Annotated in this window: 56 protein-coding genes and 4 pseudogenes (1 of these 60 cut by a window edge); 40 read left to right on the plus strand and 20 right to left on the minus strand. The window is 61.3% G+C overall.

Translation table 11 applies throughout. From position 1 onward, the window contains the following. From NKH22_RS29055 to NKH22_RS29105, 11 genes are all read right to left on the minus strand, one after another. On the minus strand, positions 1–619 hold a 619-nt coding region (locus NKH22_RS29055; RefSeq protein ID WP_352659014.1), incomplete at its 3' end, for a TCP-1/cpn60 chaperonin family protein. A gap of 63 nt (positions 620–682) precedes the next feature. After that, positions 683–979, minus strand: a complete 297-nt coding sequence (gene groES / locus NKH22_RS29060) for a co-chaperone GroES (RefSeq protein WP_019863563.1) — start codon at positions 977–979, stop codon at positions 683–685. 430 nt (positions 980–1,409) lie between these two features. Beyond that, positions 1,410–2,393: a 3-oxopimeloyl-[acyl-carrier-protein] synthase BioZ gene (gene bioZ, locus NKH22_RS29065; protein WP_352912087.1), complete on the minus strand. Its 984-nt coding sequence runs from the start codon at positions 2,391–2,393 to the stop codon at positions 1,410–1,412. Continuing rightward, a complete protein-coding gene (locus NKH22_RS29070; RefSeq protein ID WP_352912089.1) occupies positions 2,390–3,655 on the minus strand; it encodes an adenosylmethionine--8-amino-7-oxononanoate transaminase in 1,266 nt (421 codons plus the stop codon). The genes bioZ and NKH22_RS29070 overlap by 4 nt, the downstream gene beginning before the upstream one ends. Further along, entirely contained in the window at positions 3,655–4,290 is a 636-nt protein-coding gene (bioD, locus tag NKH22_RS29075; RefSeq protein ID WP_352447895.1) for a dethiobiotin synthase, read from the minus strand. Before bioD ends, NKH22_RS29070 begins: the two co-directional genes overlap by 1 nt. Next, the gene (locus tag NKH22_RS29080) at positions 4,287–5,438 is read right to left on the minus strand and encodes an 8-amino-7-oxononanoate synthase (protein WP_352912092.1); all 1,152 of its coding nucleotides are present in this window, start codon (positions 5,436–5,438) and stop codon (positions 4,287–4,289) included. The genes bioD and NKH22_RS29080 overlap by 4 nt, the downstream gene beginning before the upstream one ends. Next, positions 5,435–6,448, minus strand: a complete 1,014-nt coding sequence (gene bioB, locus NKH22_RS29085; RefSeq protein ID WP_352461166.1) for a biotin synthase BioB — start codon at positions 6,446–6,448, stop codon at positions 5,435–5,437. Before bioB ends, NKH22_RS29080 begins: the two co-directional genes overlap by 4 nt. 92 nt (positions 6,449–6,540) lie before the next feature. After that, positions 6,541–7,395, minus strand: a complete 855-nt coding sequence (gene nadC, locus NKH22_RS29090; protein ID WP_352447893.1) for a carboxylating nicotinate-nucleotide diphosphorylase — start codon at positions 7,393–7,395, stop codon at positions 6,541–6,543. Next, complete coding sequence (locus NKH22_RS29095) at positions 7,395–8,936, minus strand: L-aspartate oxidase (protein ID WP_352724204.1); 1,542 nt, start codon at positions 8,934–8,936, stop codon at positions 7,395–7,397. The genes nadC and NKH22_RS29095 overlap by 1 nt, the downstream gene beginning before the upstream one ends. Then, positions 8,933–9,907 carry a quinolinate synthase NadA gene (gene nadA, locus NKH22_RS29100; protein WP_352912094.1) on the minus strand — a complete coding sequence of 325 codons (975 nt, stop codon included), beginning with the start codon at positions 9,905–9,907 and terminating at the stop codon, positions 8,933–8,935. Before nadA ends, NKH22_RS29095 begins: the two co-directional genes overlap by 4 nt. 67 nt (positions 9,908–9,974) lie before the next feature. After that, entirely contained in the window at positions 9,975–10,943 is a 969-nt protein-coding gene (locus NKH22_RS29105) for an NUDIX hydrolase (RefSeq protein ID WP_023673634.1), read from the minus strand. A 166-nt stretch (positions 10,944–11,109) separates the two neighbouring features. Here NKH22_RS29105 and panB point away from each other — a divergent pair, with 166 nt between their 5' ends. The 7 genes from panB to NKH22_RS29140 all read left to right on the plus strand — a co-directional run bounded on the left by panB (position 11,110) and on the right by NKH22_RS29140 (position 16,384). Then, positions 11,110–11,970 (plus strand): 3-methyl-2-oxobutanoate hydroxymethyltransferase, encoded by an 861-nt coding sequence (panB, locus tag NKH22_RS29110; protein ID WP_023707031.1) that lies wholly within the window; start codon positions 11,110–11,112, stop codon positions 11,968–11,970. After that, positions 11,967–12,830, plus strand: coding sequence for a pantoate--beta-alanine ligase (gene panC, locus NKH22_RS29115; RefSeq protein ID WP_023808077.1), 864 nt, complete (start codon positions 11,967–11,969; stop codon positions 12,828–12,830). Before panB ends, panC begins: the two co-directional genes overlap by 4 nt. A 93-nt stretch (positions 12,831–12,923) precedes the next feature. After that, entirely contained in the window at positions 12,924–13,649 is a 726-nt protein-coding gene (locus tag NKH22_RS29120) for a LuxR family transcriptional regulator (protein ID WP_286456140.1), read from the plus strand. Positions 13,650–13,741: 92 nt separating this feature from the next. Further along, positions 13,742–14,374, plus strand: a complete 633-nt coding sequence (locus NKH22_RS29125) for an acyl-homoserine-lactone synthase (RefSeq protein ID WP_031206361.1) — start codon at positions 13,742–13,744, stop codon at positions 14,372–14,374. 22 nt (positions 14,375–14,396) lie between these two features. Continuing rightward, entirely contained in the window at positions 14,397–14,771 is a 375-nt protein-coding gene (locus NKH22_RS29130) for a transcriptional regulator domain-containing protein (protein WP_352912096.1), read from the plus strand. A gap of 58 nt (positions 14,772–14,829) precedes the next feature. Next, positions 14,830–15,240 carry a DUF2285 domain-containing protein gene (locus tag NKH22_RS29135; protein WP_023808079.1) on the plus strand — a complete coding sequence of 137 codons (411 nt, stop codon included), beginning with the start codon at positions 14,830–14,832 and terminating at the stop codon, positions 15,238–15,240. A 169-nt stretch (positions 15,241–15,409) separates the two neighbouring features. Then, complete coding sequence (locus tag NKH22_RS29140) at positions 15,410–16,384, plus strand: hypothetical protein (protein WP_023708080.1); 975 nt, start codon at positions 15,410–15,412, stop codon at positions 16,382–16,384. A gap of 437 nt (positions 16,385–16,821) precedes the next feature. On the opposite strand, the gene NKH22_RS29145 is transcribed toward NKH22_RS29140, so the two are convergent. The 3 genes from NKH22_RS29145 to NKH22_RS29155 form a co-directional block, all read right to left on the minus strand. Further along, positions 16,822–17,577, minus strand: a complete 756-nt coding sequence (locus tag NKH22_RS29145; protein WP_286456141.1) for a Crp/Fnr family transcriptional regulator — start codon at positions 17,575–17,577, stop codon at positions 16,822–16,824. Between the two features lie 112 nt (positions 17,578–17,689). Next, positions 17,690–17,902, minus strand: coding sequence for a hypothetical protein (locus NKH22_RS29150; RefSeq protein ID WP_155921670.1), 213 nt, complete (start codon positions 17,900–17,902; stop codon positions 17,690–17,692). 821 nt (positions 17,903–18,723) lie between these two features. Next, the gene (locus tag NKH22_RS29155) at positions 18,724–19,011 is read right to left on the minus strand and encodes a hypothetical protein (protein ID WP_352912098.1); all 288 of its coding nucleotides are present in this window, start codon (positions 19,009–19,011) and stop codon (positions 18,724–18,726) included. Positions 19,012–20,022: 1,011 nt separating this feature from the next. Here NKH22_RS29155 and bluB point away from each other — a divergent pair. From bluB to NKH22_RS29185, 6 genes and pseudogenes are all read left to right on the plus strand, one after another. Further along, entirely contained in the window at positions 20,023–20,658 is a 636-nt protein-coding gene (gene bluB, locus NKH22_RS29160) for a 5,6-dimethylbenzimidazole synthase (RefSeq protein ID WP_352766404.1), read from the plus strand. Between the two features lie 353 nt (positions 20,659–21,011). Continuing rightward, the gene (locus NKH22_RS29165) at positions 21,012–21,140 is read left to right on the plus strand and encodes a class I SAM-dependent methyltransferase (protein WP_352652654.1); all 129 of its coding nucleotides are present in this window, start codon (positions 21,012–21,014) and stop codon (positions 21,138–21,140) included. 386 nt (positions 21,141–21,526) lie between these two features. Next, complete coding sequence (glmS, locus tag NKH22_RS29170) at positions 21,527–23,347, plus strand: glutamine--fructose-6-phosphate transaminase (isomerizing) (protein ID WP_023808082.1); 1,821 nt, start codon at positions 21,527–21,529, stop codon at positions 23,345–23,347. Positions 23,348–23,799: 452 nt separating this feature from the next. Continuing rightward, entirely contained in the window at positions 23,800–24,054 is a 255-nt protein-coding gene (locus NKH22_RS29175; RefSeq protein ID WP_031197535.1) for a helix-turn-helix domain-containing protein, read from the plus strand. A 684-nt stretch (positions 24,055–24,738) separates the two neighbouring features. Beyond that, positions 24,739–25,620, plus strand: a pseudogene (locus NKH22_RS29180) (IS1380 family transposase); the annotation flags it as partial. Positions 25,621–25,788: 168 nt separating this feature from the next. Then, a pseudogene (locus NKH22_RS29185) lies at positions 25,789–25,953 on the plus strand (LysR family transcriptional regulator); the annotation flags it as partial. Here NKH22_RS29185 and NKH22_RS29190 read toward each other — a convergent pair. Both NKH22_RS29190 and NKH22_RS29195 read right to left on the minus strand, forming a co-directional pair. Then, the gene (locus NKH22_RS29190) at positions 25,940–27,145 is read right to left on the minus strand and encodes a beta-ketoacyl-[acyl-carrier-protein] synthase family protein (RefSeq protein WP_352912101.1); all 1,206 of its coding nucleotides are present in this window, start codon (positions 27,143–27,145) and stop codon (positions 25,940–25,942) included. The pseudogene NKH22_RS29185 and the gene NKH22_RS29190 overlap by 14 nt on opposite strands. After that, positions 27,146–27,421, minus strand: coding sequence for an acyl carrier protein (locus NKH22_RS29195; RefSeq protein ID WP_031206078.1), 276 nt, complete (start codon positions 27,419–27,421; stop codon positions 27,146–27,148). A 575-nt stretch (positions 27,422–27,996) separates the two neighbouring features. Between NKH22_RS29195 and NKH22_RS29200 the strand changes: the two are divergent. Both NKH22_RS29200 and NKH22_RS29205 read left to right on the plus strand, forming a co-directional pair. Next, positions 27,997–28,098: pseudogene (locus NKH22_RS29200) on the plus strand (LysR family transcriptional regulator); the annotation flags it as partial. 97 nt (positions 28,099–28,195) lie between these two features. Then, positions 28,196–29,351 (plus strand): annotated as a pseudogene (locus NKH22_RS29205) (IS1380 family transposase). A gap of 71 nt (positions 29,352–29,422) precedes the next feature. Here NKH22_RS29205 and NKH22_RS29210 read toward each other — a convergent pair. Both NKH22_RS29210 and NKH22_RS29215 read right to left on the minus strand, forming a co-directional pair. Next, positions 29,423–29,746 carry a hypothetical protein gene (locus NKH22_RS29210; protein ID WP_023807036.1) on the minus strand — a complete coding sequence of 108 codons (324 nt, stop codon included), beginning with the start codon at positions 29,744–29,746 and terminating at the stop codon, positions 29,423–29,425. Positions 29,747–29,802: 56 nt separating this feature from the next. Further along, the gene (locus NKH22_RS29215) at positions 29,803–30,192 is read right to left on the minus strand and encodes a hypothetical protein (protein ID WP_023747260.1); all 390 of its coding nucleotides are present in this window, start codon (positions 30,190–30,192) and stop codon (positions 29,803–29,805) included. Positions 30,193–30,748: 556 nt separating this feature from the next. Here NKH22_RS29215 and queC point away from each other — a divergent pair. Genes queC through queE form a run of 3 tightly spaced genes read left to right on the plus strand, consistent with a single transcriptional unit; the run spans position 30,749 to position 32,534 of the window. Then, positions 30,749–31,447 (plus strand): 7-cyano-7-deazaguanine synthase QueC, encoded by a 699-nt coding sequence (queC, locus tag NKH22_RS29220; protein WP_023807035.1) that lies wholly within the window; start codon positions 30,749–30,751, stop codon positions 31,445–31,447. After that, positions 31,447–31,803 carry a 6-carboxytetrahydropterin synthase QueD gene (gene queD / locus NKH22_RS29225; RefSeq protein ID WP_023673552.1) on the plus strand — a complete coding sequence of 119 codons (357 nt, stop codon included), beginning with the start codon at positions 31,447–31,449 and terminating at the stop codon, positions 31,801–31,803. Before queC ends, queD begins: the two co-directional genes overlap by 1 nt. After that, on the plus strand, positions 31,800–32,534 hold the full coding sequence (gene queE, locus NKH22_RS29230; RefSeq protein WP_023713158.1) for a 7-carboxy-7-deazaguanine synthase QueE: 735 nt from the start codon (positions 31,800–31,802) through the stop codon (positions 32,532–32,534). The genes queD and queE overlap by 4 nt, the downstream gene beginning before the upstream one ends. Positions 32,535–32,770: 236 nt before the next feature. Here the strand turns inward: queE and hemN are convergent, their stop codons facing one another. Next, entirely contained in the window at positions 32,771–34,120 is a 1,350-nt protein-coding gene (gene hemN, locus NKH22_RS29235; RefSeq protein WP_352912127.1) for an oxygen-independent coproporphyrinogen III oxidase, read from the minus strand. A 152-nt stretch (positions 34,121–34,272) separates the two neighbouring features. Between hemN and NKH22_RS29240 the strand changes: the two genes are divergently transcribed. The 13 genes from NKH22_RS29240 (at position 34,273) to NKH22_RS29300 (ending at position 48,368) form a co-directional block, all read left to right on the plus strand. After that, positions 34,273–35,019, plus strand: a complete 747-nt coding sequence (locus NKH22_RS29240; RefSeq protein WP_352562152.1) for a Crp/Fnr family transcriptional regulator — start codon at positions 34,273–34,275, stop codon at positions 35,017–35,019. Positions 35,020–35,506: 487 nt separating this feature from the next. Further along, positions 35,507–37,117 carry a cytochrome-c oxidase, cbb3-type subunit I gene (gene ccoN / locus NKH22_RS29245; RefSeq protein ID WP_352912104.1) on the plus strand — a complete coding sequence of 537 codons (1,611 nt, stop codon included), beginning with the start codon at positions 35,507–35,509 and terminating at the stop codon, positions 37,115–37,117. 11 nt (positions 37,118–37,128) lie between these two features. Next, complete coding sequence (ccoO, locus tag NKH22_RS29250; RefSeq protein WP_352912106.1) at positions 37,129–37,860, plus strand: cytochrome-c oxidase, cbb3-type subunit II; 732 nt, start codon at positions 37,129–37,131, stop codon at positions 37,858–37,860. Positions 37,861–37,871: 11 nt separating this feature from the next. Continuing rightward, positions 37,872–38,021, plus strand: coding sequence for a cbb3-type cytochrome c oxidase subunit 3 (locus NKH22_RS29255; protein WP_352912107.1), 150 nt, complete (start codon positions 37,872–37,874; stop codon positions 38,019–38,021). Between the two features lie 2 nt (positions 38,022–38,023). After that, entirely contained in the window at positions 38,024–38,887 is an 864-nt protein-coding gene (gene ccoP, locus NKH22_RS29260; RefSeq protein WP_352912109.1) for a cytochrome-c oxidase, cbb3-type subunit III, read from the plus strand. Positions 38,888–39,015: 128 nt separating this feature from the next. Beyond that, the gene (gene ccoG, locus NKH22_RS29265; RefSeq protein WP_352912111.1) at positions 39,016–40,569 is read left to right on the plus strand and encodes a cytochrome c oxidase accessory protein CcoG; all 1,554 of its coding nucleotides are present in this window, start codon (positions 39,016–39,018) and stop codon (positions 40,567–40,569) included. Beyond that, positions 40,566–41,063 (plus strand): FixH family protein, encoded by a 498-nt coding sequence (locus tag NKH22_RS29270; protein ID WP_023731970.1) that lies wholly within the window; start codon positions 40,566–40,568, stop codon positions 41,061–41,063. The genes ccoG and NKH22_RS29270 overlap by 4 nt, the downstream gene beginning before the upstream one ends. Further along, positions 41,060–43,348: a cation-translocating P-type ATPase gene (locus NKH22_RS29275; protein ID WP_352912113.1), complete on the plus strand. Its 2,289-nt coding sequence runs from the start codon at positions 41,060–41,062 to the stop codon at positions 43,346–43,348. Before NKH22_RS29270 ends, NKH22_RS29275 begins: the two co-directional genes overlap by 4 nt. Further along, positions 43,345–43,515: a cbb3-type cytochrome oxidase assembly protein CcoS gene (ccoS, locus tag NKH22_RS29280; RefSeq protein ID WP_023816687.1), complete on the plus strand. Its 171-nt coding sequence runs from the start codon at positions 43,345–43,347 to the stop codon at positions 43,513–43,515. The genes NKH22_RS29275 and ccoS (NKH22_RS29280) overlap by 4 nt, the downstream gene beginning before the upstream one ends. 67 nt (positions 43,516–43,582) lie before the next feature. Next, positions 43,583–44,350, plus strand: coding sequence for a CBS domain-containing protein (locus NKH22_RS29285; protein WP_352912115.1), 768 nt, complete (start codon positions 43,583–43,585; stop codon positions 44,348–44,350). 101 nt (positions 44,351–44,451) lie between these two features. Beyond that, positions 44,452–44,568, plus strand: coding sequence for a cbb3-type cytochrome oxidase assembly protein CcoS (gene ccoS / locus NKH22_RS29290; RefSeq protein WP_373420163.1), 117 nt, complete (start codon positions 44,452–44,454; stop codon positions 44,566–44,568). A 414-nt stretch (positions 44,569–44,982) separates the two neighbouring features. Then, positions 44,983–46,164, plus strand: coding sequence for a 5-demethoxyubiquinol-8 5-hydroxylase UbiM (gene ubiM, locus NKH22_RS29295; protein WP_352912117.1), 1,182 nt, complete (start codon positions 44,983–44,985; stop codon positions 46,162–46,164). 293 nt (positions 46,165–46,457) lie between these two features. Continuing rightward, complete coding sequence (locus NKH22_RS29300; RefSeq protein ID WP_023822534.1) at positions 46,458–48,368, plus strand: putative bifunctional diguanylate cyclase/phosphodiesterase; 1,911 nt, start codon at positions 46,458–46,460, stop codon at positions 48,366–48,368. Positions 48,369–48,462: 94 nt separating this feature from the next. Here NKH22_RS29300 and NKH22_RS29305 read toward each other — a convergent pair whose 3' ends face one another. After that, complete coding sequence (locus NKH22_RS29305; RefSeq protein ID WP_081725593.1) at positions 48,463–48,744, minus strand: DNA -binding domain-containing protein; 282 nt, start codon at positions 48,742–48,744, stop codon at positions 48,463–48,465. A gap of 104 nt (positions 48,745–48,848) precedes the next feature. Here NKH22_RS29305 and NKH22_RS29310 point away from each other — a divergent pair, with 104 nt between their 5' ends. The 9 genes from NKH22_RS29310 to rlxS form a co-directional block, all read left to right on the plus strand. Further along, positions 48,849–49,082: a helix-turn-helix domain-containing protein gene (locus tag NKH22_RS29310; protein WP_023694857.1), complete on the plus strand. Its 234-nt coding sequence runs from the start codon at positions 48,849–48,851 to the stop codon at positions 49,080–49,082. A gap of 373 nt (positions 49,083–49,455) precedes the next feature. Continuing rightward, complete coding sequence (locus NKH22_RS29315; protein WP_352912119.1) at positions 49,456–50,418, plus strand: ArdC family protein; 963 nt, start codon at positions 49,456–49,458, stop codon at positions 50,416–50,418. A gap of 248 nt (positions 50,419–50,666) precedes the next feature. Further along, positions 50,667–51,086 carry a DUF2958 domain-containing protein gene (locus tag NKH22_RS29320; RefSeq protein ID WP_023822536.1) on the plus strand — a complete coding sequence of 140 codons (420 nt, stop codon included), beginning with the start codon at positions 50,667–50,669 and terminating at the stop codon, positions 51,084–51,086. A gap of 79 nt (positions 51,087–51,165) precedes the next feature. After that, entirely contained in the window at positions 51,166–52,887 is a 1,722-nt protein-coding gene (locus NKH22_RS29325) for a ParB/RepB/Spo0J family partition protein (protein WP_286456154.1), read from the plus strand. A gap of 546 nt (positions 52,888–53,433) precedes the next feature. Next, positions 53,434–53,757, plus strand: coding sequence for a DUF736 domain-containing protein (locus tag NKH22_RS29330; RefSeq protein WP_023747246.1), 324 nt, complete (start codon positions 53,434–53,436; stop codon positions 53,755–53,757). Positions 53,758–53,928: 171 nt separating this feature from the next. Further along, a complete protein-coding gene (locus NKH22_RS29335; RefSeq protein ID WP_352912121.1) occupies positions 53,929–54,198 on the plus strand; it encodes a helix-turn-helix transcriptional regulator in 270 nt (89 codons plus the stop codon). After that, entirely contained in the window at positions 54,195–54,743 is a 549-nt protein-coding gene (locus NKH22_RS29340) for a S26 family signal peptidase (RefSeq protein ID WP_352912123.1), read from the plus strand. The genes NKH22_RS29335 and NKH22_RS29340 overlap by 4 nt, the downstream gene beginning before the upstream one ends. Beyond that, the gene (locus NKH22_RS29345) at positions 54,731–55,417 is read left to right on the plus strand and encodes a lytic transglycosylase domain-containing protein (RefSeq protein WP_023806669.1); all 687 of its coding nucleotides are present in this window, start codon (positions 54,731–54,733) and stop codon (positions 55,415–55,417) included. Before NKH22_RS29340 ends, NKH22_RS29345 begins: the two co-directional genes overlap by 13 nt. 186 nt (positions 55,418–55,603) lie before the next feature. Beyond that, positions 55,604–56,203, plus strand: the 5' portion of a protein-coding gene (gene rlxS, locus NKH22_RS29350) for a relaxase/mobilization nuclease RlxS (RefSeq protein ID WP_352912125.1). Its footprint extends 1,368 nt past the window's final position; 600 of the gene's 1,968 nt are visible here — the first part of the coding sequence; the start codon lies at positions 55,604–55,606; its stop codon lies beyond the right edge, outside the window.

Here is a 56,203-nt window from a genome sequence, read left to right on the forward strand (position 1 = left end):
TGGTGACGAAGTAGGGCGAGAGATAGCCGCGGTCGAACTGCATGCCTTCGACGACTTCCAGCTCGGTCTCGGCGGTCTTGGCTTCTTCAACCGTGATGACACCTTCATTGCCGACCTTCTGCATCGCTTCGGCGATCATCTTGCCGACCGACTCGTCGCCATTGCCGGCGATCGTGCCGACCTGGGCAACTTCCTCGGAGGTCTTGATCTTTTTGGCAGCGTTGCCGAGAGCCGCGACGACTTCGGTCACGGCCAGGTCGATGCCGCGCTTCAGGTCCATCGGGTTCATGCCGGCGGCAACGGCCTTGTTACCTTCCTGGACGATCGACTGCGCCAGAACGGTCGCGGTCGTGGTGCCATCACCGGCGATGTCGTTGGTCTTCGAAGCAACTTCGCGGATCATCTGCGCGCCCATGTTTTCGAACTTGTCGGAAAGTTCGATTTCCTTGGCGACGGTGACGCCGTCCTTGGTGATGCGCGGTGCGCCGAACGACTTGTCGATGACGACGTTGCGGCCCTTGGGACCGAGGGTCACCTTCACCGCGTCGGCGAGGATGTTGATGCCGTGAAGCATGCGCTCACGGGCATCGCGGGAGAATTTTACGTCTTTAGCAGCCATTTTTTAGCTCCTGGCAGGGGGCTTGCGATCAAGCCCGAAATTAGTTGACGGTGAGGCCGATAATCAGCCGATGATGCCCATAATGTCGGATTCCTTCATGATCAGAAGGTCTTCGCCATTGAGCTTGACTTCGGTGCCCGACCACTTGCCGAACAGGATGCGGTCGCCGGCCTTGACGTCCAGCGGGACCAGCTTGCCGGCTTCGTCGCGCGCACCTGAACCGACGGCGATGATCTCCCCTTCCTGCGGCTTTTCCTTCGCCGTATCCGGGATGATGATCCCGCCGGCGGTCTTGGATTCGGATTCGACCCGGCGTACGACCACGCGGTCATGCAGCGGCCGGAAATTCGACTTTGCCATTTTTGGATTTCCTTGGTGCGGATGTTGAACGGTGCTCCGTTGCCGGAGCATGCCTAGCACTCAGCCGAAGCGAGTGCTAACGCGGCAATGAGATAAGCCGCAGGCTCCTGCTAGTCAAGACGGAAGAGCAAAGAGCAAAGAGAAAAGAGAACACAGCAAAGAGCAGCCAGCAAAGAGCGTGTAAGAATCGAGCCTTTTATGTGAACAATGTCGGGTATCCGACATATATGGGGCGGCTCACCCTTTGTAATTGAGCTTTATTCAGATGGTACGGTTGGTGCAACGGGTGTTGCATTTGAACTCATCCAGAGGCTCGCACGGGTCGTGCTGCGTCAGCTTGGTCATGTCGAGCTTCAGAAGGCCATTTTGGCATTGGTTCTGTTGCACCTATTGCCATTCATGACCAGTCCTGCGCGTGTGAGCCGGCCGACTAGATTCCAACCACGAGAGCGCCGCCGCTGAGACCCGCACCGGCCGCCGCCAGAAGGATTTTCTCTCCTGGCTGGAATGGCTTCATCTGGTTGGCGAGCGAGAGCGACAGCGGGACCGTCGCGGCCGAAGAGTTGCCGCATTCGGCAATCGTCTTGACAATTGCTTGGTCAGCAATGCCGAGGTTTCTTCCGACCGCGCCGAAAATCCGAGTATTGGCCTGATGCGGCACAAACCGGCCGACATTGTGTGGCCGCACTCCCGCAGCGGCTAGCGCGGTTGTCGAGCAATCGGTCATCATCTCGACGGCCTTTGCGAATATTTCGGGCCCGTCGGTCATCGTCATCCGGGTCTGCCCGAGGTCGAGGTCGCCATGGAACGGCGTGTTGCTTCCTCCTGCGGGAATCTGGATCAGCCCGTAGCGCGAGCCGTCCGAAGCCACCGAGGCACCGAGAATGCCCCGATCAGCATCATCGCACTGACCGATCACCAGGGCGCCGGCGGCATCGGCGAACAACACTGAGCTCGCGCGCTCGGCTGGATTGATGCGGCGGCTGAGAATGTTGGCGGCGATGACCAGCGCTGGTTTGCCATGCAAGCGGGTGAACCCGTCCGCAAACATGAGCGCATAGATGAAGCCAGCGCAGGCGCCGGTCAGATCGACCGCGCCTGCGCGGCCAAGGCCAAGCTTGTGTGCGACCAGCGGCGCGCTGGGCGGCAGAAGATGGTCGGGCGTCGAGGTGGCAAGCAACAGCAGACCGATGTCGTGGCGCGCAATACCGGCGTTCACCAGCGCCATGTCGCCAGCCCGGGTGGCAAGACCCGACAGCGTGTCTTCGTCCGTTGCCCAGAAGCGCGAACGGATTCCGGTACGCCTTTCGATCCAGCCCGGCTCGAGGCCGAGATTGCTCTCGATCTCGGCATTGGCCACCTTGCGCCCAGGCACGTGATGGCCAAGTCCGAGAATGCGCGACGACTTGCTCATGGCCTGGACCCGAAGCGTTCCCCGGCCTCCTCGATGGCGTCATAGACTCGTTCGAGCTCGTCGTCTGCGATGCAATAGGGTGGCAGAAGGTAGAGGACATTGCCGAGCGGGCGCACAAGCAGGCCGCGCTCGAGGAAGAAAGCGCGCAGCTTCGGACCAATCTCGGCGAGATAACCTGCGGAACCGGTTCGCAGGTCGAGCGCCGCGATCGTTCCCGTGGCTCGACAGCCGGCAAAATATGGATTGTCCCGAAAGCGTTGCAGCCCGACGGCCTGCATCACGCTCAAGGCCGTGATCCGCTCGGCCACTGGCTCGTCGCGCCAGATCTCGACATTGGCGAGTGCTGCCGCACAGGCAATCGGATTGGCGGTGTAGGAGCTCGAATGGAAAAACGTCTTCTTCCGGTCCTCGGAATAGTGCGCCCGGAAGATGGCATCGGTGACAAGCGTTACGGCCAGCGGGATGGTGCCGCCGGTCAAGCCTTTGGAGGTGCACAGGATATCTGGAGAAATCGATGCCTGCTCGCAGGCGAACATGGTTCCGGTGCGTCCCCAGCCGGTCATCACCTCGTCGGCGATCAGCAGCGTGCCGGAGGCCTCAGTGATCTTCTTCAATTCGGCCAGAACCGATGCTGGATACATCAGCATGCCGCCGGCGCCCAGCACCAGCGGCTCGACGATCAAGGCTGCGGCTCGTCGATCGCGGGTCACAGCCTGGAAACGATCCAGCGTCTCCTGCTCGTGCCCCGCGGCCGGAAAGGGGATGATGTCGACCTCGAACAGCAAGGGTTCGTAGGCGGCGTTGAACACGCCACGCGCACCGACGCTCATCGTTCCGATCGTGTCACCATGATAGCTGTGCTCCATGACGACGATGCGCGAGCGCGGCGCGCCGATGTTGCGGAAATAACCGAGCGCCATCTTCAGCGCGACTTCGACTGAGGTCGAGCCACTGTCGGAATAGAACACCCAGTCGAGTCCAGCGGGAGCGAGGCCGACAAGCGCCTTGGCCAAGCGCTCTGCCGGCTCGTGCGTGAAGCCCGCAAAGATAATCTGGTCGAGGCTCGACGCGGTTGTCTCGATTGCCTTCATGATGCGGGGATGGCGGTGGCCATGTGTGACGACCCACCAGGAGGAGATGGCGTCCAGGATGCGGGCGCCGTCGGCCCTGTGGAGATAGGCGCCCTCAGTCAGGACGATTTCTGGGGTCGCATGCTCGAGCGCGTGCTGGGTGAAGGGATGCCACACATGAGACTGCGACATCAGTCACCTCCAGCAATCGAGGCGAAGGCGAAGCCGGCAACCATTGCGTCCCTCAGTGTTTTGCCCGTCAGCACATCCAGGTGCGGCAGCCTGCCGAGCTGCGGCGCACCGCTGAATTCCACGATGGTCCGTTGCGTATCGGCCATCTCATCGCCGATGAAAGCGATGCCCGCCAACGGGATGGAGCGGGCGCGGAGCGCCTCGACCGAGAGCAAGGTGTGGTTGATGGTGCCGAGCGTGGTGCGGGCGCACAGAATAACGGGCAGCCGCCATTCAGCGAAGATGTCGATGAACCTTGTGCGCCGGTTGAGCGGCACCATCAGGCCGCCGGAGCCTTCGATGACGAGCGGCGTCGGTAGGACGGGAAAAGCAAGATCGGCAGCCTTGATCGCCACGCCGTCGATCTCGGCCGAACGATGCGGCGACAGCGGGCTCCGCAAGCGGTAGGCTTCCGGCAGCACGCGCTCTGAGGGCAAGCCGGCAAGCCGCGCGACCACCTCGCTGTCGGTCTCGCCGTCGAGGCCCGATTGCACCGGTTTCCAGTAAAAGCCGTCCAGCAAACCGGCGAGCCCAGCGGCAAACACGGTCTTGCCAACTCCGGTATCCGTTCCGGTGATGACAATGCGTTGAGTCATATCGCCTCCGGTGATGTTTGGGCCAACACCTCGACCAGCGCCTCGACCATGGCGGCAATGTCGGCTTCGCCAATATTGAGCGTCAGTGAGATGCGCAGCCGCGACGTGCCCTCGGGCACGGTCGGAGGACGAACGCCGCGTATGTCGAAGCCGCGGGCCTGCAGGCGCGCCGCCACTGCCATGGTGCGCCTGACATCGCCGATTACTAAGGGCTGGATCTGAGAGCCACTTGGTGTCACACCCCAGCGATTGACCAACCGGCCGGCGCTGGCGACGCGTTCATGCAGCTGAACACGCCGCATAGGCTCGTCGGCCAGCATTGCGAGTGCCTCGCGCGCCACGACCGCCATCAGTGGCGATGGCGCGGTCGCGTAGATGAATGGCCGGCAACGGTTGATCAGATATTCGCACAGTGCCCTCGGCCCGGTCACGAGCCCACCAGATGCGCCGAGCGCCTTGCCGCAGGTGTGGAGCACTATGATGTTGTCGCGGCCCTCGAAAGCGGCGGCAAGCCCCCGGCCGTCCGGTCCCCAGACGCCGGTGGCATGCGCCTCATCAATGACGATGAATGCGCCGTGCCGATCGGCAAGCGCGACCAGGCTCTCCAAAGGCGCGCAGTCGCCATCCATGCTGTAAAGGCTTTCCACCGCGATCCAGACGCATCCCATGCCGCCTGCGACGCGCCAACGTGTAATCGCATCCTCGACAGCGGTGGCGTCGTTGTGCGCGGCCAGCACGAACTGTGCGCGCCCGGCCTGCGCACCCTCATGCATGCTGGCATGGGCGAGCTCATCGAGGACCAAAAGATCGCCCTTCTGCGGCAGGGCGCTCAGCAGAGCGAAGTTGGCGATGTAGCCGCTGCCGAAGAACAGCGCGCGGTCGGCTCCAAAGAATGCCGCCGCGTCTGCCTCGAGCTGCTCGTGTTCCGGTGCATTGCCGCGCAACAGCCGCGACCCGGTGGCGCCAACCGGCGTGCCCCGCGCAATCGCCGCCACAACCGCATCGCCAAGTCTTCTGGACGCGGCCAGCCCGAGATAGTCGTTCGACGAAAAGTCCAGCCCGGCGCGGGGCGAAAGCGTCCGCAGCCGGTCCTTGCGCGCTAGGCCCTGCAAGGTCGCATCATAACGGGCAAGCGGCGCCCCGTTCATTGCGCCTCGAGTTCCATCGGCTCGATGCCAAGGCGCCGGAACAGCAGGGTATCCTTGTCCTCACCTGGATTGTCCGCCGTCAGCAGCGTGTCGCCGAAGAAGATTGAGTTGGCGCCGGCAAAAAAGCACAGCGCCTGCATCTCGTCGGTCATCGCGGTGCGGCCGGCGGACAGACGGACATGCGATTTCGGCATCATGATGCGCGCCAGCGCGATCACGCGCACGAATTCGATCGGCTCAATGGGCTTGGCGTCTGCAAGCGGCGTGCCGGCGATCGGGATCAGCATGTTGATCGGAACGCTTTGCGGATGTTCCGGCAGATTGGCCAGCGTCACCAGCATGTCGATCCGGTCCACCGGCTCCTCGCCCATGCCGACAATGCCTCCACAGCAGACCTTGATGCCGGATTTGCGAACGTGCTCGAGCGTCTCGAGCCGCTCGGCAAAGCTCCGCGTACCGATGATCTCGCTATAGTAGCGTTCTGACGTATCGATGTTGTGGTTGTAGTAGTCGAGACCCGCCTGCTTCAGTCGCACGGCTTGCTCAAGATCGAGCATGCCGAGTGTCATGCAGGTCTCCAGGCCCAGCGCCTTGACGCCTTCGACCATCGCCACCACCGCATCCATGTCGCGCGCCTTGGGGTTTCGCCAGGCCGCGCCCATGCAATAACGGGTGGCGCCGGCATCACGCGCCTTGGTCGCTTCGGCGATGACGCGCCTGACTTCCATCAGCTTGGACGCCTCCAACCCGGTTTTGTGACGCGCCGACTGGCTGCAATAGCCACAATCCTCCGGGCATCCTCCGGTCTTGATGCTGAGCAGCCGGCTGAGCTGGACCTTGTTTGGATCGAAATTCTGGCGGTGCACGGTCTGCGCCAGGAAGAGGAGATTGTTGAAGGGGGCATGGTAAAGTGCCTGAGCCTTTTCCAGGGTCCACGCTCCAGCGTCAGGCGGGTCAGGCGATTGAGCGTGCGGCGATGTCTGCGTTGAACTTGCCGTTTGCATCTCCATGCTGTTCCTCCGGTCTGTCTTGCGGGTCTTTGCTATCTGACTATGATGATCGGAAAGGACAGTTGACCCAATCCTGTTCGTTACTCAGACAATCATGAGCCCCGATGGTCGAGGCCGATATCCAGGATCGGCGCGCTGTGGATGAGTCGGCCGACCGAAATCAGATCAACGCCGGTCGCGGCAACCGCTCGCGCTGTATGCGACGTGATCCCGCCAGAAGCCTCGGTGATAGCGCGGCCACCGACCATTGCGACGGCGCGGCGAAGATCGGGGAGGGACATGTTGTCGAGCAGAACCGCATCGGGAGCGAAGCCAAGTACCTCCTCCAGCTGGGCCAGAGTATCGACTTCGACTTCGATCTTGACGAGATGACCGGCCGCTCTTCGTGCTCGCTCGAGCGCTGGCCGGACGCCGCCTGCGATGGCGATGTGGTTGTCCTTGATCAAAATTGCATCGTCCAGGCCGAAGCGGTGATTGGACCCGCCACCTGCGCGCACGGCATACTTTTCGACTGCCCGCAATCCGGGCGTTGTCTTGCGGGTGCAGACGATCTTCGCGCCATATCCACGAACCGCAGCGACGATCGATGCCGTTGCTGTGGCGATGCCGCTCAGATGGCACAAAAAATTGAGTGCCGTCCTTTCCGCTGTGAGAATGGCTCGGGCCGGGCCAACCACTGATGCAATGACCTCTCCATCCACGACATTGCAGCCGTCTGTCCGCTCCACGGAGATTTCGACACCAGGATCAATCATGCCGAAAGCGAGCATCGCCAGATCGATGCCGGCGACAACTCCGGACTGTCGCGCCACCAACACGGTTCCCGCTTGGTATTCCTTCGGGACGATGGCGTCCGTGGTCAAGTCGCCGGCTCTGCCAAGGTCTTCAAGAAGAGATGCCCGGACAAGCGGCTCAAGCAGGACCGTGGGGAGCGGTGAGAGCATCATCACTTTGCACCTTCGGAGCTTGGCGAGTGTCCGAGTTCCCGCGCAGCCGCCAAGGCAGCTTCGAGCGTGATTTCGGACCGTCGGGCGGCAGTCGCATGATGAGGAAAATCTGTCCGGTAATGAGCGCCGCGGCTTTCTTCGCGCAACAAGGCGGCAACAGCAATCATTAGCCCGACAGCCGCCGGATCCGAGACCGCATCCTTGCTTTCGGCGAGCGGCAATAAGGCACGCGCGGCTGCTTTCAACCCTTGACCATCCCGGACGATGCCGAGTGCGCGCGACAGAAAAACGCGCACGGCTATCGGAGCGGGCGGTGGGTAAACGTTCGCAAACGCAGGCCTTGTTCTGCGCGCAGGCGTTCCGGCGACGCTTTCAGCGACCCAGCGGGCGCACACGATTGCCTCGGTCAAGGAATTGCTGGCGAGCCTGTTGGCGCCATGCAGTCCTGTCGAAGCGACTTCGCCGCAGGCCCACAGCCCCTTGACGGAGGTCCTGCCCGAGCAGTCCACGGCAACGCCACCCATGTGGTAGTGTTGGGCCGGACGAATGGGGATGAGATCGCGCGCGGGATTGATGCCCGCTCCAAGGCAGGCTGATGCGATTGTCGGGAAATGTCGAGCGAATGCTGGGCCTGGCCGTTGTCGGGCATCGAGAAAAACATGGTGGCCGTCCGCAAGATGGTTCCACACGGCGCGGGCCAAGACATCGCGAGGCGCAAGTTCCGCCCCTGGCACGCTCTGGAGAAAAGCCTGGCCGGTTTCATCGATCAGGGCAGCACCTTCGCCTCGCACAGCCTCGCTGACCAGCGCCATAGGGCGTTCTGGGCCGTCAAGGGCGGTCGGGTGGAACTGGATGAATTCGAGGTCGGCTAGGACAGCTCCAGCGCGGGCCGCAAGCGCAAGGCCTTGTCCGCAACTGCCCCAAGGGTTCGTGGTGTCGAGAAACAGTCCCCCGATGCCACCGGTGGCGAGGACGACCCGCCGTGAGCCGAAGAAGAAAGGTGCGATCGAACAGCTCGCCCAGACGCCTCGGATCGCATTCTCTCGCACGGCGAGCCGGCGCGCTTCCACGCCCTCCACGACAACTATCGACGGAGTGGAACGCACAGCCGCGATCAGCGCACGCATGATCTCACGCCCGGTGCCGTCCCCATGCGCATGAACGATGCGACGTCGGCTGTGTGCGGCCTCCAATCCGAGGCACAGTGATCCTTCCGGCGTGCGGTCAAAGCGAACCCCAAAGCCCGCAAGCCCCTCTATGGCCTTGGGCGCGGCTTGGAGGATGCGGCTCGCCACGGCTCTGTCGCAGAGACCATCCCCGGCGGCAACCGTATCGGCCAGGTGCATTGCCGGATCGTCGTCTTCGCCGAAACTTGCAGCCAGGCCCCCCTGGGCCCAGGTGCTCGAGTTGTCAGCTCCCAGCAGCGACCTTGACAGAAGAAGCACCGGCTCCGGCGACAGTTGAAGCGCGGTCATCAGTCCGGCGATGCCGCCGCCGATGATGATGGGCCGCCCGAAGAAGCTGCGGAGGTCGGCGCTCAAACTGCCAGCATCCGTTCGACCGCTAGCCGCGCGCGCCCGGCGATCCCGGGTTCAACGGTTACGACATGGTGGTTCTGCTCGAGCGCCGTGCGGATGTTGGCAAGCGTGATCCGCTTCATATGCGGGCACAAATTGCAGGGCCGGATGAACTCGACCTTTGGGTGCGCTAACGCGACGTTGTCGCTCATTGAGCATTCCGTCATCAGCACGACACGTGGCGGCCTTTGCCTTTCGACATAGTCGGACATGGCAGCCGTCGAGCCGGAAAAATCTGCTTCAGCCACGACGTCGGGCGGGCATTCGGGATGGGCGAGCACGACCACGCCGGGATGGCTTTCGCGCAACTCGCGGATCTCGGCCGGTGTAAAGCGCTCATGCACCTCGCAACGCCCTTTCCAGGCGATGATCTGCACATCTGTCTGGGCGGCGATATTCTGGGCCAGATATTCGTCCGGCAACATGATCACCCGGGGAACCCCAAGGGATTCGACGACCGCCTTGGCGTTGCCGGATGTACAGCAGATATCCGACTCGGCCTTCACTTCGGCGGACGTATTTACATAAGTGATGATCGGAACGCCGGGATAACGCTGGCGCATCAAGCGCACGTCTTCTGCCGTGATTGAGTCCGCCAACGAGCAACCGGCGCTGAGATCCGGAATGAGCACGGTCTTGCCCGGATTAAGGAGCTTGGCCGTTTCGGCCATGAAATGGACGCCGGCCAGCACGATGACTTGCGCCTCGACCGTCGCAGCCGTGCGAGCTAGTGCCAAGCTGTCGCCGACGATGTCGGCCACGCAGTGGAAGATCTCGGGCGTCTGATAGTTGTGCGCCAGAATGATCGCGTTGCGCTCGCGCTTCAGCGCAAGGATCGCCTCGATATCCTCGGCGAAAGCCGGCCATTCGATCGGCGGGATCACTCGTCGGACGCGCTCGTAGAGCAACGCGGCCGTAGGCAGCATGGCGCCCATAGACCCCCTCCCGCTTATACTCTAACTGAAAATAACCAGCATATACTTGCTGTGAGTATAAGGGATGTCAACCCCGCGCCAGCGGCAATTTTGTCCCGGCGATGAGCCTATCGTCGAGAACGGCGTGGCGGAAACGGAAAAGCTTCGCTGGCCGGCCGCCGGTCTCAGTGGTGGCCTCTCCGGTCTCCTCGACCAGCTCCTGCTGTTCGATCAGTCGGCGAAAGTTCGGCTTGTGGATGAGCCTGCCGGCGAGCGCCTCCACGGTTCGCTGCAGCTGCAAAAGCGTGAAGACCGGCGGCATCAGCTCAAAGACGACTGGGCGGTATTTGATCTTGGAGCGCAGCCGCGCAATGCCGGTCGCCACGATGCGGCGATGATCGGCGACCATGGACTTGCTGGGCACCAGCGGCGGGGGTCCTGCGTCCCGCCCTCTTACGGCCTCTTGGACCAGGCCTGCTTCGTAGACTAACTCATAGCGTTGAAGCGTGAGTTCCTCGTTCCAAAGGCGGTCGTCGAAGCCAAAGGCTATCGTCGCCCGCTGCCAGCGTTCACGTCGCGTGGCCGAATCGCCAACGCCGTTTGCCCATTCGATCAGGCGCGGCCGCAGAACGTCCAGCACGACCGCAGGCGTGCCGGAGCGGTGGTCCTCCCATGGAAAATATTCATACCAACTCTGCCATCCGCACTTGGGCGAGCCCGCTGCCTGTTCCTTGCGCGTCAATGCGAGATAGCTGATGGAGATGACGCGCTGCTGGCGCTCGGCGCCGATGCGATCCCGATCCGCGAACGTGTAGAGTTGCTCAATGTACCCCAGCCGATGGCCGGTTTGCTGCTCGACCCACCCCCTCAAGCCGGATTGCAGCGATCGGTGCTCAAGCGCAAAGGGACCGGAGGGCAAGGTGTCCGCCTGGCCGATGGTGAGGACACAGGGTTGACTGCCGTTTACGGCGACCACAAAGGCGATCAAGTCCACTTTGACGTTGTCGGCCTTGCCGGCGGCTCTGTCTTTCCTGAGTCCTATTGCCTGATCGTCCATTATTTGGCCAGCTCGGGGGCACCTTAATCGATTTAATGTAAGCGTGCCAATTGGCACGTCAACACCCCGCAGCTGCATGGCCATTTTTTTGCTCTTCGCACCTGCACAAAAATGTGCCAAAGGCGACAGCCGCAGCTGGTAACGTAGGGGAAGGAGGGTCGGTCCCATGAGCGCTTATGGTGACACCAGGGCGATCACACCGCCGGATATTCGTTCGCGCAAAGGTGGGACGCCGCTCGTTTGCCTTACCGCCTACACCACCCCAGTCGCCCGGCTTGTCGATCCCCATTGTGATGTGGTGCTCGTCGGCGACAGCGTCGGCATGGTTCTCCACGGCCTGCCCTCGACGCTCGGTGTCACGCTGGAGATGATGATCACGCACGGCCAGGCGGTGCGCCGTGGCATCAAGCAGGCGCTGATGGTGGTCGACCTGCCGTTCGGTTCCTACGAGGAAAGCCCAGAGCAGGCTTTCCGCAATGCCGCGCGCGTCATGGCCGAGACCGGCTGCACGGCCGTCAAGCTCGAAGGCGGCGAAGCGATGGCAGAGACGATCGGCTTCCTCGCCGCACGCGGCGTGCCCGTCATGGCCCATGTCGGATTGACGCCGCAGGCCATCAACACCATCGGTGGCTACCGCGTACAGGGCAGGGGCGGGGATGCCGAGCGCATCAGGCGCGACGCAATTGCGGTGGGCGAAGCGGGCGCCTTTGCGGTCGTCCTGGAGAAGGTTCCTGAGGCGCTCGCCCGCCGGATCACCAAGGAGGTGGCGACCCCGACCATTGGCATCGGTGCCTCGGCAGCCTGTGACGGCCAGATTCTCGTCGTCGACGACATGCTGGGCCTCTTCGGCGACTTCCGGCCCAAGTTCGTCAAGCGTTATGCTGAACTCCGGGAGGCGGCTGCGGCTGCGATCGCTTCCTATGCGCGCGAGGTGAAGGAGCGCCAGTTTCCCGCCGCAGAGCACGTGTTTGCCGATGCGCCCAAGCCCGCCGACACGGACGCCACCAAGAGCGGAGAAGCAGCGTGAGCGTGCCGATCGTCAGGAGCGTTGACCAGCTTCGCGAAAGCGTCGCCGCATGGCGCTGCGAAGGTGTGAGGATAGCCCTGGTGCCAACGATGGGCGTCCTGCATGAGGGCCATCTCAGCCTGGTGCGCGCTGCACTCGAGAAGGCAGACCGTGTGATAGTGACGCTCTTCGTCAACCCGAAGCAATTCAACAGCCAGGCCGATCTTGCCGCGTATCCCCGCACCGAGAACGAGGATGCCGCCAAACTGGCACCGGTTGGCGCGCACCTGCTTTATGCGCCAGATGCAGAGGAGATGTATCCGGCGGGCTTCGCCACCACCGTTTCGGTTTGCGGTGTCAGCGAAGGCCTGTGCGGTACATTCCGGCCGGGGCATTTCGACGGCGTGGCGACCGTCGTCGCCAAGCTCTTCCTGCAGACCAGCGCTGACTTCGGCTTCTTTGGCGAAAAGGACTTTCAGCAAATTCACCTGGTCAGGCGCATGGCCCGGGATCTCGATATTCCAATCACCATTGTTGCCTGTCCGACAGTCCGTGAAGCCGACGGTCTTGCGCTATCATCGCGCAATGTGCGGCTCTCGCCAGCGGAACGCGCTGTTGCTCCCAAGCTATCATCGGTCCTGCTCAAGACGGCTGAGCGGCTTGAGCGCGGCTCACCCATCATGCCAACGCTTGCAGAATCTCGCGCAGCAATTCTGACTGCAGGCTATCGCGAGGTCGAATACCTGGAACTCCGCGATGAGGCAGATCTGCAGCCGATAACAAGCCTCGATCGACCGGCACGGTTGCTTGCCGCCGCCTGGCTCGGCGGCACACGGCTCATAGACAACGTCAGACTATTTCGGATTGGTTCAACAGATTAGCCACGTTCTCGGCACGCGCCGTATTCGTCCGGGATCATCTAAAACAAGGTCTCTGCCTGGCATTGAGCGTTACGGAGGTTACGCACAGGACACATGCATCGCGTGTTTGAGAACTTCGTCGAGCAACTGTCTGCAAGTGTTGATGCTGCCGATCTCTGTGAGGCAATGGCCTCCGCTGCAGCCGGCTTCGACTTCCCGCTATTCGCCTATTTCACCTACCCGTCAGCCTCCGGCGACGCCCCCCAATTGATTTCAAACTATCCTTCATCCTGGACGTCACGTTATCTGCAACAGCGGTACCACAGTCTCGATCCGGTCATCCTGCGCGGGCTGCAAGGCTGGGATACATTCGATTGGGGTGTGGATCGCGCTCGGCACTGTCTGCCGAATTCGCAGCAACAAATTCTAGAGAGTGCGGCTGAGTTTGGCATCTGCGGCGGCCTGACGATGTCCATGCATGATCATCTCGGCCGGTTTGCTGCCCTGACCTTTGCTTCCGACGAGTCCCGTCCGCCTCTGTTGCGGTCACTGGCACGTTACGAAAAAGCATTGCAGCTGGTGGCCATCAACTTTCATATCCATGTCCGGCGCAGGCTCGCCGATCATCGCGTGGTGGATGGTGTAACGCTCACCCCGCGGGAGTTCGAGTGCCTGAAATGGGCGGCGCGCGGCAAGTCGGCTTGGGATACTAGCCAGCTTCTCGGCGTCTCAAAGCGCACAGTGACCTTTCATCTGGAAAACGCCAAGGCAAAGTTTGGCGTTCGAACGATCAACCAAGCCGTTGCACGAATGGCTGCCTCCGGCCTGACGAGATCCTGATTCTCAGCCACGATACCTGTAAACCTCTACAGGCTGCATCGATGTCAGCTTTGCCCTTCGATGGCGGGAACACATCCCACATGGAGGCGACCATGATGCAACTGATAGCACCAGACTTTTACAACGAGTTTGCAGGCGAACTCAAAGAGATGCATGGGCTCAGGTTTCGGGTCTTCAAGGAAAGGCTCGATTGGGAAGTTGATACCGAAGACCAGATGGAATCCGATCCGTTTGATGCTCTCAAGCCTGTCTATCTGCTCCTCAAAGGATCCGACTGGCGAATTCGCGGTTGCGTGCGTCTTCTGCCCAGCACCGGACCCACAATGTTGCGCGACACCTTCCCGGTGCTGCTGGGTGCTGACGTCGTGCCCTCGACCACCGACATATGGGAGAGCAGTCGTTTCGCGCTCGATCTTCCTCCGTCGGCGCCCAAGGCAGCGGGCGGGCTGGCCCAGGCGACCTACGAGCTCTTCGCGGGCATGATCGAGTTCGGCTTGGCCAAGGATCTGACCCGGATCGTAACGGTGACGGACACGCGCATGGAGCGGATCCTCCGCCTTGCTACGTGGCCATTGTCGCGCATCGGAGAACCCAAGTGCGTCGGCAAAACGGAGGCGGTGGCTGGGTTTCTCGAGATTTCCCACGCGAGCCTTTTGCGAATCCGCAGCAGGGGACGTCTGAGCGGACCGGTACTGTGGCAACCGGTTCTAGGCCCGTCAGCATAGCGCCATTGTGGACACCTGTGCCATGAAGGATGCTGGTTTGCCCAAGGAAGCGACGGTCGGCGTTGTATGCTGGCCGGACTGGCGTTGCCAGGACGCTTACCACTACGCCAGACGATTGCCACGGACTGGCTGGGCCTGGGAGTTTCTTCGGCGCAATCCACAATTCCAGCGCGACCACGCCAAAATGGCACCCTCCGCCTGCTTTGTCGGAGCCCAGGCCGACATGAAGATAATCGAGTTGACGACAGAATCGGCTTTCCTAAGACAATGGAGCCTCCTTTTTCGCGGACGCGCCACAGTCGGACGCTACATCGGCGAGGGTCTTTGGGGATCCGCGCGATTGCGCCTGTATTCTACGAGCGGCCGCGGAGCCGCTGGGGCTCGACCACGATTTTGAACCGCTTCACCTTCCATCGCTCTCATGCTGCAAGGACATCCTGCTGACAGCTGCGGGCATGCAGCACGTGCTGCTGAGGGAGAACTGCCGGAGTCTGCAGATCGCCGTTTCCGGTGCGTCCGTCCTCCGCCCGTTGCGGCTATATGTCGACGCAATCCTTCAGCCGCAGCACCTCAAGTTCCATGTCGCTGCCCTTCAGTTCCTGAACGACATCAATGATTGCCGCCGCGTGTCAGCTGCTTGCTTTCCGCCGGAACACCGCGGAGCGCGTCTGCGTATTGTACTGCAGGCTTTGGATGGCTCGCTCGCGGGAGCATCTCATCAGGAGGTCGCCATTGCCTTGTTCGGGAGACGCCGTGTCGAAGAAGATTGGCGTCATCCAGGCGGCCATCTTCGCGATCAGGTACGCCGCGCCATCCAACGTGGCCGCTTCCTGATGGGCGGCGGCTACAGACAGTTCCTGAGGTAATTGGGGTGGTTGCGATTGTCTTATCCGAACGCGCAACCTCCATTTCTCACTGCAATGGTGCGTTGCACAAAACGTGGCAAGCGCCTAGTTCTTCCGCGGCGAATCGGGTTTCGGCGAAACACCGGGACCCAACTTCGTCGATAAGTGCATTCATGACCTGAGGACCCCGATGACCGTTATGAACTCCGACAAAGCCGGCGCTGCAAGCCTTGAGACAATCGCGCGAAACGGCAGCATGCTGCGTCGCATAGCCGTACGCATTCCGACCTACCTGTCGGATATTCGCGAAAATCCGGCGTGGCTGCCCATGTTCATGTTGGCGCGCACCATGCCGGCACGGAGAATGCACTGGCGTGGTGCAAAGCCGGTCCGAAGGCCGCAAAGAGCCCAGGACACGATGTTTGCCGGTGTCAATTGCCACGACGTTGTCGACGCGCTGCGGATGGATGGGCTTTTTCCCGGCCTTGTCCTGCCTGCAATGGTGGCTGAAGATGTAGCCGCATTCGCAAGGTGCACACCTTGTTTCGGCAATTTCGATCGCCGACTCGAATTCATGCCGGCGGAGCATGCGGAGGCTGAGGCGCGATTTGGCCGTCCGTTGCTCAGCGGCCATTATTTCGAGCGCATTCTGGGCTGTAAGTCGGCCGTTGCCATCCAAAACGATCCGCTGCTCATGGATATCGCCGCGCACTATCTCGGCGGCCAGGCGACGCTGATCACGACGCGCGTCTGGTGGAGCTTCCCGACCGGCCAGGCGTCGGACGCCGACAAGAACCTGGCTTCGCTCGGCAAATACCATTTCGACCTGGACGACTGGCGGATGCTGAAGTTCTTTTTCTATCTAGTGCCCGTCGACGAGGGGACCGGCCCGCATATCTATGTTCGCGGCAGCCATGATCGCCGCGCCCTCAAGCACCAATTTACGCTTGTCGTCGGCCATCCAGCGCAAGAGATTCTGGACGTCTACGGCAAGCAGAGTCCGGTCACGCTGACCGGCAAGGCCGGTTTCGGTTTCGTCGAGGATCCGTTCGGGTTCCATATGGGCACCGTGCCGTCGCACAGGCCACGGCTGATGATGGAAGTTGGCTTCGGCGTTTCTCCTCCATCGCGCCGCCGCTTCCATGGCGAGCCTGTGATCCGCTGATTTCGAAAAGTCCCGAAACAGCCTTCCCGTTGTGAGGCAAGATAAGGCTATGCGGCTGGCGCAATGAGTCTCGCCATTGCTCCAGCTTCCTCGAGATCGCCTGCCGCGCGAAGCCTCAGATGCTCTTCGAAAACCTCCTCTACGGACCGAGTCATCTCGGGTCTCCTTTGGAGTCACCGGAAGGTGGTGCACAGCCGTATCGTGCTTCGCAATCCTGAACGACTGCGAGGGGCGGTTTGTTCCTCGCGTGGCGCATGCAGCGGTGCCGGCATGACAGCTTCGTCTTGGATCCCGATGCTCGGCAACGTCGGCGGTGAAGGCTCTGTCTAGGCGGCTTACCCGGACATGACTCCAATGCAGGAAATCGACCATCTCCTGTTCGAACACATTCGTTGGCGATCACCGTCGCGGCGCTACGGACGCCGCGGCGCCTGCGGTCAATGCAGTTTGCCGACTAGCCGAGCGTATTCGGCTTCAGCCCTGCCATATGACCCATCAGCCAGCGCAATTAGACGCGCGCGATCAAGAATGACTACCTCTCCTCGCCTTGAGCGTATCAGACCTTGGCCCTCCAAGGTTTGCAGCGCTATGGTGACGCCGGGCCGCCTGACACCGAGCATAACTGATAAGAACTCGTGCGTAATCGCAAAGCTGTTCCCCTCGACGCGATCATCACACATCACCAGCCATCTTGAGAGCCTATCGACGATGTTCATCCGGGCATTGCTGAGCGCGGTGAAGCTTGCCTGGAGGTGAAAGTAGTGAACGTAGCGGAGCAGAAAACTTCGCAGGGTTGGGCTTGTCAAAAGCGCCTTGGTGAAGAGGCCCGCGTCGATAACAAAGGCTCGGGCTTCTAATTGGACGTAACAATCGTGCGTTGACCGGTCATCGCCCATGATAAGCGCTGAGCCGGTCATACCCTCACAACCTATGATTCCGATCTCAGCTTCAATACCAGGCCGCAGTTCGCCCACCACTGACCCGAGACCGCTCTCGAAGAAGTACACGGTTCTGATTGGAGACCCCGCCACTTCGAGATGCGTCTTCAGTCCAAGGGAGACGCTTTCCAAATGAGGTTGCAGCAAGGCCAAATCTGCCGAGCACATTCGAAGCAGCAGCGAATTGCGATAGATGGAATTTTGGCCTGTGTCGCATTGCGCGGCAGTGTGAGTTTGTGAACTGGAATCTGTCATAGCTCCCTCTCCCTATTGGGGCGGAAGCATGTTGATCGCTCACAGCCGACGGACGCCCTTAGAGTTGCCGTCGATGGCACACTGTACGCCTGCGGACCGCGGATGTCCCATTTTAACTGCGTTGATCGGCGCCAGCCAGGGTTTGGCGCACCCGCTCTAACGCCGCATTCAAATGCTCCAGAAATTCGTCATCGCTTTTGGTCGCCAAGCCGACTTGTCGAGCGCGAGTTACAATGCGCTCCTGGAGTGAAACCGCTGTCTCGTAGTGGTCGACGATCATCTGAAATGAAGCGCTCATTGGGGCGGATTCAAAGAGCTGTGCCATTGTGGCAATGTAGTTCCACGATGATGAGAGTCCATGCGGCCGCCGCTTAGGTAACAATCGTACAATATACCCAAGACTGGCCGCGCTCTTTGGTTAGCCTCCAGTAGCCTTGCGAGGCGCAGCTTCTCGTCGCCCTTCTCCTCGTGACCCGGCCGACCAGTCCCGGCTTCAGCCATTCCGCCTTGTCCTTCTTATGCTCCTTCGGGACCGGGACGCCGACCTCGCCCTGCACACGATCCCATAGCGTTTGCCTCTTGTCGGCCTTGAAGGCTAACATCGCCCGCCCTTGTAGGACCGCTTTTCAGCCATGATCACCTCGGGGCGCTGAACGAAGCGCGTGCTTGTCGACTCTGTCGGTCGTCGCAGACGCTTACGGAGGCCTCACCGAAGAGGGCGATGCGCACTCCGGCTCGACGACGGCTGTCGCAAATCAGACTGCTGTGGGATGCACCACCATCGATCGGTACTAGGATTCTCAACCTCGGCAATAAGCTCCTCTGTACAGCAAGCGACCTTCCTGCCTAGCAATACCAAAAGTCAAACCCCGCCGCAGATGCACATCCCTGGCAGCACGCGTCGGTCTTTGGCCACGCATCTTCCAAACCGAAATCAAGTAGCCCGCCATCGCGCGACCCTCAACGCGATCTTGATCAGCAGTCGGGCAATAACTCATCTCTTTGGAGCTTGGTGGTGATATATAGGCGCCCAAGCCAGCGCTAATATTGCATGGAGCTAAAATGCCCGCTAAGATTTCTTGGGTGTTAGCTGGCGGGTATTTGATGGGGTTTGGTCGTCTAGGCGCGGTCGCTCTGGTTCTGGCGTCATTCATCAGCAGCGCTCATGGCCAAGAATCCTGCGACCCTAACTACACAGGCGCCTGTGTTCCAATCGCCAGCGATGTCGACTGTTCCTCCGGAAAGGGCAATGGTCCCGCATACGTACACGGGCCGGTCTCTGTCGTAGGCACCGATATCTATGATCTTGACCGAGACGGCGACGGGATAGGTTGCGAAAACGGCTAGAGGAGGCAAGTCGCCTTCCAACTTCATGACGGCACCAGCCCATCCGCTGTTTATGGCAACGGTCACCTCCGAGTTGAGGGTGAGCAACGTTCCCAGCCATTTGCATCAAATATTAGGACCTTCTAAATGCGACATGGCGACTCTGCGGTACGACGGTCGAACACCGTCCACGTCTCATCCGTCTCCTGCCATACGTTTGTCAGTTGGTAGCTGATTGTAGAATGTGCCAGTAACTGGGGATGCTCATCGCGTTCCACATGCGCGAGCCCTGATGCGCGTCAGTTATTTTTACTCTCCGAGAGACCACTGGCCCGGGCGATGTTTCTCCGAGAAGAACAAAGAGGTAGATGGTTCCGGCATGGTCCCACCAATGCTTTCCCCTTGTGAACGGCATCCAAACTTTTCGGCGGGCTTGAACAGCGGCCGCCTTTGGCGGCTGTCGTAGGGCTGATGATAGGTTCCATTCCAGCTCTTTCTAATGTGTCGTCCGAACAGTGAACGAAAGTAGAACATGTAATTCGAGCGCGAATTGACCGTGAGAGGGATGAGCTCCAATTTTGGGTCATGCCTGACGCTGCTGGAAGACGAAATTGCGGTGGCGACTGGAAGCTCAGCGATGCCCCAAATGAAATTGGGCAGCTGGTGCTGTCCGCTGCGGCGCTATGACGTCAGACGATGGTATCTGCCGAATGACCTGGGAATCTTCGGGGACGTCGAGGCCGGTCGTGGTCGGAAGCAAACTGAGTTGCAGGCGGTGCTGTAGGAACGAGTATATGCAAGCTGAGACGCCTGTCGCCGTCTCCGCGTTCCAGGCCGACGTTCTCCTCGTTCCGAGGCTTGGTGAGCGATACGGGTGCGCCTGAGTGTCAATGGCGCATTTAGCAACGGCCTGGTACACGATTCACCGCCCTGCGAGCTGATCGAAACTGGCTTGGTCGATTGCATCGTAATAGCGCCGCCCACCAGGAAAGATTTTTCTATCGTTTGCGGTTGGGGTCGCATGACGCGATTGTCGGACGCAACAAGCCAGCTTGGCAATAGGCAGAGGCTGTCCACACTGTACTCCCTAGTGCCCAATCCATACCTAACGAGACCGCCATGCCGTCACCTCCAGATTTCACCGACGATTTTCGCTCCGGGCTGATCACGCTGCTGCGCTGGCGCAGGGATGTGCGGCGCTTCGAGCCAACGGCTCTGCCAGAGGGTACGCTGGAACGCCTGCTCGAGCTCGCCAGCATTGCGCCCTCCGTTGGCCTCAGCCAGCCCTGGCGCTTCGTAGTGGTCGAGAGCCTCAAGCGGCGCACTGCCGTGAGAGACTGCTTCGAGCGCTGCAATGCCGAGGCGCTCACGCGCTTTTCGGGAGAGCGCGCCGCACTCTATGCCCGGCTGAAGCTTGCCGGGCTCGACGAGGCGCCCTGTCAATTCGCGGTCTTCGCCGACCACACGACCCGACAAGGCCATGGGCTCGGTCGCATGACCATGGCGGCGACCATCGACTATTCGGCCGTCATGGCAGTGCACACACTGTGGGTGGCGGCGCGGGCGGAGGGCATCGGCATGGGCTGGGTGTCGATCCTCGATGCGGCCGAGATGGCCCAAATTCTCGACACGCCGCCCGAATGGACGCTGATCGGCTATTTCTGCCTCGGCTATGCCAGCGAGGAGCACGACATGCCGACCTTGGAACGCGAATGCTGGGAACATCGGCGGCCGCCGGTGGTGATCAGGCGGTAGTGGGGCTGCCTATCATTCGCCTCTTCCGTGGCGATGAGCTTGACGCAGATCGGATCGCCCTTCGCCACGTTGCCATTCCGACCGAAGCCGAGGTTCGTGTTCTTGCAAAGGCTAGGAAAGAGCAGCATGACAAGCGCGACCGCAGCGAAGATGGCGCTTGCGACAACCGGGCTGAAGCCGGGCTTGGAGGTGGTCGACCTCTGTTGCGGGGCGGCTGTGCCGATCGCCACAATCGCCCGCCATGTCGTCGCACTACGCCGACCAGCTGGAGGCCGCGCAGCGCCGGCTGACCGGCGCCGGCGCGACCAATTGCGAATTCGTCGCCGGCTATGCGCTATGAACTCGCTACTCTGGTGGTGTCACGCCCCGTCGACTTCGTCTTCACGGCCAACGCCTTCGACGGCGTCCCGGACCGACCGCGGCTGGCACGTGCCGTGCGCGAGGCGCTCGCCCCCGGCGGACATTTTGTTATCGTCAACTGACACCGGCAGCCGCGCGAGACGACGACGGTCCTGAAGCGAACTCAGGCTGTCGCCAAGACAGACCATCGCCGATGCCCAAGTCGGCGGCACAATGCTCCTACCCGCAGGCCCGTCGTCCGTCCACTGTCCAAGGCCTCCCGGCCTTTCTGAGGCCGTGATCCTGCCGCGGGTGTGAGTTTGCGATCCTCATAAGAGCGTCAGGCGCGAATAGAAGTTTGGGTCGTGGCCCCACAGCGGCCGACCTATCCATCGGGTGGATGGTAGTTATCACAACAATCAATTTTACCAATATTATGGATTACTACTACAAGGCCGCCACTTAAAGCGGCCGGACGGGTATCCGTCTCGCGTGGGCTGGTGCTGCCCGCAAAGATGCGGAGACGAACATGTGCGGGATTGTTGGCATCGTTGGGCAACAGCCGGTGTCGGATCGGTTGATCGGCGCGTTGAAGGGTTTGGAATATCGCGGCTATGATTCCGCCGGCGTTGCGACGATCATCGAGGGTGCCTTGCACCGCCGGCGCGCCGAGGGCAAGCTCGTCAATCTCGAGACGCGACTGAAGGAAGAGCCGCTGAGCGGCAACGTCGGCATCGGCCACACGCGTTGGGCAACCCACGGGGCCTCGACCGAACGCAATGCGCACCCGCACTTTAGCGACGGTGTCGCCGTAGTCCATAACGGCATCATCGAGAATTTCACCGAGCTGAAGGACGAATTGGCGGCGGATGGCGCCGAGTTCCAGACCGACACCGACACAGAGGTCGTTGGGCATCTCTTGGCAAGATACCGCCGAGAGGGCATGAGGCCGCAAGAGGCCACGCGTGCCATGCTGAAACGCGTCAAGGGCGCCTATGCGCTTGCCATCCTCTTCGAAGATGAACCGACGACCATCACGGCGGCGCGCAACGGACCACCGCTCGCGATCGGTCACGGCGACGGCGAGATGTTCCTGGGCTCCGACGCGATCGCCCTTGCTCCTTTCACCAATGAAATTACCTATCTCATCGACGGCGACTGGGCCGTCGTCGGCAATTCGGGCGCCCATATCTTCGATATCGACGGCCGTCCCGTCGAGCGTCCGCGCCATATCTCCACGGCCGCGGCCGATCTGGCCAACAAGGGCAACCATCGCCACTTCATGGAGAAGGAGATTTACGAGCAGCCCGAGGTCATCGCCCATGCTCTCCGTCATTACATTAACATCATAGACAGTCGCGACATGGTTCCTGGCATTGATTTCGCCAAGGTCCCGAGCTTGGCGATCTCTGCCTGCGGGACCGCCTATTTCGCCGGACTGATCGGAAAATACTGGTTCGAGCGCTATGCGCGCCTGACGGTTGAAATCGACGTTGCGTCCGAATTCCGTTACCGCGAGATCCCGTTGCCGCCGCAGTCGGCGGCTCTTTTCATCTCGCAGTCCGGCGAAACCGCCGATACGCTTGCGTCATTGAGGTACTGCAAGGAGCGTGGGCTGAAAATTGGCGCTATCGTCAATGCCTGCGAATCGACCATCGCTCGGGAGGCCGATACGGTTTTCCCGATCCTTGCCGGACCGGAGATCGGCGTCGCCTCTACCAAGGCTTTTACCTGCCAGCTTGCCGTTCTAGCAGCACTCGCCATCGGCGCGGCCAGAGCCCGCGGGACCGTCCCCGAAGACGAGCTGCAGGGGCTCGTCAGGAGCCTCGCCGAATTGCCGCGCGTGATGGGCCACGTACTCGAGAGCATCCAGCCGGAAATCGAGTTCTTGTCGCGCGAACTGTCAAAGTGTCGTGACGTCCTGTATCTCGGCCGTGGCACCAGTTTCCCGCTAGCGATGGAAGGTGCGCTGAAGCTCAAGGAGATTTCCTACATCCATGCCGAGGGCTATGCAGCGGGTGAATTGAAGCACGGGCCGATCGCATTGATAGACGAGAACATGCCAGTGATCGTCATCGCGCCCCATGACCGTCTTTTCGACAAGACCGTTTCCAACATGCAGGAAGTGGCTGCCCGTGGAGGGCGGATTATCCTCATCACCGATGAAAAAGGGGCAGCCGTATCGAAACTCGAAACCATGCACACGCTCGTGCTGCCGGTTGTCGACGAGATTATCGCGCCAATGATCTTCTCGCTCCCGATACAGCTTCTAGCCTACCACACGGCGCTCTTCATGGGGACGGATGTAGACCAGCCGCGCAATCTCGCAAAATCGGTCACGGTCGAATGATTGTGAACCTGTACAGGTGGCGATGCGCCTCCAGGAAAGCGGTACCCCTTGTCTGGATCCGAAGCCCGGATCAAACCAGATGACCATTGTTTGCTGCAATTGCGAAACTCGGTAGCGGTTACGAGCGGGTCTTTCGCTGCCTCGCCGGTGGAGATTGCCGAAGCTGGCAGTGTCCGTGCCGAAAGTTCGAGTTGCTGTTCAAGAAAGCCATCGGCGAGAATGGTCCACGAAGGATCGCAGGTCGCATGCGCTACGCCGACCAGGCTCTCAGCACGGGTAGCCTTGATACTTGATCAGAAGCAGGTGAGCCGCCATATTCCGGCCCGGCCAGTTCAGCGGCCCATCCCATGCATGAGGCCGGTTCGGCCGAATGGACGACCATTTTTTTTATTTGCTAGGTGTGCGCCGCGGGGAGGAATCTCCGAGGGAGCTCCCAGTTCTTGGAGATGTTTATGAAGGATTCGCGCATTCCCGAACCAGTCTTGACGGCTATGTCCCAGGGAACCCACATCGTCCGCGCTTATCGCGAGCACCTTGGATATTCGATCGACGACCTGGCGGTCGCGTGCGGGCTGGCCGCTGAGGAAATCCAAAACATCGAGCGAGGTCTGAGGTACAGCAAGGGCTATCGGGATCGGATAGCGAAATCGCTTTCCATACCTGTGGGAATTCTTGAGTCGGAGTTGGACATTTCGGACGCCGCCTGATCAGTCGGATGATCTGCAATGGGTGGACTAGCTGTTGTGATGTGAAGCTTGCGGCTGATGTCGACCCTTGATTCGATTGGATGCGAATGCCTTCTGGCGCAGCTCGCCGAACAACAAAGCGATATAGCCGCCCGGAGTGCTACGAAACGTGCACGACGGCATCGGCTCGCGACGAAGGATTGTAACGGCGAACTCTTCCTAGTTCGGCAAGGCGATGCTGGCTTGAGCATCAACTCGGCCTACGGGCTGAATCGTCCAACATGGCGAGTCGCGCCGCTCTGAAATTAACATGGCGGGCATCCTGACGTTTCCGGGTTGACTATGGGCGTTCGAACCACGAAAAGGGGCCGCTCTTCGTGAGTGGCGTGCGCCGGCAGTCTGACCCCCAAGCCCCCCGCCCAGGCTGCCGGCGCGCTTCTAGAAAGATCGAAGTAGGCACTCGCTTGCGCTCTGCCCGCTCACACCTTGTGGTTCCTCCTGCGGGTCCAGCGGACCACCATGGGTGTCGCCAGTTCTGGTGGTTACGCGCGTCCATTTGCGATCTCGTTCGGTGAGTGCACCGCAAGCACCCTCTCTGCTAGCCTGAAAAATTCATGGGGGTTGGTGGATGTGGCGCAAGCCTTGAAATGACGTAGGATTTGGTTGCTTAAGCCGATCCGAAATTTCCCGGAGACCACACCCACCATGAACGATGTTGCGCTGCCGCTGAGCGGTTTGTCATCAGTCGGCGGCAAGTCCGTCGTCGCCCGTTTCGACGGCGGCATGCTGTCGTCCAACAGCGGCGTTCTGGCCTTGGCCGAGGTGGAAAAGCGGTTGCGGGTGGCCGAGCGTCTGGCGCGTTGCATCGACGATCCGCGCTGCCCGGACCAGGTCGTCCACAGCCTGGCGGACATGATCGGCTTTCGCATGAAGATGATCGCCGCGGGCTACGAGGACGGCAACGACGCCAACCGGCTGCGCCGCGATCCGGTCTTCAAGATGGCCCAGGATGCGCTGCCGTCGGGTCGGGATCTGGCGTCGCAATCGACGCTGTGCCGGCTGGAGAACCTACCCGGCGTGCGGGAGTTGGTCGATGGGACGGGCGATGGTCGATCTCTATGCGCCTCGTTCCGGCAGGTGCCGAAGCGGATCGTACCCGACATTGACGACACCTTCGACGCTGTGCACGGAGGCCAACAGCTTCGCCTGTTCAATGCCCACCATGACGAGTACGGCTTCCAGCCGGTCGTCGTGTTCGATGGTGCGGGACGGTTCGTCAGCGCGATCCTGCGACCGGCCAAGCGGCCGAGTGGGGCTGAGATCCGCCCCCACCTGCGCCGTCTGGTGCGGGCGATCCGGATCAACTGGCCGAACATTCGAATCCTGCTCCGCGGCGATAGCCATTATTGCAACCCGCAGGTCATCGACTGGTGCCGCGCCAACGACGTCGACTTCATCTTTGGCCTCGCGCCCACCACGACCCTGCGCAAGCATGTCGCGGATCTGGATGCCAGCACGACGGCACGCTTGGAAGCGTCGGCCAAGACAGGCAAGGTCCGCAGGTTCAAGGAGCTCGTTGACGGCGCCCGCGGCGCGGCCGGGCCGGCAGCACTCAGGCGGCTATAACGGGCGCAGAGCCGACCCTGCGGCTTCCAGACATTATCGTGTACAGCTTCAGACCCTCAAGCCGAGCCCGCAGGGCCTCGCTTACCTTTTACGGGGCGGCGGTACGTCCAAGCCGCTTCAACAGTTAAGAATTTCGCAAAGACGATACCCCCGGATCGTCGAGCTTCCGCTGCCACTTCCCGCATTCGCCGAGGCGGTCAATGACCCGCCCTTCACAATAGTTATCTGGCAAGCATCTGGATGCGAGAGATAATGTTGCCGGAGGCATCTCTCATGGCCTCTACACCTGCCTGAACGCCAGAACCGCGTTCGTGCCGCCAAAGGCGAAGGAGTTGCTCAGTGCCACGCGCACCTTGCGCTCGCGTGCCACATTGGGCGTGACGTCGAGATCGCAATCGGGGTCCAGCTCACGATAATTGGCAGTCGGCGGCACGACGCTCTCGCGGATAGCCATCACGCAGGCGATCAACTCGAGCGCGCCGGACGCGCCGAGGCAATGCGCGTGCATGGACTTGGTAGAAGAAATGGACATTGAGAAGGCGTGCTGACCGAAGACGCGCTTGATCGCCGCCGTCTCGATCTGGTCGTTGGCCTTTGTGCCGGTGCCGTGCGCGTTGAGATAGTCGACATCCTCGGCGTCCAGCCTGGCATCGGCAAGGCAGGCCCGCATTGCTGCCTCCGGCCCCTCGACAGTCGGCGCGACGATGTCGGACGCATCGGCGGAAAGGCCGGCACCGGCAATTTCGGCAAGGATGGTGGCGCCCCGAGCCAGGGCATGCTCGTAGCTTTCCAGCACCGCCATGCCGGCGCCTTCACCAAGCGATAGGCCCTGGCGATCGGCCGAGAATGGCCGGCAAGCATCGGGCGAAAGCACGCGGATCGCTTCCCATGCCTTCAGCACACCCCATACGAGCGGCGCTTCGCTGCCGCCGGCAAGCATCACGTCGGCCCGGCCGTGCCTGATCTGGTCCACCGCGCAGGCAATCGCATGGTTTGCCGAGGAACAGGCGGACGTGACGCCGAAGACCGGCCCGCGCAGGCCGAGACTCATGCTGACCTGGCCGGCAGCGGCACCCGGCATCGCCTTGGGTACAGTCAAGAGAGCGGCACGCTTACCGCCCAGCAGGATGGCGCGGTAGGTTTGCTCGATCGCATCCCACCCGCAGCCGCCAACGCCCACCGTCGCACCGAAGCGATAGCTATTTCCCTCTTTGGAGGAAAGTCCGGCCTGACGCATGGCTTCGCGCGCCGCAAGAACAGCGAGCAGGCTGAAGCGGTCCATGGAGATGAGTTGCTTGCGGTCGATGTCATGCTCCGGCAGCGCTTTGATCTCGGCACCAATCCTGACCCTCACTTCATGGAGCTCGGAGTTGACGATTGGGCCGATGGCGGAGCGGCCTTCTCGCATCTCTGTCCAAATGGCGGCGGTGTTGGTCCCAAGCCCGCAAATCCCGCCAATCCCAGTAATCACGACGCGCCTGTCCATTCACACCCCCGTAGCGAGCAAGCTGCGCACGGCTTCCACCATGTCCCCAACATTCTGGAGATCCGACCATGCCTCGGCCGTATTCATCTCGATCTCGATGCCGTAGGCCTGCTCCAGGTCCCAGAGAACGTCCGCCAATCCCAGTGAATCGATACCGAGCGAAGTCAGTCTCGTGGCAGCCGTTATCTCGCCGCCTGTGGCAGGCGCTATGCCGCCCTCCGACGCGGCGCGCTTCTTGATCATGGCGATTATTTCGTTGGCGAGTTGATCTGCCATCTTGTTCCTTTCCAGCTTGCGTTTTCGGCGTCGTTCAAAACCCGAATCGCGTCGCGTTGCCAAAATTGCCCCTCATGGAGCCCTGTGCGCCGACCAAGCCCAATGCCCATAGGAACCGGACGAGTTCCGGCTTCTGCGGCGTCAGCCCGATGACGAAGAAAAGTCGCCGGCCTCCCGCTTTTGCGCCAGCACATCAAGAATCTGCGTGTAAATGGATAGGAACCGTCGTCAAGCGTCAGCTAAACGCTGCGACGGTGGGTGCTGTCAGCGTATTCACTCGGCACCTCATATGTAATCGAGATGTTTCATAGCTCCGGACCAGTTGCGATCAACTATTGTACCGGTCCGCCATTCGTCGGAGAGTTCGACATGATCGGAGCGCTGCCTCTCATTTCCAGTACAATCTCCACCGCACGCGACAGATTTCCTCTTTCGGGCTCTTCTCAAGGGACTCGCCACGCGATAGGGGCAGTGATCGGCGCACTTGAGATCCTGCCAGGTCCATGCGACATTCCGGAAAATTGGTAAAATCCTTTGTTTCAATCAAATTCATCCACGCTATGGATAGCTAAGACATGCGTTTCAAAGGGCTCGATCTGAATCTTCTCGTCGTTCTCGACGCGCTGCTTAGCGAGCGCAGCCTCACGGCGGCGGCACGCCGCATCAACCTAGCCAAATTCATGGGGGTTGGTGGATGTGGCGCAAGCCCGTTGAAATGACGTAGGATTTGGTTGCTTAAGCCGATCCGAACCATTTCCCGAGACCACACCCACCATGAACGATCTTGCGCTGCCGCTGAGCGGTTTGTCATCAGTCGGCGGCAAGTCCGTCGTCGCCCGTTTCGACGGCGGCATGCTGTCGTCCAACAGCGGCGTTCTGGCCTTGGCCGAGGTGGAAAAGCGGTTGCGGATGGCCGAGCGTCTGGCGCGTTGCATCGACGATCCGCGCTGCCCGGACCAGGTCGTCCACAGCCTGGCGGACATGATCGGCTTTCGCATGAAGATGATCGCCGCCGGCTACGAGGACGGCAACGACGCCAACCGGCTGCGCCGCGCTCTCGACACCTTCGACGCTGTGCACGGAGGCCAACAGCTTCGCCTGTTCAATGCCCACCATGACGAGTACGGCTTCCAGCCGATCGTCGTGTTCGATGGTGCGGGACGGTTCGTCAGCGCGATCCTGCGACCGGCCAAGCGGCCGAGTGGGGCTGAGATCCGCCCCCACCTGCGCCGTCTGGTGCGGGCGATCCGGATCAACTGGCCGAACATTCGTATCCTGCTCCGCGGCGATAGCCATTATTGCAACCCGCAGGTCATCGACTGGTGCCGCCCCAACGACGTCGACTTCATCTTTGGCCTCGCGCCCACCACGACCCTGCGCAAGCATGTCGCGGATCTGGATGCCAGCACGACGGCGCGCTTCGAAGCGTCGGCCAAGACAGGCAAGGTCCGCAGGTTCAAGGAGTTCGTTGACGGCGCCGCTAGTTGGAGCCGCGTCGAGCGCATCATCGCGCGGGTCGAGGTCGGCGCCCACGGTGGCGATATCCGCTTCGTCGTCACCAACCTTGCCGGTGGGAAGGCCAAGGCGCTCTACGAGGATGTCTACTGCCGGCGCGGCGCGGCCGAGAACCACATCGTGGAAGACGCATCTTGCCGCCGACCGCACATCCTGCACCAGAGCGACGGCCAACCAGTTCCGGCTATTCCTGCATGCCGGTGCTTACTGGTTGATGTGGGGCTTGCGGGCCGCGATGCCGAGGCGCTCGAGCTTTGCCGTCGCCCAATTCGACACGCTGCGATTGCGCCTCATCAAAATCGCTGCGCGGGTGGTCGAGATGAAATCGCAAATCCGCCTGCACCTGCCGACATCGTGCCCCGACCAGCGCATCCTGCGCATCGTCCTCGATCGCATCCCCCAACTCGCGACATAACGATGGGCGCAGGCGCCCGAAACGAACCCGCCGACCGCAACCTGTAAACCCCCGCCTGCCATCACGACGGATCATCGCCGGCACCCGACGAGGCTTGTCAAAATGCACAGGGCGGCCAGATCGCCGATGCAGGCCGCCGAAAGCTCATCGCCGTGCATCAAGGCGGCTAGATGGCAACGAGGCTTATGCCGCCCGTGCATCGCAGCTCCATATGCATGAGGGGTCGTCGCTTCAAAATACTTGATACATTTGCGCTTGCGTAGCTCCTTGCATGCGCGCGATGCCAGGAGGAGACCTCTGTCTAAACGCTCGCATCGATGCAACGCCGTTGACACCATCATCGCGGCGACCGCTTTGCCACGGCCGCCGCAGCCCTTTTCGAGCATCACGATCATGCCGGCGCCATCGCAGTGATGCACATGCAAATTCAGAGATGCACTCTGGCCATATGCTAGGTGCCCAGCATATGTCCGGCATCCCGCAACGCCGCTACGAAAAGACGGGCATTGCCGTTGGCATCCATCTTGGCCTGCATCGACAGGGGCATCCTGTGCCAGCTCTCCAAGGCCGCAATGTAATGTGAGAACATACCGTTAACGATGCAATAGTGGGTAACTAGGCCGTGTCCGTCTAACGCCAGCACGCCGAATTGGCCGCCGTGATATCGGATGGCTGCGACCCGCTGGACCTGCGCGTCACCGTCGATCCGAACGTCGAAAAGCAGGCTGCCGCGGCTCCTGGTGGCTATCTCGGCGGCTTTTTCAGCGAAGCTCAACGAGAGCGAGCGGACGCTTTCGACTGCCATCTGTAAAACCATCAAGTTCAGTTCATCCACTGCCATGAGGTACCTGTGCGCAAGACATGGGTGATTGCAATCGACCACACCGCTTGTTCACAGATGTCGGCTCACGACCGGTTATTCAGGGTTCGCCGGTCATCCATTGAGGGCGTGCTCATCAAAATGCTCCTGAAGTGGAATGCGCTGCTTCTACGAAACGCAAGGAGCAGGCCAGCCAAGCTGTCGCGACAATTGACCTCATAATCCATCCCGATATCTGGATTTCGGCATCGCTGAACATCCCTGATTAGTGAGCTGTTTGCGGCAAGCCCATCTCGGCTTTGTACCCCGAAACCGTTGCACCGGCGTCGCTCGGCGCTCGGGACCGCCAGGCTCTGCTCGTCGAGAACTTTGTCCCCGAGAAGCGTTCGACTCTGAGCATTCCGCTCAAGGGTGACGTCTCGTCCGTGTCCTTGCAGCTCACCGCGAAGGCTTTTTGCGCATCGCACGCAAGCGCACGAATTGGTCTCCGTTCACTTCACAAAATGGTTTTCCTGAAGTACTTGAGCGCAGAGAAATCTCCGGTCGCAGCCTACCCGGTTAAAACAAGGACCCAACGATGAAGACTCTCGTCGTCTGCTCCGGCGGATTGGATTCCGTTACTCTTGCCCACAAGGTGGCAGCGGAGCACCAGCTTACCGGCCTGCTATCGTTCGATTACGGCCAACGGCATAGGAAGGAATTGGGCTTCGCCACCCTTTGCGCGGAGCGCCTGAGTGTCCCGCAGCGAATCATCGATATCCACGAGATCGGCGGCGGCCTTTCCGGCTCCGCGCTGACCGACAATGTGGACGTGCCCGACGGGCACTATGCCGAAGACACGATGAAGATAACCGTGGTGCCCAACCGGAACGCCATCATGTTGGCCATTGCCTTCGGCCTCGCCGCAGCGCAAGACGCTGACGCAGTGGCGACGGCCGTGCATGGTGGGGATCACGTTGTCTATCCCGATTGCCGTCCGGCCTTCATCGACGCTTTCCAGATGATGCAGGACCACGCGCTCGACGGCTACGCGCAGATTCGCCTTTATGCACCCTATGTGAACCTGGCGAAGGCGGACATTGTTACGGATGGAGCCACATACGGCACGCCGTTTGCGCAGACCTGGTCCTGTTACAAGGGCGCCGAACGTCATTGCGGGAGGTGCGGGACCTGCGTCGAGCGGCGTGAGGCGTTTCACATCGCTGGGCACCCGGACCCAACGGAGTATGAGGACTCCGACTTCTGGCTCGGAGCGCTGCGAAGGACCACCGCGTAATGTTCCGCATCACCAAGGAATTCCACTTCTCAGCCTCGCATCAGCTCACCTCATTGCCACCCGATCACCAATGCGCGCGCCTGCACGGACATAACTACATCGTCGAAGTGGAGCTTTCAGCGGATGGACTGGACGATCACGGCTTCGTGCGCGACTACCACGACTTGGCGCCATTCAAACGCTACATCGACGAGAGCTTCGACCACCGGCATCTCAACGACGTGCTGGGACACGAGCAAGTCACGGCGGAATATCTGGCCAGACATTTCTACGACTGGTGCAAGGCACGCCTGAGCGAAACCGCGGCCGTGCGGGTGAGCGAAACGCCGAAAACCTGGGCGGAATACCGGCCATGACGAATACTCATCCCGCAATCCGCGTTAGCGAGATTTTCGGGCCGACGATCCAGGGCGAGGGCGTGCTCATAGGTTTGCCGACGATCTTCGTCAGAACCGGCGGGTGTGACTATCGCTGTTCCTGGTGCGACAGCCTCCATGCTGTGGACAATCAATTCCGCCATGAATGGGAGATGATGTCCGTTGGCGCGGTGTGGAAAAATGTGCTTGCCCTTTCCGGTGGCCGCCCGCTGATGGTGTCGCTATCAGGCGGCAATCCGGCCATCCAGCCGCTCGGCGCGCTCATCGACCGGGGCCATGGTGACGGTTACCGTTTTGCGCTGGAAACCCAAGGGTCGCTTGCCAGGGACTGGTTTGCGCAGCTTGACGTGCTGATCCTCAGCCCAAAGCCGCCGTCAAGCCAAATGACGACAGATTGGGCCGCTGTCGAGGCGTGCCTCCAGGCGGCACAAGGCAAGCCCCAAGTCGTGCTCAAGCTCATTGTTTTCGACGAAAGGGACTACACCTACGCGAAAGACGCCGCTGCGCAATTTCCGCAACTTCCGATCTATCTGCAGCCTGGCAATCACACGCCGCCACACCCCACAAATGATGACGCGCCTGTCGACCTTGACGGAATATTGAAGCGCATGGAGTGGCTGGTTGACAGCGTGACCCGCGACCGATGGTTCGAGGCCCGCGTGCTACCGCAGCTGCACGTTGTGCTCTGGGGTAACAAGAGAGCCGTCTAGCCCAGGCCCTTTCCACTGGAACTGCGCCGGCAGAATTCGGGTGAACGGGTGGTTCAGGTCGAAGGGAGCTGTCGCCGACAACCATGATCCGACAGGCAGGGCTCGAGCGGACGATATCGTCGCTGCGCCAAGACGCGTCTGGTCCGCTCCGAATCTTGTCTCGATAGACGGTTGCCGATCAACAAACGTACCGCGGTCCATGATCGACTGAGAGGCATGACCGTTCCTCTGAGTGCTCAGACTGCCGCCGAGTGCCTGGCCGTTCCAGCTTCGAAATATTTGTCGAACCTGGCCGCGATGCTTCGGACGAAAGGGCGACTTTCAGCCGGCACAACGAATCTGTCGCCATCAAGTTCAAGCAATCGAACCGGATCGTGGAGGGCCATGGAACTTGACTGAAGGAGGAGCCTCTGGCCGGCCTCGCCGAAGCGTTCCACCAGATCGATGGCCGAGAAGGCGAAGTCGCACATCAAACGTTCGATGATCCAGCCGCGAACGCGGTCGTCGTTGGAAAATGCGATACCCCGAACAGCGGCCAGCCCGCCGTCATCAACCGTGCATCGATATTCGCTGGTCGAAGGCATGTTCTGCGCATAGCCCTGCCGAAACTGGCTGATGGACGATGGGCCTAACCCAATCAAGGTTTCGCAGCAATCGTCGGTGTAACCCTGAAAGTTGCGGTGCAGTGTTCCGGCGCGGGCGGCAAGGGCCAGGGCATCGCCGGGTTTGGCGAAATGGTCGAGGCCGATTGCTTCGTACCCCTGGTCCACGATCGCCCGCGCCGCCAGTTGCGATTGAGCAAATCTCTCCGCGGGACCGGGCAGCCATGCCTCGTCTATCATCGTCTGATGTTTCTTGAACCACGGCACATGGGCGTAGCCAAAAAGCGCTATCCTGTCCGGCTCCAGGGTCAGTGCCTGCGCGAACGTTGAGGAAACGCTCGCCCTGGTCTGGTGCGGCAGGCCGTAGAGCAGGTCTAGATTGACGGATTCGACGCCGCGCGAACGAACACCGTGAACTACCGCTTTGGTCTGCAAAAAGCTCTGCTCGCGGTTGATTGCCTTCTGAACCTTCGGATCGAAGTCCTGGACGCCGAGGCTCGCACGAGTCATGCCGATTTCGGCAAGCGCATCGAGGCGGGCTTCATCCATATCGTTGGGTTCGATTTCAACGCTGATCGTGGCGCCGGGAAGAAAGCCGAAGCTGTTGCGCAGGGCGGTTCCCAGCGCCACCATATCTTCGGGTTTGAGCATGGTCGGCGAACCGCCACCGAAATGGACGGCACGGACGCGACCCTTGCCTGCGACAAGACTGGCGACGGTGGCGATCTCGGCATGCAGTGAGCGCAGATATGTGGTCACCGGTTCGTAATGGCGTGTCTGCTTGGTATGGCAGGCACAGAACCAGCAAAGCTTGTCGCAGTAAGGGATGTGCAGATAGAGCGAGATCTCGTCACCACCGCCGAGCGCTTGCAGCCAGCCACGACAAACGGCAGCATCAACGCCTGGATGGAAATGGGGCGCGGTCGGGTAGCTCGTATAGCGCGGGACGTTCTCGCCAAATCTGGCAACTAGCTTTTGTCGCATGTCGTGGTCCACCGTGTTTGCGTCGCCCGAACTGTGGATGCTTGGATGAGCCTAAGCCCTGATTTCGATCAACCTTCAGCACGGACAAACTGCCGCAAGGATTTTTCTACCGTGGATGCTATCCTGCCCGCACGGACCGGTAGAGCGATCGAATGACATTACGGCAGGATATTCACAGTTCAGGCATCCCCGTTCTTTGCCTGTCTTGCGAGGCACGGCGCCGCGGTGTCTGTGGCGCGCTAGAGCCAGACCATTTGGCTTACCTCGCCAAGACGTCGTCGCGGCACAATATCGAGCCGGGGGTCGAACTGATCGGCGACGCCGAGGCGGTCGACTGTTATTCGAACGTGCTTTCAGGCGTGGTGAAGCTCACGAAGAGCCTGTCAGATGGACGCCAACAGATTGTCGGCCTGCAGTTCGCCCCGGATTTTCTGGGTCGGCCCTTCAAGATGAAAAGTGCGATCAATGCCGAAGCGGCAACAGCTGTCTCGCTATGCTCGTTTCCCAGAGCGGCCATCGAACGGATGATGAAGCAGTCACCCGAATTTGTGCATCGCCTGCTCAAGCAGGCGCTGAACGAACTTGACGAGGCACGCGAATGGATGGTGACTCTGGGGCGCAAGACCGCACCAGAGAAGGTGGCGAGCTTTCTCCTCATGATTGCCCGGAACATCGACTCCAATGTTGACCCGACGGCTAGCTCGACGTGCTTCGAGCTGCCGATGACGCGTGCCGACATTTCTGATTTCCTTGGAATCACAAACGAGACCGTGAGCCGTCAGCTGACCAGCCTGAGAATGGACGGCGTGATTCGGATCGAGAACAACCGCCGCGTCACCGTGGACAGCATGAGCCGGCTGGAACGGCGCTGCGGCGGCCGAGGCGCTACAGCCGTTTGAATGACGCAGAAGCTGCATGGCCCCGTCACTTACTTCATTCGGGGCAGGGCATGCTCGCGTTGGGCTCAGAAGAAGTCGCGTAGCGACAGCCCGTTCTCCATCCGATCGTATGCGCCAGTTGCGTTTCGGCTCGTCGGCGAAGCATCCACACTTGGCCGAAGTCAATTCGCCTCATCCGCAGGGGAAAATCGCCGTCTCCCCAAGCCATGAATGTCACGACGGCAGCGTAACGCTGGCGCTGGCTGGTCCAAGGCATTGAACGATCGGCGTTCGGTAAGGCATCGACCTGCTTTCCAGCGTCGCAGAAGGTGCGTTCCCCCACACGCCCGCGGTCGCCTCCGCACCCCGGGGCCCGACCGGGGACGGTTGTGTGCGTCAAGTTCTGCAAAATGGTGCGGCTCTGACATGGATCAGGGCGAGCAGGCGACGGCTGCGCAATAAGGCACCGCGGTTTGGCATCCGCCGGAATTGGAAATCGGGGCTTGCGATGAAATTCGGCAAAGAAATCGTGCTTCTAAGCCTGTTCGCATTCGCGGCTTTGGTGGCGGCTGGCGCTGGGGTGGATGAACCCTTTCGCCAGCATATGTGGGTCTTGTTCTTCGCCTTGGCTGGCTTCACTGCGATCCTACTGCGTAACACTGAGTTCAAGCCTGCCGCTCCGATCGACCCGTCCGCCTACATGGATGGTCCAATCCGCTATGGCGCCATCGCCACCATGTTCTGGGGTGTCATCGGCATGCTTGTCGGCGTGGTCATCGCGCTGCAGCTTGCCTATCCCGATCTCAACATACAGCCCTGGTTCAACTTCGGCCGCTTGCGGCCTCTGCACACCTCGGGCGTCGTCTTCGCCTTCGGCGGCAACGCGTTGCTTTGCACGTCTCTCTATGTCGTCCAACGCACATGCCGCGCTCGGCTGTTCGGTGGCGATCTCGCCTGGTTTGTGTTCTGGGGCTACCAGCTCTTCATTGTCATGGCCGCGACCGGTTATCTGCTCGGCATCACCGAGAGCCGCGAATATGCGGAACCCGAATGGTATGTCGACATCTGGCTGACCATCGTCTGGGTCGCCTACCTGATCCTTTTCCTGGGCACGATCTTGAAGCGCAAGGAACCGCACATCTACGTCGCCAACTGGTTCTATCTCTCCTTCATCGTAACCATCGCGATGCTGCATGTGATCAACAACCTCTCGATGCCGGCCTCCTTCCTCGGATCCAAGAGCTATTCTGCATTTTCCGGCGTCCAGGACGCCCTGACGCAGTGGTGGTACGGCCACAATGCCGTCGGGTTCTTCCTGACCGCCGGCTTCCTGGGCATGATGTATTATTTCGTGCCCAAGCAGGCCAACCGGCCGGTCTATTCCTACCGCCTGTCGATCGTCCATTTCTGGGCAATCATCTTCCTCTACATCTGGGCCGGGCCCCATCACCTGCACTACACCGCTTTGCCTGACTGGGCGCAGACACTCGGCATGGTGTTCTCGATCATGCTGTGGATGCCGTCATGGGGCGGCATGATCAATGGCCTGATGACGCTGTCGGGCGCCTGGGACAAGCTGCGCACTGACCCGATCATCCGCATGATGGTGATGGCCATCGCCTTCTACGGCATGTCGACCTTCGAGGGCCCGGTGATGTCAATCAAGACGGTCAATTCTCTGTCGCACTATACCGACTGGACCATCGGGCACGTCCATTCGGGCGCACTCGGCTGGGTTGGCATGATCTCGTTTGGCGCAATCTACTTCATGGTGCCGAAGCTGTGGAACCGTGAACGGCTCTACTCGCTGCGCCTCGTGACCTGGCACTTCTGGCTGGCGACGCTTGGCATCGTTGTCTACGCCGCGGTGATGTGGGTGTCCGGCATCATGCAGGGCCTGATGTGGCGCGAATACGACGAGCAGGGCTTCCTGGTCTACTCCTTCGCCGAAACCGTGGCCGCGATGCATCCTTATTACATCATGCGCGCCATCGGTGGGGCCATGTACCTCTCCGGCGCCCTGATCATGGCCTGGAACATCGCCATGACCATCCTCGGCTACCGGCGCGAGCAGGATCCGATGCCGCGCTCCACCCCCGCCCTCCAGCTTGCGCGATGATGAGACAGAAAATGAGGTTGATGAACAGACACGCGGTTATCGAGAAGAACGCTACACTTCTCCTCCTCGGGTCGCTGCTGGTCGTGACAATCGGCGGCATCGTCGAGATCGCGCCGCTCTTCTATCTCGATAATACGATCGAGAAGGTGGAAGGCATGCGCCCCTACTCGCCGCTCGAACTTGCCGGGCGAAACATCTATGTCCGCGAGGGCTGCTACCTCTGCCACAGCCAGATGATCAGGCCGTTCCGTGACGAGGTCGAGCGCTACGGCCACTACAGCCTGGCGGCCGAGTCGATATACGACCACCCCTTCCAGTGGGGATCGAAGCGCACCGGACCGGATCTCGCCCGCGTTGGCGACCGGTATTCCAACCTGTGGCACGTGGATCACCTGACAGATCCACGGTCCGTGGTGCCGGAATCGATCATGCCGAGCTATGCCTTCCTGAAGGACAAGCCGATCGCGGTGAAGGACTTCTCGACGCATCTGGTCGCCAACAGGCGCGTCGGCGTCCCTTACTCCGACGACATGATCGCTAACGCCAATGCCGATTTGATGGCGCAGGCTGATCCCAACGCCGACACATCCGGCCTCCAGGCCCGCTACCCCAAGGCCAAGATCGGCGACTTCGACGGCAACCCGCAACAGGTCACCGAAATGGACGCGCTGGTTTCTTATCTCCAGATGCTGGGCACGCTGGTCGATTTCAAGAACTACGATGAGACCGCCGGCTACCGCTGAGGACAATGGCCATGACGTACAATTTCATGCGGGAGTTTGCCGACAGCTGGGGCCTACTTGCCATGGCTCTTTTCTTCATCGGATCCGTTGCCTTTGCACTTCGTCCCGGAAGCCGCAGGCAAGCCGCCGAAGCAGCTCAAATTCCTCTGAAGGAGGACTGATCATGAGCAGCGATCACATCGACGAGGTTTCCGGCATCTCAACCACCGGTCATGAGTGGGACGGCATCCGGGAGCTCAACAACCCGCTTCCGCGCTGGTGGATCTGGACGTTCTACATCACCATAGTCTGGGCGATCGGCTACACCATCGCCTATCCGGCATGGCCTCTGCTGCACACGGCAACCAAGGGGGTGCTCGGCTACTCCAGCCGCAACGATGTCGGGAACGAGTTGTCCGCGGCTGAAGCGGCCAAGGGCAAATATGTCGCCGCGATAGAAGCGAAAAGTGTTTCGGAGATCGCGGCGGACGACACGCTGCGCGAATTCGCCGTCGCCGCCGGCGGTGCCGCGTTCAAGCTCAATTGCGTGCAGTGCCATGGTTCCGGCGCCCAGGGCTCCAAGGGCTTCCCCAACCTTAACGACGACGACTGGCTGTGGGGCGGCAAGGCGGACCAGATTCAGAAGACGATCACCCATGGCATTCGCTTTGCCTCCGATCCGGATACGCGCCTGTCGGAAATGCCCGCTTTTGCCGACATCATCACCGCCGACCAGATCAAACAGGTCAGCGCCTACGTCGCCAGTCTGTCGGGGGCCGTCGTCAATCAAGCATTGGTCGCGCCGGGCGCAAAGGTCTTTGCCGAAAACTGCGTGGCCTGTCATGGCGACAATGCAAAAGGCAACAAGGAACTCGGCGCTCCAGATCTGACCGACGCCATCTGGCTCTACGGGTCAGGCGAAGCGGCCATCGCCGCCCAGGTAACCGCACCGAAACACGGCGTGATGCCGGCTTGGGGCGCGCGCCTCGGCGAGATCAAGGTCAAGGAACTGGCGGTCTACATCCATTCGCTTGGCGGCGGAGAATAGGAAAGAAGCCTATTCTCGTCCTCCCCCTCCCGCCAAGCGACGAGGCCCGGCGCAAGCCGGGCCTCGGCATCATCCAGAACCGATGAGTCGGCTTCCGGCGAAATCGTCGCTGATGACTGGAGCTTCTCGTGCTCGATAACACGCAAATAGAACGGATCGAACCCACGACGGTCAACTCCGCCCACCAGCCAATGTATGCCGCGCGCAGGAAGATCTTCCCGAAGCGGGCCTCTGGCAGCTTTCGCCGATTCAAATGGATCGTGATGGCGATCACGCTCGGCATCTACTATCTCACGCCGTGGCTGCGCTGGGACCGCGGTCCGTTTGCCCCCGACCAGGCGGTGCTGCTCGATGTCGCCAACCGGCGCTTCTATTTCTTCTTCATCGAGATATGGCCCCAGGAATTCTACTATGTCGCCGGCCTTCTGGTCATGGCCGGCGTCGGTCTTTTCCTGATCACGTCAACCGTCGGCCGTGCATGGTGTGGCTACACATGCCCACAGACCGTATGGGTCGATCTGTTCCTGGTCGTCGAGCGCGCGATCGAGGGCGACCGCAACGCACGCATCAAGCTCGATGCCGGTCCTTGGACCACTCGTAAGCTTGTGCTGCGGGCATCGAAACACGTCATCTGGCTGGTCATAGGCGCAGCGACTGGTGGCGCATGGATCTTCTATTTCGCCGATGCGCCGACGCTGCTCGGCGAACTCTTCACCGGCACGGCAGCGCCTGTCGCCTACATCACCGTCGCGGTTCTGACGGCGACGACCTACACGTTTGGCGGGCTGATGCGCGAACAGGTCTGCACCTATATGTGCCCATGGCCGCGCATCCAGGCAGCCATGCTCGACGAGAGCTCGCTCACCGTCACCTACAATGACTGGCGCGGCGAACCGCGCACGCGTCACGTCAAGAAGGTTCTTGCCGCAGGGCATCCCGTCGGCGATTGCGTCGACTGCAATGCCTGTGTCGCCGTCTGTCCGATGGGGATCGACATACGCGACGGTCAGCAACTTGAATGCATCACCTGCGCGCTCTGCATCGATGCCTGTGACGGCGTCATGGATAAGCTCGGCAAAGCGCGAGGACTGATCTCCTACGCGACGCTCTCCGACTACAACGCCAACATGATCCTGGCCACCGCCGGCGGCGCCAGTTCGGTCGATCCATCACTGGTCAGGACGGATGACGGCCTGTTTTCGGACAGGGTGGCGCTTTTCCATATCCGCAAGATCTTTCGGCCACGAACCTATGTCTACATGGCCATGTGGTCGCTCATCGGGCTGGGCCTGCTCTTTTCGCTGCTGACGCGCGACCGGCTCGAGATCAATGTCCTGCACGACCGCAACCCGCAATTCGTGACGCTCTCGGACGGCTCGATCCGCAATGGCTATACCGTCAAGCTCTTGAACATGATCCCCGAACCGAGAACGATTATCGTCACCCTCGGGGGTTTGCCAGGCGCGGAGATGAGCATCGTTGGCGTCGACCTCCCCGCCGATCGCTCCTTCGCGGTCCAGGTCGAACCCGACCGGCTGAAGATGTTGAAGGTTTTCGTGCGCCTACCCGCCGATCAGATTCATGGCCAGGCGCAGACCTTCACATTCCGCGTCGAAGACAAGGTCAGCTTCGAGTCCAACGAATACACCGCCACCTTCAACGCGCCGGAGATCGCCAGATGAACGCCACCACGCGAAAACCCCGCGAATTCACCGGCAGGCACATGTTGGCCATCATCCTCGCCTTTTTCGGCGTGGTCATCGCGGTCAATCTGACGATGGCGACGCTTGCCAACACAAGCTGGACCGGTCTTGTCGTCGAAAACACCTATGTGGCGAGCCAGCAATTCAACAGAAAGGCCGAGGAAGGGCGCGCGCAGGCAGCCCTCGGCTGGACCGGAAAGCTGACCGTCGCATGGGGTGAAGTCCGGTATGGCCTCACCGACGCCGCCGGCAAACCGGTTCCCCTGCATGGCGTGAAGGCGCTGTTTCGCCATCCCGCTTACGAGAAAGAGGATGAGTCCGTCACGCTCGCCCCCGCCTCGGGCCAGGAATTTGCAGCGCAGCACATGCCAAGGGACGGTGTGTGGATTGTCGAAATCGACGCCGAAGCCGGCCTGGCCAGACCTTATCGCGATGTACGCAGGATCATGATCTCCCATGGAGCGCTGCAATGAGCTGTTGTGCACCCGGTGCTGAAATGGCGTTGGATCTGGCCAGTCCCACTTCAGTCCTGCCGTCAAGCCAGGAAGTCAGGCTGGCGAGCCGATCGCTTGGCGATGATCTTCATCAGACCGACCTTTCGGTCCCGACGGTTCACTGCGGTGCCTGCATCCAGAGCATCGAGGCTGCGTTGGGGAAACTCGCTCACGTCGAGGCCGCTCGCGTCAACCTTTCAACGAAGCGGGTCTCGGTCCGGTGGCGCGGCGACATTGTCCCACCGTTCGTAGCCGTGCTGGGGCGGCTCGGCTACCAGGCGCATCTGTTCGAAGCCGAGATCGACGCAAAGGACAAGACGCTTTCGGAGCTTATCCGCGCCGTCGCTGTTGCCGGGTTTGCGGCAGGCAACATCATGCTGCTCTCGGTTTCGGTCTGGTCCGGCGCTGAGGGCGCGACCCGCGACCTGTTCCACTGGGTCTCGGCGTTGATCGCGATTCCTGCGCTGGCCTTCGCCGGCGGGATCTTCTTCAAGTCGGCGTGGAATGCGCTGCGCCACGGCCGCATGAACATGGACGTGCCGATCGCCGTCGGCGTGTCGCTGGCCTACGCCATGAGCCTCTATGAGACGATCACCCATGGCGACCACGCCTATTTCGACGCGTCGGTATCGCTGCTGTTCTTCCTGTTGATCGGCCGCACGCTCGATCACGTGATGCGCGAACGCGCGCGGACCGCGGTAAAGAACCTGTCACAGTTGGCTGCGCGTGGCGCCATGGTGCTGCGCGGCGATGGCGCACGGGACTATTTGCCGGTTGGCGAAATCGAACCGGGGATGCAACTGCTCATTGCAGCCGGCGAGAGAATCCCCGTCGACAGCACGATCGTTCATGGAGCGTCGGATCTTGACTGCTCACTGGTCACTGGCGAGAGCACGCCGCGAAACGTCGCGCCAGGGGAGATTGTGCAGGCCGGTGTCCTCAACCTCACCGGTCCGCTGACGATTGAGGCGACAGCGGCCGCCAAGGATTCGTTCCTGGCGGAAACGGTTCGGTTGATAGAGGCCGCCGAAGGTGGTCGCGCCCGGTATCGCCGTATCGCCGACCGCGTGTCGGCACTCTACGCGCCCGTGGTTCATCTCACCGCCTTGGCAGCCTTCCTGGGCTGGATGGCGGTGACTGGCGACTGGCACCGGGCGATGACGATCGCAATCGCTGTTCTCATCATCACATGCCCGTGCGCGCTTGGCCTCGCCGTTCCAATCGTTCAGGTGGTGGCCGCGCGGCGCCTGTTCGAAAACGGCATCATGGTCAAGGACGGCTCGGCCATGGAGCGCCTGGCGACGATCGATACAGCCGTGTTCGACAAGACCGGGACGCTCACGCTTGGGAAGCCACGGCTCGTCAACGCAGCTTCGATTGATCCCGCCATGCTGGCAATCGCTGCCAGCTTGGCCGCGCATTCGCGTCATCCATATTCAAAGGCCATTGCCAGCTTTTCCGTCAGCAGCAGCCAGCACAAATTCGACGCGGTGACCGAGCACCCGGGTTTCGGGATCGAAGCCACAGCCGCCGGTAGCACCTGGCGGCTGGGTAGACGCGGATGGGCTGGCTGGAAGGCTCGAACCGGCGGCGAAGGCAAACATGGCTACGGCGGAACAGTCCTGACGAAAAACGGCATGATTGTCGCATCCTTCGTTTTCGAGGATGCGCTGCGCCTCGACACCAGGGCAGCGATCGATCAACTGCGCAACGCTGGTATGTGCGTGGAGATGCTGTCGGGCGACACCGCGAAAGCCTGCGCAGAGGTTGCGGGCGCGCTTGGTGTCGATGACTTCGTTCCCTGCCTGCTCCCGTCCGGCAAGGTTGAGCGCATCGAGAGCCTGGCGAGAGACGGGCACAACGTTCTGATGGTTGGCGACGGGCTCAACGATACGCCGGCGCTGAGCGCTGCGCATGTCTCGATCGCACCCGCCACGGCCGCCGACATTGGCCGCAATGCAGCCGACTTCGTTTTTTTGCGCGAAAGCCTCTTGGCCATCCCGCTGGCGTTGGACGTGTCGCGCAAGGCGGGACGTCTGATCCGACTGAACATAACAATTGCTATCGTTTACAATGCTGTTGCCGTGCCGATCGCCATTCTAGGCCACGTTACGCCTCTTATCGCGGCGGTCGCGATGTCAGCCTCGTCATTGCTCGTGATTGGAAATGCCATGCGTCTGCAAGGCCTCGCAACGGGTGCGTCGTCCGCAATTGCGCGGCGAGACAGGCGCGCGCGGGCCGGCACCTTGACCGAATCCTCATGACGACGCTCGTCTACCTTATCCCGGTAGCGCTATTCCTTGGTGCACTCGGCCTGTCCGGCTTCCTGTGGGCGTTGAGAAGCGGCCAGTACGAGGATCTCGATGGCGCGGCGGAGCGCATTCTCATCGACAGCGACGACGACGCGGAGAATCCTCCTCGTTCCAAGTGACTCAGATCAACGCGCCGCGGGGTCGGGATGTCCTATCGTCGTCCGACGAAAGATCAGGAGGGTGAGGATGCAAGCCGAATCCATAATGACAAAGCCAGTCATCACGACGCATGCGAACGCGACGATCGAGCAAGCGGTCGAGCTCATGCTTTCAAACAAGGTCAGCTGCCTGCCGGTAGCAGACAGCGACGGCACCCTGATTGGCATTGTAAGCAAAAGCGACTTCTTGCGCCGAGAGGAACTTGGGACCCAGCGTGTGCGTCCGCGCTGGCTGGAGTTTGATCTTGGCCCGGGCACAGTCGCCGAAGACTATGCGCGCTCGAACGGACGGATCATCCATCAGGTGATGACCACACCCGTCATCTCGGCGCCTCCTGGCGCCTCGATTGCAGATATTGTCGACTTGATGATGCAACATCGCATCAACAATGTTCCGATTGTCGATCGGGAAAGGGTCGTCGGCATCATCACGCGAACCGATTTGCTGCTTGTCCTGATCCGCGCCATGCCGAAACAGGGCACCACGCCACCCGATGACGACCTGATCCGCAACGCGATACTTGCCGAACTGCAGTCACAAACCTGGAGCGGTGGTGACTTGATCGATGTGAGGGTCAGCGACGGCCTTGTCGAACTGAAGGGGGCGATTGTCGACGAGCGTCAGCGGAAGGCAGCGATCGTTGCGGCTGAGAAGGTTGCCGGCGTCGGGCAAGTCAAGGACGGCCTCCTCCTCAGTACGGACCCGTTCGGTGACGGTTTCGAAGCTGCGAAAAAAGCGGGGACGCCAAGCAGAGTCCCTTTGGTTCTGCTCCCTTCCCACATCGTTTGGACATGAGGCCGTCGGCGAGTTGCTTCGGCGGATAGCGCCCGTCATGGTTGGCGAGCACGCTGTCGGCAGCGAAGACGCCCGTCCTGAGGGAATGCGATGGCCGCTCCCTGTTTTGGTGGGGCTTGGACCGGGGCTTCCTGTGGATCTTGAAGAGCGGCCAATACGAAGATCTCGACGGCTCCGCCCAGCGGATCCTTATCGATCGGGAAGAGCCGCGAGGCTGAACGGGTTGGCGGCGTCAACGACTGTGCGGATGCTGGTCGTCATCGACCGAATCTTTAGCTGGCGATCGCCCGCGTTGTGACGATATCGGCGCGCGTGCGAAGAACGGATCAGCCACAATACGTTGCCGAACCTTTGGCCAGGAGGGGCACGCGATTGGGAAGCCGACCATTCAGAATGCCTAGACATCCAACGTTTTCGCGGCAATCGACCACTCGACCGTGAACCCGCCGTTGCCGGGTTATCGAGCCTGGTTGATCCAGATCAGCGTTATCTCTTCGTCGGCGTGGTTTCATTGACCAGGCTTCCAACGGAGAACGCATGTCTATCGACGCTGGGGAAATGTGCAAACCGTGGGTGATTGCGATGCTTCAAGAGCGCTTCGTATCGCAGATAGACGCTATGGCGGCACGCTGATGGCCGGCTCTGTCGACACATTCGACATCATTGTCGTCGGAGCTGGGCCGGTCGGACTTGCCTTCGCAGCATCGCTCGCCCGGAGCCGACTCAAGGTGGCAGTGGTTGAACGGCAATCGCTCGACAGCCTGGCGAATCCGGCTTTCGACGGTCGCGAGATCGCGCTGACCCACGCATCAGTGAGAATCCTTCGCGAGCTCGGCGCCTGGGATGCCATCCCCGCATCGGACAAATCACCGCTTCATGGCGCGCGCGTGCTCAACGGATCGAGCCCTTTCGCCCTATGCTTCGATACTCCCAGCGGATCTGGGGAACCACTCGGATTTCTGGTCCCAAATTGTCGGATCCGCGATGCCCTGTTCAAAATTGTCTACTTCCAGGATCATACCCGGCTGCTGTGCGGCAACTCGGTCGTCAATGCAACAACCAGCGACGACGAGGCGGTCATAGCGCTTTCTGATGGCAGGCAATTGGCCGCTCGGCTGCTCGTCGCAGCGGATTCGCGTTTGTCCGCGATGCGCGACCTGCTCGGCATTGGCGCCAACATCCATCCGCTTGGCCACTCCATGCTGATTTGCCGAGTGAGGCACGAGCGCTTCCATCACCAGATCGCGGTCGAATGGTTCGACCACCATCAGACCATAGCGATGTTGCCGCTCATGGAAGGCGTGTCGTCGCTGCTTCTGACTTTGCGCTCAATCGAGGCCGATAGACTGTCTGTACTCGATGACGAATTGTTCCTCATGGAATTGATGAACCGGTGTCGAGGACGCCTCGGGCAGATGACCCTGGCAAGCACCCGCCATGCCTATCCGCTGGTCACGACCTGGGCGCACAAGTTCTCGGCACCGAGTGCGGCACTGATAGGAGACGCTGCCATCGGCATGCACCCGGTGACCGCGCATGGCTTCAACATAGGCCTAAGCGGCCAGAATCAACTCGCTCATAAAATACTGACAGCATGTCGCGCCCGCCGCGACATTGCCGATCCCGACATGCTCGGCAGATACGAAAACCGGCTGCGGCTGTCGGCGGCGCCGCTCTATCATGCCACCAACATGCTTGTCGGTCTTTACTCAAGCGAGCACCCGGCGGCACGGCTTGCAAGACATGCTGGGCTCCGCTTTGCCCAACATCTTCCCTTTGTCCGCCATGGAATTTCGGCCATGCTCAGGCGGTGAATCGCACAGAGCGCTGCCGCTCTGGAGCGCTGTCTCGGCACGGCTTCTTTGTCTTGCTGGCTCGCGGCGTCGCGGGCAAGGCTGCTTCCTGGTGACGTTGCCGATCATGGCATGATTCGGATCAAGGCACGCGCGCGGGCGAAACCTTGATGATTCGGCAATGCTAAGCCAAAGGTGTGACCCGAAGCATGGTGAGCGCACTGGGTACCCTCGCTGGGTAGTTAACCCGTCCTTCAGTGGGCTTGCATAGGTTTGGTCCTCGCGAACAATGACGGAAGCAAACTGGTCCATTCATGGCACCCCTAAAGAAAGAAGAATCGCTGGAGGCCAAAATCCGTCAGGATCAGCTTGCTGACCTGAGGGCCGGGCTCTTCGTGTCGATGCCGATAAGCGCGATCCTGTCAGGCCTGATTTGCGGGGTGCAGGCCCTTTCTGGCGGCGGCTTTGCCGCTGCAAGCTGGTTCCTGGTCGTCAATGCGCTAAATGCCGCCCGGCTTGCACTCGCGCGTTTTCAGCTAAAGGAAACGGGGCGCCATCAGGATTTGCTTGGCGTTTTGCCGCGCCTTCGCATGTTTGGCGTCCTTGCCCTTCTGGCAGGGTTTGCCTGGTCCTTCCCGGCCGTGCTGACTGTTGGATACACAACACCACAAGCACCGATGCATCTGGTCATACTGGCGGGCATTTCAGCTGGTGCGGTTACATATGGCAGTTCGTATGCCGCTGCGGCGACCAGCTTCATCACACCTCCACTCCTCATCACGGTGGCGTGCCTTTTGGCGAAAGGCAATTTTGAACGCTACATTCTGGCTTTCACCGTTCTGCTCTTCATGGGCGGCTTGGTCCGAGCTTCGTTTGTTGGGCAGGCGCGCTTCCGCGAAGCAAGCCGCCTGAGACATGAGGCAGAGCGACTTGCGTCGGAAATGGAGCGCAACTCCAGGGAGGACCATTTGACCGCCCTTCTCAACAGGCGGGGCCTTGAACACGCCATCGGTCGGTTCAAGACCGCGGATGGCCCCTTCGTGGCAATGCTGATTGATCTGGACGGCTTTAAATCGGTCAACGACACCTACGGTCACAGGACCGGTGATGAACTGCTTGTCATGATCGCCCGCCGCATAGAGCAGGAAGCACCGGAAGGCTCAACGCTCGCTCGTATCGGCGGCGATGAATTCGTGCTGGTTTTTCCCTCAACGAGAGCTTCGCTTTCTGCCAGTGATCTCGCCTCCAATATCATAGCCAAAATTGCTCGCCCCTATATCGGGGTCGCGTCCGTGCGCGTCGGGGCATCGATAGGGATATACTTGGCGCAGACGTCGAGCCTGACTGAAATGCTGTTGCGGGCCGATATCGCCCTTTATACGGCCAAGCGCCATGGCAGGAACGAATTTTGCCTGTTCGATGCCGAACTCGACCGGGAACTCCAACGCCGCCAGTCCATCGAACGGGACCTTCATTCGGCGATAAAGACGGGAAGATTGCAACCTTGGTTCCAGCCGATCGTGAAACTCGACACCGAGGCCGTGGTCGGTTTTGAAGCCTTGCTGAGATGGTCCCATCCGACACATGGTGCCATCTCTCCACCCGAAATCATCACAGCCGCACGCGAAACCGGAATGCTTCAGCTGCTGACGCAAACGGTATTCGCCGACTGTTGTGCTTTTATCGACGGCTTGGTGAAAGCTGACCGTCGTAACATTCGTGTGGCGATGAATGTTTCCCCGCGCGAACTGGAAGCCGGCGATATCGACGACATGGTTCTGGATGGTCTGGCGGCAAGAGGCCTGCCTGCAACGATGTTCGAAATCGAGATTACCGAAGAATCGCCGGTGGACCCGGACAGAGTGGATGAAAAGCTCGGACGGCTTTCGCATGCCGGTATTTCCATCGCGCTCGACGACTTCGGCACCGGCTTTTCTACCTTGGCATCTCTCAAGGATCGCCGGATACGCAAGGTGAAAATAGACCAGGGCTTCATTCGCGGCTTGGCCAAGTCCAGAGAGGACCGACTGCTTGTCAAATCGGTCATCGAACTCGGTGACATGCTCGGGATCGAGGTCATGGCCGAGGGCGTCGAAACAGAGGCGGATCGGCAAACCCTGCACAAGCTTGGCTGCCGAACCGCTCAAGGCTTCCTCTTCTCCAAGGCTGTGCCTTTGATGCAAGCACTGGAAATGGCAGTCAAACAGCACGCGAACCAGTTGTGACCGCTCCCGCAGCGCCGGCTGTCGCGGCCGTGCGCTGCCGAATTTGGCTACAGAGACTTGCCTGCTCGAAACACGTGGCAGTGGGCGCTGTGCATCAGCCGGCGAACAGTTCCTTGTAGCCGGTCGTCATCATCCAGTTCGCACGGTCGATATGGCTGCGAAGAGCTTTGCGGGCGCGGACCGGGTCAATGGACGGGTCGATGCCGAGAATGCGCTCGGCCATCTCCTTTTCACTGGCATTGTCGGCGCAGGCATCCAGGATCCGCAGGTAGATCTTGAAATGCTCCCTGTCGTAGCTCGTGAGGTTCTCCGACCAGGGGACTTCATCGCTCAAAGTTGAGCTTCGCGTCTCATCTGTTCCCATTGGTCCATTCATGCCTGCGGATCTCGCCTGTGAGCGCACGCAGTATATCCCAAAATGGGATAATCCGAAACCGGGATTAGTCGCTGATCCGGTCTTTACCCGACCGGTTCGCCTCCATGCCCAAATCCCTTCGATCGCCCCGCCACCAGCGGTTCCTGGCCCGGCTGGTTTTGCTGCGCAAGACCAAAGGCCTGACCCAGAAGCAGCTGGCTGACAAGCTTGGTCGTCCCCAATCCTTCGTGGCCAAGTACGAGGGCGCAGAGCGGCGTCTCGACGTCATCGAGTTTCTCGACATAACTGCGGCCCTTGACGCTGATCCGTGCGAGATTCTGTCCAGCCTCCGGTCCTAGCGGGCGCCCGCGCGCCTGACGACGCGCATCAGGTGCTCGTGAACCGAGCCCGCTTTTCTTCGGCAAGCTCAGGCGGTCTCGGCCATTCGGCTTCGCCCCTTGGCGTGGGCAGCCCTTCGGGCTGAGACGGTCGCCGCCCTTGCGGGCGGCGCGGTTTGTCGGTTGGCCTTTCCCGGTGGGCGCGGGGTGGGCGGCACTCCCTTCTAGGCCCGCCGCGGCAGCCCGCAACCCTTCGCGTGCCGCTCAGGGTCCTCCTCTTCGTTCCGGTCCTTCGGATGCGGTCCGCGTACCACGGCGGGCCTTTCCGGTCGCGACTCGCCGCCCACCCCGCTTCCGGGGAAAGGCGCGGCGATTGGTGAGCGGAGGATAACACATGCGTGCAAACAGCAAGCGTACCACCAGCACAGAGGCTGGCGCAGGCAAGGGCAGGCGCCCGGGCGCCAGCCTCTATCAGGAGATCACCGACCGCATCATTGCCGAACTGGAGCGCGGTACCGTGCCATGGGTCAAGCCATGGGGCAGCGCAAAAGCAGGCCTTGGCCTGCCGAGGAATGCGTCCACGGGGCGCACCTATTCCGGCATCAATATCCTCATCCTGTGGGGCGCCGTCATCGAGCGCAGCTATCCCAGCCAGAACTGGATGACCTTCCGGCAGGCGCTTGCCCATGGCGGCAACGTCAGGAAGGGCGAGCGCGGCACGACCATCGTGCATGCCGACCGCTTTGTCCCCAAGGACGAGAAGGAGCGCGCTCGCCACGAGGGCGATGCACCACTGGCGGTGCCTTTTTTGAAGCGCTTCACGGTCTTCAATGTCGCGCAGTGCGATAATCTTCCGGAAGAGCTCCATGCCGCCGCCGAGCCTCTGCCTCAGAGCGAGATCGTGCCGCAGGCCGAGACGCTCATTCGCACCAGCGGTGCGGATTTCAGGGTCGGCGGCGATCGCGCTTTCTACATGCCGGGCAGCGACCACATTCAGGTGCCGCCGCAGCCGGCGTTCCATCAGCAGATCGACTATTACCGAACCTGCTTTCACGAGCTTGGCCACTGGACCGGCCACCCGACGCGACTTGCTCGCGACCTCTCCGGCTCGTTCGGCTCCAAGGCCTACGCGCGTGAAGAATTGGTCGCCGAAATCGCTGCCGCCTTCGTCTGCGGCAATCTCGGTATCGAGCCGATCGTGCGTCACGCCGATTACATCGGCTCATGGCTGAAGGTGCTGCGCGAGGACAACCGCGCCATCTTCCGTGCCGCCAGCCTCGCCTCGAAGGCCGCCGATTTCCTGCTTGGCCTTCAGGCCGATGCCGAAGGCGAGGCGCAAGAAGGGATTGCGGCATGACGATGCGCGATCCTCAACTGGCCGCGACCGAGCCGACGCCGCAAAGGAGCAGATGCTCATTCCTGGCGTCCAGCCCATCACCACGCGGGCAAACCCTCCTGATGGACGCGCCGATGTGTCCGCGCGCGGCGCAAAGCTGCTCGAAGTCGGCCTCTTAATGGTGAGGCGGATCAGAGGAAGGTCCAGGGAGCCTTTCTCCCGCCGGACGCAAGAAATCAACGCGACCCGTTCTGACAAGGAGTCTTTCCATGATCCTGATCACCAATCCACAGCGCGCACGACTGCTCGCCCATGGCGCCGCCGGCGCCGACATCGACCATTTTCCCGTTGTGAAACTGTTTAATCCGACAGGTGCCGCGACCTGGCTTCTGAGCGAACTCGACGCCGATGGCGACACTCTGTTCGGTCTTTGCGATCTCGGCTTCGGCTTCCCCGAACTTGGCAGCGTCAGTCTGGCCGAGCTTGCATCCGTAAAAGGTCCGCTTGGCCTCGGCATAGAGCGCGACCTGCATTTCCAAGCGCGCTTTCCGCTCTCCGTCTATGCCGAAGCCGCCCGCATTTGCGGCCACGTCAGCGAGGCCGAGCGACTGCTGCGGCAAGCAGCAGACGCCCTATCAAAGCCCCATTCCGAGCTTCCGCCCGACACGGCGGAACAGCAGCGCCGATAGGCGCAAAAACCGTCCCGCCGTGCCGGCCTTCGGCCTCTGCGGCGGGGACAACCTTAACCAAAGCAAAAGGAGAGTAACCATGCAGCTTGCCCACATTCCCTTGGATCAGCTCAACATTTCCGCGCTCAACATGCGCCATGGAAAACGCGCGCCCGACATATCCGACATCCTGCCCTCCGTGCGTGCGCGCGGCGTGCTGGTGCCACTCCTTGTGCGGCCGAACGGCCAGCCGGAAACCTTCGAGATCGTCGCCGGCAGGCGGCGCTATTTCGCCGCGAAATCGCTTGCCGACGAGCGCGGCGAAGGCGATCCCTTGCCCTGCGCCATCATGGAGGACGGTGACGACGCCGATGCGCTGGAAGCTTCGCTGATAGAAAACCTCGCCCGCCTCGATCCTGACGAAGTATCGCAATGGGAGACGTTTTCGCGGCTTGTCAGGCAAGGCCGCACCGTTCCCGACATCGCTGTGACCTTCGGCATCACTGATCTCAAGGTCAAACGCATTCTGGCGCTTGGCGACCTCTTGCCCAAAATCCGCGAAGCCTATCGGCGCGAGGAGATCGATACCGAGACGGTGCGCCATCTCACCATGGCTTCCAAGGCGCAGCAGAAGGACTGGCTGGCACTCTGTGCCGATCCCGATCAATACGCGCCGCGTGGCTATCAATTGAAGCAATGGCTGTTCGGCGGCCAGTCGATTTCCACCAAGGTGGCGCTGTTTGCCATCGAGGAGTATCCCGGCCTGATCACCTCGGACTTGTTCGGCGAGGACAGCTATTTCGCCGATGCCGACCTGTTCTGGCAAAAGCAGAACGAAGCGATTGCCACCAAACGCGACACCTATCTCAACGAGGGCTGGAGCGAGGTTGTGCTGCTGGAACCGGGCCAGTATTTCCACGCATGGGACCACGAGAAGACCCCGAAGAAGAAGGGCGGCAAGATCGTCATCACTGTCTCGCATCGCGGCGAGGTCGAGTGTCACGAGGGCTGGCTGTCACGCAAGGAAGCCCGCCGCGCCCGCGAGGGCGGCGAGCAAGAAGAAACAGCCGCCAAGCTGCCGCGCCCCGAAGTCACCGGCCCGATGCAGAACTATATCGATCTGCATCGCCATGCCGCCGTGCGCGCGGCCATGCTCGACCATCCCGCCGTGGCGCTGCGCCTCGTGGTGGCGCACGCCATCACCGGTTCGGGCCTGTGGCAGGTGCGGCCCGAGCCGCAGCGCGCAGCCAACGAGACGGTGACTGCCAGCCTTGCCGGCTGCAAGGCTGAAGCCGCATTCGGCAAAAAGCGGCGCGAGGTATTGGCCCTGCTCGGATCACCGGATGAGGATAGCTTGGTCGCCGGCGGCAATGGCGACGCCGTTGCTATCGCCGGCGTGTTCGCGCGCCTCTTGGCGCTCTGCGACGACGATGTCATGCGCGTTCTCACCCTTGTCATGGCCGAGACGCTTGCAGCCGGCAGCGCCGTCATCGAGGCGCTCGGCAACCACCTGAACGTCGACATGGGCATATGGTGGCAACCGGACGATGCCTTCTTCGACCTCTTGCGCGACAAGGAAATCGCCAATTCGATGCTGGCCGACGTCGGCGGCAAGCTGGTCGCGGACGGCAATGTCGCCGAGAAGGTCAAGACGCAAAAGAACATCATCCGCGACTTCCTGGCGGGCGAGAATGGCCGCCCCAGGGTCGAGACCTGGCTGCCGCGCTGGATGAAATTCCCGGCCCAAAGCTACACCAGCCGCGGCGGCTTCCGCACCGCCGATCAGTGGACACAGGTGCAGCCGCTGTTCGTGCGCGAATAGTCGATCAGGGCCCGAGCGGCGGTTCTCTCGATTACCGCCGCTCAGGTCGCGCGCGCCGCTACGGGCCACGCCGGCTGCCGATTGGGCGTCTTGTCGAGCCAGTGCCGCGCGCGAGAAATTCCGACGCCAGTTCGCCCCATTTCGGCAGCCCCGCACCGCGCCGGGTTGCTTGCTGAGGCGCCAAAGGCGCATGGGGCCAATTGTCCGATCCGGTTGCCGACAGAGCCCGCGCAGCCGGCGCTCTGCACTGCCGCCGGCTTCTTGTGTCACCGATCGCGCCACCTGTCTCCATTGTGTCTCAGGGACCATTCCCCTGCGGCTGGCTGTCGACCTATGGGCGGATCCGGCCCGCCCGAAACCCTCGCCGGCAGCTTTTTTCCCCGCCGCCTGCGGCGGCTTCCTCGCGCCGCTTCGCTTCAAAAAAGCTGCCCGCGCGGGTCCTCCGCTATCGCTGCGGCCGTCCCGGTTCCGGCGGTCCGGACGCGCCCATCACGGTCCGCCATCGCAGGGGAATGGTCCCCTGCGAGCACCAAGAGGAGACTGGAAATGACCGCGATCGGATACGTCACCAAACAGGAAAACGGCGGCTACAAGGGCCAGCTCAAGACGCTCAGCGTCCGCGCCGACATCGATATCGTGCCCAATCAGGCAAAGAGCGCCGACACCCATCCCGACTTCCGGGTGCTGACGCAAGGGATCGAAGTGGGTGCGGGCTGGATCCGCACCGGCGAGACCTCCGGCAAGGACTATGTGAGCCTGTCGATTGCCGCCCCCGAGTTTGGCCCCCGCAAGCTCTACGCCAATCTCGGCCGCGCCGCCGGCCAGGATGACGACGACACTTACGCCATCATCTGGAATCCGGTCGACTGACCGGCCGATCCGGAAAGCCCCGCGCCGCCACCGGCGCGGGGGCCTCTCTCAGGACCCGTGAGGCCGCCGAAGGGGGCGGCGAAAACTCGCCCCCCACTCTTCGCCCGTCCCCAAAACGATCTCGCTCGCCGATCCTCGCCTTCGCTTGTCCGCAGCGAAACGAGGATCATCATGGACGACGTAAACGATCGCGCAGCCCGCGCCAAGAAGGGCAGTCCGTTTCTCAATACCGCGCAGGCAGCCTTCTATATCGGGCTGTCCCAGCGCACGCTGGAGAAGATGCGCCTCAAAGGCGGCGGCCCGCAATTCCGCAAGCACGGCCGCTATGTCCGCTATCACATCGACGAACTCGACGATTGGTCGAAGGGGCACGCGCAGGAGACCGGGCCCGAGGACGGCGGGCACGATTCCGGCTCGGCCGGCGAGGGAGGCCGCTCATGAGCCGGCGTCCCACCATCCATCTGATCGGCAGCCATCTGCGGCGCATTCGGGCGCGCAAGACGACCGCCGTGGCCACGATGGGCCTTGCCCTGATCGGCTTCGCCGCCTTCGGCAAACCATCGCCCTGGCTGGTCTGGAACGCCTCGGCGAGTGCGCCGGTCGGCCTCTATCGCGTCGCGTCCGGATCGCCGGCTCTTGGTGATCTCGTACTCGTCCGCCCGCCAAAACCGGTCGTCGATCTGGCCGCCGAACGCTTCTATCTGCCCAGCAACGTGCCGCTGGTCAAGCACCTTGCCGCGCTGCCTGGCGAGCATGTCTGCGCCTTCGGCGACGCCATCATCATCGGCGGCGAGATTGTCGCGCGCCGGCTTGCAACCGACACGCAGCACCGTCCGCTGCCTTGGTGGAATGCCTGCCGAAAGCTCGCCGATGCCGAGGTTTTCCTACTCGGCAGCGATAAAAATCGCTCGTTCGACAGCCGCTATTTCGGGCCGGTGCCGACCAAAAATATCATCGGGAGGCTCGTGCCGCTATGGACCGAGTGACCCTCCTGATGCTGGGCATGGTGTCTCTCGCACCATGCGCCTGTTCCGCCGCGACCAACACGAAGCCGGTCGTCATCTCCCATAGTCCGCAGCTTGCAAGATGGCAGCCCTTCGTAGCCGAAGCAAGCCGGCGTTTCAGCATTCCACAGACCTGGATTTATGCCGTCATGCATGCCGAAAGCCGGGGGCAGACGACGCTCAATGGGCGGCCGGTCACGTCGAGCGCCGGCGCCATTGGCCTCATGCAGGTGATGCCAGGCACCTACGAGGAGTTGCGCGCAGAGCTTGGCCTGGGAGCCGCCCCGCACGACCCTCGCGACAACATTCTGGCAGGCACTGCCTATCTGCGCGCCATGTATGACCGCTTCGGATTTCCAGGCCTGTTTGCAGCCTATAACGCCGGGCCGGAGCGCTACGAACAGCATTTGCAGCGTGGGCGGCCACTGCCCAGCGAGACGGTTTCGTATCTGGAAGAGGTCAAGGCGGCGGGCATTTCGGCCGCCGATATGGACGCGCTCACCGACAAATCCCCTTCCAAAACCGCGCCGGGAATCCCGTCCGGGCAGTCGCTGTTTTTCCTCCGAAACGGTGTTTCCGTGACCGGCCCGAATGGCCAAATCCTGGTGCCGCTCGGATCGGAGCGAGCAAGGTCAGGCCGGCCGGATCGCAGGTGAGGGCAGCGGCTACCGTGGTTCGGGCGGGGGGCAGGGAGGCAGGTCCGCGGAAGGCAAGATAAAGGCATCGCCTCCTGAGGCGGCGAAGTGTTTGTCTGCACATCGTTTTCCCGGGAGGTTGCCTGCGGGTCCAGGAGGGTCTGGCGCGCAAGCCTCTGATTTTGCTGCTGGTTCATCGGAGGCCGCATGCAGGATGACGAATTCACGCCGAGGCTCGGCAAAATTGGCTCGCGCGGCTCGAAGGCGGGCAAACGCTACGCTGGCCAGGTCCAGGCCGCGGTCAACCGAGCAGGCGGCAGGAGCGGACGCGGCAGCCGCTTCATCGGAAGCCGGGTGGGGCGCGGCGGGGCTGCTGCCGCCGTTCTTAGAGCACGCGACCGCCACGCGGCGTTTCGGCAGCGGCGCGCAGTCGTCAAGGCACGCATCGTCAAGCTGGCCGGCAAGGGAGTCGACGGAGCTCGTGCGCACCTCCGCTACCTCCAGCGCGACGGCGTCACCCGGGAAGGCGAGCGTGGCGAGCTCTACGCTGCCGACAAAGACCACGCGGACGGCAGGGCCTTTCTCGATCGCGCGAACGGTGACCGTCATCAGTTCCGCTTCATCGTCGCCCCTGAAGACGGTATCGAGTATGATGACCTGAAGCTGCTCACCCGGCGCCTCATTGCGCAAATGGAAGAAGACCTCGGCACCAGGCTAGACTGGGTGGCCGTCGACCATTTCAACACCGGCCATCCTCACACCCACATCATCGTGCGCGGCAGGGACGATCACGGCGAAAACCTCGTC

Origin of the sequence: Mesorhizobium sp. M1252, assembly GCF_040318265.1 — a bacterium.
Taxonomy (GTDB): Bacteria; Pseudomonadota; Alphaproteobacteria; order Rhizobiales; family Rhizobiaceae; genus Mesorhizobium.

What these genes read in the sequence shown, in the direction of transcription:
- groES (WP_019863563.1), bottom strand. Translation starts at nt 979, where the DNA reads ATGGCAAAGTCGAATTTCCGGCCGCTGCATGACCGCGTGGTCGTACGC.
- bioZ (WP_352912087.1), bottom strand. Translation starts at nt 2,393, where the DNA reads ATGAGCAAGTCGTCGCGCATTCTCGGACTTGGCCATCACGTGCCTGGG.
- NKH22_RS29070 (WP_352912089.1), bottom strand. Translation starts at nt 3,655, where the DNA reads ATGTCGCAGTCTCATGTGTGGCATCCCTTCACCCAGCACGCGCTCGAG.
- bioD (WP_352447895.1), bottom strand. Translation starts at nt 4,290, where the DNA reads ATGACTCAACGCATTGTCATCACCGGAACGGATACCGGAGTTGGCAAG.
- NKH22_RS29080 (WP_352912092.1), bottom strand. Translation starts at nt 5,438, where the DNA reads ATGAACGGGGCGCCGCTTGCCCGTTATGATGCGACCTTGCAGGGCCTA.
- bioB (WP_352461166.1), bottom strand. Translation starts at nt 6,448, where the DNA reads ATGGAGATGCAAACGGCAAGTTCAACGCAGACATCGCCGCACGCTCAA.
- nadC (WP_352447893.1), bottom strand. Translation starts at nt 7,395, where the DNA reads ATGATGCTCTCACCGCTCCCCACGGTCCTGCTTGAGCCGCTTGTCCGG.
- nadA (WP_352912094.1), bottom strand. Translation starts at nt 9,907, where the DNA reads ATGGGCGCCATGCTGCCTACGGCCGCGTTGCTCTACGAGCGCGTCCGA.
- NKH22_RS29105 (WP_023673634.1), bottom strand. Translation starts at nt 10,943, where the DNA reads ATGGACGATCAGGCAATAGGACTCAGGAAAGACAGAGCCGCCGGCAAG.
- panB (WP_023707031.1), top strand. Translation starts at nt 11,110, where the DNA reads ATGAGCGCTTATGGTGACACCAGGGCGATCACACCGCCGGATATTCGT.
- NKH22_RS29120 (WP_286456140.1), top strand. Translation starts at nt 12,924, where the DNA reads ATGCATCGCGTGTTTGAGAACTTCGTCGAGCAACTGTCTGCAAGTGTT.
- NKH22_RS29125 (WP_031206361.1), top strand. Translation starts at nt 13,742, where the DNA reads ATGATGCAACTGATAGCACCAGACTTTTACAACGAGTTTGCAGGCGAA.
- NKH22_RS29130 (WP_352912096.1), top strand. Translation starts at nt 14,397, where the DNA reads ATGAAGGATGCTGGTTTGCCCAAGGAAGCGACGGTCGGCGTTGTATGC.
- NKH22_RS29135 (WP_023808079.1), top strand. Translation starts at nt 14,830, where the DNA reads ATGCAGCACGTGCTGCTGAGGGAGAACTGCCGGAGTCTGCAGATCGCC.
- NKH22_RS29140 (WP_023708080.1), top strand. Translation starts at nt 15,410, where the DNA reads ATGACCGTTATGAACTCCGACAAAGCCGGCGCTGCAAGCCTTGAGACA.
- NKH22_RS29145 (WP_286456141.1), bottom strand. Translation starts at nt 17,577, where the DNA reads ATGACAGATTCCAGTTCACAAACTCACACTGCCGCGCAATGCGACACA.
- NKH22_RS29150 (WP_155921670.1), bottom strand. Translation starts at nt 17,902, where the DNA reads ATGGCACAGCTCTTTGAATCCGCCCCAATGAGCGCTTCATTTCAGATG.
- bluB (WP_352766404.1), top strand. Translation starts at nt 20,023, where the DNA reads ATGCCGTCACCTCCAGATTTCACCGACGATTTTCGCTCCGGGCTGATC.
- glmS (WP_023808082.1), top strand. Translation starts at nt 21,527, where the DNA reads ATGTGCGGGATTGTTGGCATCGTTGGGCAACAGCCGGTGTCGGATCGG.
- NKH22_RS29175 (WP_031197535.1), top strand. Translation starts at nt 23,800, where the DNA reads ATGAAGGATTCGCGCATTCCCGAACCAGTCTTGACGGCTATGTCCCAG.
- NKH22_RS29190 (WP_352912101.1), bottom strand. Translation starts at nt 27,145, where the DNA reads ATGGACAGGCGCGTCGTGATTACTGGGATTGGCGGGATTTGCGGGCTT.
- NKH22_RS29195 (WP_031206078.1), bottom strand. Translation starts at nt 27,421, where the DNA reads ATGGCAGATCAACTCGCCAACGAAATAATCGCCATGATCAAGAAGCGC.
- NKH22_RS29210 (WP_023807036.1), bottom strand. Translation starts at nt 29,746, where the DNA reads ATGATCGTGATGCTCGAAAAGGGCTGCGGCGGCCGTGGCAAAGCGGTC.
- NKH22_RS29215 (WP_023747260.1), bottom strand. Translation starts at nt 30,192, where the DNA reads ATGGCAGTGGATGAACTGAACTTGATGGTTTTACAGATGGCAGTCGAA.
- queC (WP_023807035.1), top strand. Translation starts at nt 30,749, where the DNA reads ATGAAGACTCTCGTCGTCTGCTCCGGCGGATTGGATTCCGTTACTCTT.
- queD (WP_023673552.1), top strand. Translation starts at nt 31,447, where the DNA reads ATGTTCCGCATCACCAAGGAATTCCACTTCTCAGCCTCGCATCAGCTC.
- queE (WP_023713158.1), top strand. Translation starts at nt 31,800, where the DNA reads ATGACGAATACTCATCCCGCAATCCGCGTTAGCGAGATTTTCGGGCCG.
- hemN (WP_352912127.1), bottom strand. Translation starts at nt 34,120, where the DNA reads ATGCGACAAAAGCTAGTTGCCAGATTTGGCGAGAACGTCCCGCGCTAT.
- NKH22_RS29240 (WP_352562152.1), top strand. Translation starts at nt 34,273, where the DNA reads ATGACATTACGGCAGGATATTCACAGTTCAGGCATCCCCGTTCTTTGC.
- ccoN (WP_352912104.1), top strand. Translation starts at nt 35,507, where the DNA reads ATGAAATTCGGCAAAGAAATCGTGCTTCTAAGCCTGTTCGCATTCGCG.
- ccoO (WP_352912106.1), top strand. Translation starts at nt 37,129, where the DNA reads ATGAGGTTGATGAACAGACACGCGGTTATCGAGAAGAACGCTACACTT.
- NKH22_RS29255 (WP_352912107.1), top strand. Translation starts at nt 37,872, where the DNA reads ATGACGTACAATTTCATGCGGGAGTTTGCCGACAGCTGGGGCCTACTT.
- ccoP (WP_352912109.1), top strand. Translation starts at nt 38,024, where the DNA reads ATGAGCAGCGATCACATCGACGAGGTTTCCGGCATCTCAACCACCGGT.
- NKH22_RS29270 (WP_023731970.1), top strand. Translation starts at nt 40,566, where the DNA reads ATGAACGCCACCACGCGAAAACCCCGCGAATTCACCGGCAGGCACATG.
- NKH22_RS29275 (WP_352912113.1), top strand. Translation starts at nt 41,060, where the DNA reads ATGAGCTGTTGTGCACCCGGTGCTGAAATGGCGTTGGATCTGGCCAGT.
- ccoS (WP_023816687.1), top strand. Translation starts at nt 43,345, where the DNA reads ATGACGACGCTCGTCTACCTTATCCCGGTAGCGCTATTCCTTGGTGCA.
- NKH22_RS29285 (WP_352912115.1), top strand. Translation starts at nt 43,583, where the DNA reads ATGCAAGCCGAATCCATAATGACAAAGCCAGTCATCACGACGCATGCG.
- ubiM (WP_352912117.1), top strand. Translation starts at nt 44,983, where the DNA reads ATGGCCGGCTCTGTCGACACATTCGACATCATTGTCGTCGGAGCTGGG.
- NKH22_RS29300 (WP_023822534.1), top strand. Translation starts at nt 46,458, where the DNA reads ATGGCACCCCTAAAGAAAGAAGAATCGCTGGAGGCCAAAATCCGTCAG.
- NKH22_RS29305 (WP_081725593.1), bottom strand. Translation starts at nt 48,744, where the DNA reads ATGAATGGACCAATGGGAACAGATGAGACGCGAAGCTCAACTTTGAGC.
- NKH22_RS29310 (WP_023694857.1), top strand. Translation starts at nt 48,849, where the DNA reads ATGCCCAAATCCCTTCGATCGCCCCGCCACCAGCGGTTCCTGGCCCGG.
- NKH22_RS29315 (WP_352912119.1), top strand. Translation starts at nt 49,456, where the DNA reads ATGCGTGCAAACAGCAAGCGTACCACCAGCACAGAGGCTGGCGCAGGC.
- NKH22_RS29320 (WP_023822536.1), top strand. Translation starts at nt 50,667, where the DNA reads ATGATCCTGATCACCAATCCACAGCGCGCACGACTGCTCGCCCATGGC.
- NKH22_RS29325 (WP_286456154.1), top strand. Translation starts at nt 51,166, where the DNA reads ATGCAGCTTGCCCACATTCCCTTGGATCAGCTCAACATTTCCGCGCTC.
- NKH22_RS29330 (WP_023747246.1), top strand. Translation starts at nt 53,434, where the DNA reads ATGACCGCGATCGGATACGTCACCAAACAGGAAAACGGCGGCTACAAG.
- NKH22_RS29335 (WP_352912121.1), top strand. Translation starts at nt 53,929, where the DNA reads ATGGACGACGTAAACGATCGCGCAGCCCGCGCCAAGAAGGGCAGTCCG.
- NKH22_RS29340 (WP_352912123.1), top strand. Translation starts at nt 54,195, where the DNA reads ATGAGCCGGCGTCCCACCATCCATCTGATCGGCAGCCATCTGCGGCGC.
- NKH22_RS29345 (WP_023806669.1), top strand. Translation starts at nt 54,731, where the DNA reads ATGGACCGAGTGACCCTCCTGATGCTGGGCATGGTGTCTCTCGCACCA.